Annotated in this window: 42 protein-coding genes, 1 tRNA gene and 1 pseudogene; 29 read left to right on the top strand and 15 right to left on the bottom strand. The window is 56.0% G+C overall.

The window, feature by feature from the left end; all coding sequences use genetic code 11:
• Nucleotides 1–405, top strand: a 405-nt coding sequence (locus tag P8Z34_10970) for a site-2 protease family protein (protein MEJ2551194.1), incomplete at its 5' end; no start/stop codon positions are given.
• A gap of 37 nt (nucleotides 406–442) precedes the next feature.
• On the opposite strand, the gene P8Z34_10975 is transcribed toward P8Z34_10970, so the two are convergent.
• The 7 genes from P8Z34_10975 to P8Z34_11005 form a co-directional block, all read right to left on the bottom strand.
• Entirely contained in the window at nucleotides 443–1,303 is an 861-nt protein-coding gene (locus tag P8Z34_10975; protein ID MEJ2551195.1) for an ABC transporter permease, read from the bottom strand.
• A complete protein-coding gene (locus tag P8Z34_10980; protein ID MEJ2551196.1) occupies nucleotides 1,300–2,097 on the bottom strand; it encodes an ABC transporter permease in 798 nt (265 codons plus the stop codon). Before P8Z34_10980 ends, P8Z34_10975 begins: the two co-directional genes overlap by 4 nt.
• On the bottom strand, nucleotides 2,097–3,065 hold the full coding sequence (locus tag P8Z34_10985; GenBank protein ID MEJ2551197.1) for an ABC transporter ATP-binding protein: 969 nt from the start codon (nucleotides 3,063–3,065) through the stop codon (nucleotides 2,097–2,099). The genes P8Z34_10980 and P8Z34_10985 overlap by 1 nt, the downstream gene beginning before the upstream one ends.
• A gap of 174 nt (nucleotides 3,066–3,239) precedes the next feature.
• Nucleotides 3,240–3,674, bottom strand: coding sequence for a large conductance mechanosensitive channel protein MscL (gene mscL / locus P8Z34_10990; GenBank protein ID MEJ2551198.1), 435 nt, complete (start codon nucleotides 3,672–3,674; stop codon nucleotides 3,240–3,242).
• Between the two features lie 116 nt (nucleotides 3,675–3,790).
• On the bottom strand, nucleotides 3,791–4,030 hold the full coding sequence (locus P8Z34_10995) for a hypothetical protein (GenBank protein ID MEJ2551199.1): 240 nt from the start codon (nucleotides 4,028–4,030) through the stop codon (nucleotides 3,791–3,793).
• 162 nt (nucleotides 4,031–4,192) lie between these two features.
• Nucleotides 4,193–4,267, bottom strand: a tRNA-Pro gene (locus P8Z34_11000).
• 89 nt (nucleotides 4,268–4,356) lie between these two features.
• The gene (locus P8Z34_11005; protein ID MEJ2551200.1) at nucleotides 4,357–5,640 is read right to left on the bottom strand and encodes a HAMP domain-containing sensor histidine kinase; all 1,284 of its coding nucleotides are present in this window, start codon (nucleotides 5,638–5,640) and stop codon (nucleotides 4,357–4,359) included.
• Between the two features lie 141 nt (nucleotides 5,641–5,781).
• On the opposite strand from P8Z34_11005, the gene P8Z34_11010 reads away from it, so the two are divergent.
• From P8Z34_11010 to P8Z34_11065, 12 genes and pseudogenes are all read left to right on the top strand, one after another.
• Nucleotides 5,782–6,882 (top strand): inositol-3-phosphate synthase, encoded by a 1,101-nt coding sequence (locus P8Z34_11010; protein MEJ2551201.1) that lies wholly within the window; start codon nucleotides 5,782–5,784, stop codon nucleotides 6,880–6,882.
• Nucleotides 6,883–6,985: 103 nt separating this feature from the next.
• The gene (locus P8Z34_11015; GenBank protein MEJ2551202.1) at nucleotides 6,986–7,981 is read left to right on the top strand and encodes a zinc-dependent alcohol dehydrogenase family protein; all 996 of its coding nucleotides are present in this window, start codon (nucleotides 6,986–6,988) and stop codon (nucleotides 7,979–7,981) included.
• Nucleotides 7,978–8,742 carry a DUF72 domain-containing protein gene (locus P8Z34_11020; GenBank protein ID MEJ2551203.1) on the top strand — a complete coding sequence of 255 codons (765 nt, stop codon included), beginning with the start codon at nucleotides 7,978–7,980 and terminating at the stop codon, nucleotides 8,740–8,742. Before P8Z34_11015 ends, P8Z34_11020 begins: the two co-directional genes overlap by 4 nt.
• A gap of 143 nt (nucleotides 8,743–8,885) precedes the next feature.
• Entirely contained in the window at nucleotides 8,886–9,638 is a 753-nt protein-coding gene (locus P8Z34_11025) for a YebC/PmpR family DNA-binding transcriptional regulator (GenBank protein MEJ2551204.1), read from the top strand.
• Between the two features lie 29 nt (nucleotides 9,639–9,667).
• Complete coding sequence (ruvC, locus tag P8Z34_11030) at nucleotides 9,668–10,168, top strand: crossover junction endodeoxyribonuclease RuvC (GenBank protein MEJ2551205.1); 501 nt, start codon at nucleotides 9,668–9,670, stop codon at nucleotides 10,166–10,168.
• The gene (ruvA, locus tag P8Z34_11035) at nucleotides 10,165–10,740 is read left to right on the top strand and encodes a Holliday junction branch migration protein RuvA (GenBank protein ID MEJ2551206.1); all 576 of its coding nucleotides are present in this window, start codon (nucleotides 10,165–10,167) and stop codon (nucleotides 10,738–10,740) included. Before ruvC ends, ruvA begins: the two co-directional genes overlap by 4 nt.
• 83 nt (nucleotides 10,741–10,823) lie before the next feature.
• The gene (gene proC / locus P8Z34_11040) at nucleotides 10,824–11,669 is read left to right on the top strand and encodes a pyrroline-5-carboxylate reductase (protein MEJ2551207.1); all 846 of its coding nucleotides are present in this window, start codon (nucleotides 10,824–10,826) and stop codon (nucleotides 11,667–11,669) included.
• A 381-nt stretch (nucleotides 11,670–12,050) separates the two neighbouring features.
• Nucleotides 12,051–13,712, top strand: coding sequence for a F0F1 ATP synthase subunit alpha (atpA, locus tag P8Z34_11045; protein ID MEJ2551208.1), 1,662 nt, complete (start codon nucleotides 12,051–12,053; stop codon nucleotides 13,710–13,712).
• A 26-nt stretch (nucleotides 13,713–13,738) separates the two neighbouring features.
• A complete protein-coding gene (atpG, locus tag P8Z34_11050; GenBank protein MEJ2551209.1) occupies nucleotides 13,739–14,650 on the top strand; it encodes an ATP synthase F1 subunit gamma in 912 nt (303 codons plus the stop codon).
• 31 nt (nucleotides 14,651–14,681) lie between these two features.
• Nucleotides 14,682–16,079: a F0F1 ATP synthase subunit beta gene (gene atpD, locus P8Z34_11055; GenBank protein ID MEJ2551210.1), complete on the top strand. Its 1,398-nt coding sequence runs from the start codon at nucleotides 14,682–14,684 to the stop codon at nucleotides 16,077–16,079.
• A 36-nt stretch (nucleotides 16,080–16,115) separates the two neighbouring features.
• A complete protein-coding gene (atpC, locus tag P8Z34_11060) occupies nucleotides 16,116–16,565 on the top strand; it encodes an ATP synthase F1 subunit epsilon (GenBank protein ID MEJ2551211.1) in 450 nt (149 codons plus the stop codon).
• Nucleotides 16,566–16,570: 5 nt separating this feature from the next.
• Nucleotides 16,571–17,543 (top strand): annotated as a pseudogene (locus tag P8Z34_11065) (rod shape-determining protein).
• 373 nt (nucleotides 17,544–17,916) lie between these two features.
• Here P8Z34_11065 and P8Z34_11070 read toward each other — a convergent pair.
• Nucleotides 17,917–18,534: a redox-sensing transcriptional repressor Rex gene (locus tag P8Z34_11070; GenBank protein ID MEJ2551212.1), complete on the bottom strand. Its 618-nt coding sequence runs from the start codon at nucleotides 18,532–18,534 to the stop codon at nucleotides 17,917–17,919.
• A 155-nt stretch (nucleotides 18,535–18,689) separates the two neighbouring features.
• On the opposite strand from P8Z34_11070, the gene obgE reads away from it, so the two are divergent.
• Nucleotides 18,690–19,955, top strand: a complete 1,266-nt coding sequence (gene obgE, locus P8Z34_11075) for a GTPase ObgE (protein MEJ2551213.1) — start codon at nucleotides 18,690–18,692, stop codon at nucleotides 19,953–19,955.
• Nucleotides 19,943–20,557 carry a nicotinate-nucleotide adenylyltransferase gene (gene nadD, locus P8Z34_11080; protein ID MEJ2551214.1) on the top strand — a complete coding sequence of 205 codons (615 nt, stop codon included), beginning with the start codon at nucleotides 19,943–19,945 and terminating at the stop codon, nucleotides 20,555–20,557. Before obgE ends, nadD begins: the two co-directional genes overlap by 13 nt.
• A 68-nt stretch (nucleotides 20,558–20,625) precedes the next feature.
• Here the strand turns inward: nadD and P8Z34_11085 are convergent, their stop codons facing one another.
• Genes P8Z34_11085 through P8Z34_11095 form a run of 3 tightly spaced genes read right to left on the bottom strand, consistent with a single transcriptional unit; the run spans nucleotide 20,626 to nucleotide 22,586 of the window.
• The gene (locus tag P8Z34_11085; GenBank protein MEJ2551215.1) at nucleotides 20,626–21,480 is read right to left on the bottom strand and encodes a sulfurtransferase; all 855 of its coding nucleotides are present in this window, start codon (nucleotides 21,478–21,480) and stop codon (nucleotides 20,626–20,628) included.
• Nucleotides 21,481–21,537: 57 nt separating this feature from the next.
• A complete protein-coding gene (locus tag P8Z34_11090) occupies nucleotides 21,538–21,735 on the bottom strand; it encodes a hypothetical protein (GenBank protein ID MEJ2551216.1) in 198 nt (65 codons plus the stop codon).
• Between the two features lie 41 nt (nucleotides 21,736–21,776).
• On the bottom strand, nucleotides 21,777–22,586 hold the full coding sequence (locus tag P8Z34_11095) for a DMT family transporter (GenBank protein MEJ2551217.1): 810 nt from the start codon (nucleotides 22,584–22,586) through the stop codon (nucleotides 21,777–21,779).
• A gap of 182 nt (nucleotides 22,587–22,768) precedes the next feature.
• Between P8Z34_11095 and P8Z34_11100 the strand changes: the two genes are divergently transcribed.
• The 3 genes from P8Z34_11100 to P8Z34_11110 all read left to right on the top strand — a co-directional run bounded on the left by P8Z34_11100 (nucleotide 22,769) and on the right by P8Z34_11110 (nucleotide 25,410).
• Nucleotides 22,769–23,374, top strand: coding sequence for a superoxide dismutase (locus tag P8Z34_11100; GenBank protein ID MEJ2551218.1), 606 nt, complete (start codon nucleotides 22,769–22,771; stop codon nucleotides 23,372–23,374).
• Nucleotides 23,375–23,434: 60 nt separating this feature from the next.
• A complete protein-coding gene (locus P8Z34_11105) occupies nucleotides 23,435–23,845 on the top strand; it encodes a ferredoxin family protein (protein MEJ2551219.1) in 411 nt (136 codons plus the stop codon).
• Between the two features lie 128 nt (nucleotides 23,846–23,973).
• A complete protein-coding gene (locus P8Z34_11110) occupies nucleotides 23,974–25,410 on the top strand; it encodes an aspartate ammonia-lyase (protein ID MEJ2551220.1) in 1,437 nt (478 codons plus the stop codon).
• 109 nt (nucleotides 25,411–25,519) lie between these two features.
• Here P8Z34_11110 and P8Z34_11115 read toward each other — a convergent pair whose 3' ends face one another.
• From P8Z34_11115 to P8Z34_11125, 3 genes are read right to left on the bottom strand one after another with little or no spacing between them, the layout of a single operon-like run.
• On the bottom strand, nucleotides 25,520–26,959 hold the full coding sequence (locus P8Z34_11115; GenBank protein ID MEJ2551221.1) for a nucleoside recognition domain-containing protein: 1,440 nt from the start codon (nucleotides 26,957–26,959) through the stop codon (nucleotides 25,520–25,522).
• A complete protein-coding gene (locus P8Z34_11120; GenBank protein MEJ2551222.1) occupies nucleotides 26,956–27,801 on the bottom strand; it encodes a FeoB small GTPase domain-containing protein in 846 nt (281 codons plus the stop codon). Before P8Z34_11120 ends, P8Z34_11115 begins: the two co-directional genes overlap by 4 nt.
• Nucleotides 27,788–28,843 (bottom strand): metal-dependent transcriptional regulator, encoded by a 1,056-nt coding sequence (locus P8Z34_11125; GenBank protein MEJ2551223.1) that lies wholly within the window; start codon nucleotides 28,841–28,843, stop codon nucleotides 27,788–27,790. The genes P8Z34_11120 and P8Z34_11125 overlap by 14 nt, the downstream gene beginning before the upstream one ends.
• A 180-nt stretch (nucleotides 28,844–29,023) precedes the next feature.
• On the opposite strand from P8Z34_11125, the gene P8Z34_11130 reads away from it, so the two are divergent.
• Both P8Z34_11130 and P8Z34_11135 read left to right on the top strand, forming a co-directional pair.
• The gene (locus P8Z34_11130; protein ID MEJ2551224.1) at nucleotides 29,024–29,482 is read left to right on the top strand and encodes a M67 family metallopeptidase; all 459 of its coding nucleotides are present in this window, start codon (nucleotides 29,024–29,026) and stop codon (nucleotides 29,480–29,482) included.
• A gap of 50 nt (nucleotides 29,483–29,532) precedes the next feature.
• Complete coding sequence (locus tag P8Z34_11135) at nucleotides 29,533–30,234, top strand: glycerol-3-phosphate acyltransferase (protein MEJ2551225.1); 702 nt, start codon at nucleotides 29,533–29,535, stop codon at nucleotides 30,232–30,234.
• A 153-nt stretch (nucleotides 30,235–30,387) separates the two neighbouring features.
• On the opposite strand, the gene P8Z34_11140 is transcribed toward P8Z34_11135, so the two are convergent.
• Entirely contained in the window at nucleotides 30,388–31,203 is an 816-nt protein-coding gene (locus tag P8Z34_11140) for a hypothetical protein (GenBank protein ID MEJ2551226.1), read from the bottom strand.
• Nucleotides 31,204–31,315: 112 nt separating this feature from the next.
• Between P8Z34_11140 and P8Z34_11145 the strand changes: the two genes are divergently transcribed.
• The 9 genes from P8Z34_11145 to P8Z34_11185 form a co-directional block, all read left to right on the top strand.
• Nucleotides 31,316–32,107, top strand: coding sequence for an A24 family peptidase (locus P8Z34_11145; GenBank protein MEJ2551227.1), 792 nt, complete (start codon nucleotides 31,316–31,318; stop codon nucleotides 32,105–32,107).
• A 235-nt stretch (nucleotides 32,108–32,342) separates the two neighbouring features.
• Nucleotides 32,343–33,143, top strand: coding sequence for a pilus assembly protein (locus tag P8Z34_11150; GenBank protein MEJ2551228.1), 801 nt, complete (start codon nucleotides 32,343–32,345; stop codon nucleotides 33,141–33,143).
• Nucleotides 33,144–33,173: 30 nt separating this feature from the next.
• Entirely contained in the window at nucleotides 33,174–33,812 is a 639-nt protein-coding gene (locus P8Z34_11155) for a pilus assembly protein (protein MEJ2551229.1), read from the top strand.
• A 72-nt stretch (nucleotides 33,813–33,884) separates the two neighbouring features.
• Nucleotides 33,885–35,879 carry a VWA domain-containing protein gene (locus P8Z34_11160; protein ID MEJ2551230.1) on the top strand — a complete coding sequence of 665 codons (1,995 nt, stop codon included), beginning with the start codon at nucleotides 33,885–33,887 and terminating at the stop codon, nucleotides 35,877–35,879.
• A 353-nt stretch (nucleotides 35,880–36,232) separates the two neighbouring features.
• Nucleotides 36,233–38,419, top strand: a complete 2,187-nt coding sequence (locus tag P8Z34_11165; protein ID MEJ2551231.1) for a PAS domain-containing sensor histidine kinase — start codon at nucleotides 36,233–36,235, stop codon at nucleotides 38,417–38,419.
• A gap of 111 nt (nucleotides 38,420–38,530) precedes the next feature.
• Entirely contained in the window at nucleotides 38,531–39,214 is a 684-nt protein-coding gene (locus P8Z34_11170; GenBank protein ID MEJ2551232.1) for a response regulator transcription factor, read from the top strand.
• A gap of 225 nt (nucleotides 39,215–39,439) precedes the next feature.
• A complete protein-coding gene (locus P8Z34_11175) occupies nucleotides 39,440–40,387 on the top strand; it encodes a diguanylate cyclase (GenBank protein MEJ2551233.1) in 948 nt (315 codons plus the stop codon).
• A gap of 271 nt (nucleotides 40,388–40,658) precedes the next feature.
• The gene (locus P8Z34_11180) at nucleotides 40,659–42,611 is read left to right on the top strand and encodes an ATP-binding protein (protein ID MEJ2551234.1); all 1,953 of its coding nucleotides are present in this window, start codon (nucleotides 40,659–40,661) and stop codon (nucleotides 42,609–42,611) included.
• Between the two features lie 25 nt (nucleotides 42,612–42,636).
• A partial coding sequence (locus tag P8Z34_11185) for a hypothetical protein (protein MEJ2551235.1) occupies nucleotides 42,637–44,142 on the top strand: 1,506 nt, incomplete at its 3' end.

Raw genomic sequence — 44,142 nt, forward strand, 5'->3', positions numbered from 1 at the left:
CCGGCATTGTATTGGGCGCGCTACATATTGATCGGCATGCCCATCCCCTATGGCGGCAACGACGTAATGCTGCACCCCATGGCCTGGGCCGGGTGGGCGGGGCTTCTGGTGACGGCGCTCAATCTCATTCCCGCCGGCCAGCTCGATGGCGGTCACGTCGCCAACGTGCTTTTCGGGCGGCGGGCGATCAAGATGTGGCCCTACATCGTGACGGCCTTGTGTCTGCTCGGCCTCGTGTGGACGGGCTGGTTTATATGGGCGGTGCTGATCTTTTTCTTGGGCCGCACCTATGCCCGACCTTACGATTCGATCACCCCGCTGGACACACGCAGGAGAGCGATCGCAATATTCGGCTTGATCCTCTTCGTTTTGGTGTTCATTCCGATCCCACTGCAGATCATGTAGCCTGCTGCGGGACGATGGGTGTGAAACACGGGGGAAATCAGATGGCTTCCAGCGTGCCGCGGCGTTTCGCCTGCGTTTCGAACCAGCGGAACATCACGTAGCCGAGCAGGGTGTAAATAACCCCCAACAAGAGTTCGTTTGTCAAGGCAGGCAGGACCTGGATCAGGTCGGCGCCAGCGATGATGCTGCGTGCGGCGGCGATGCCGCGCGTTAGGGGAAGGTAATCGGAAATGCTGCGCATCAGCGGAGGAAGGGATCCCAACGGGATGTTGGCGCCGCTCAATAACAACAAGAGGAAATACATCGTGTTGTTGATGAAGAACGTATTGCGCGTGATCAGGCTGAAACATCCGAGCAGTAAGCCCATCCCCGAGGTGCTGATGGTGGTGACCAGAATAGTGACGATCAGAGCGAGGGGATCCGCCTGAGAAAGGTTCAGGCTGAAGAGCAAGACGCCCCATGCAAACCCCAGGAAGACGCCCAGCATGCCGTCGAAAATATGAAAGAAGGCGCGGCCCACGATCATCGTCATGCGATTGGCCGGGGTGCCGAACAGATAGGGCAGCGTGCCCTCCCAGCGGTCGCCGCCGATGCTCATCGTGACCCCGAAGATACCGCTGAGGGCCGTCGTATGCATGGCGTTGCCGATCACGAAGAAAGTCGGATCGCTGCTGTTGGTGGCAAATTTCCCCAGGAAGACGAAAAACAGGATCTCGTTGAGGGGATTGACGACCTTGGTGGCGATGTAGTTGGCCGGACTCAACCAGCGGAAGAGCGCGATGTAGGAGAGGTAGGCGCCTTGAAAGAACAACCGCAGGTTCAGCCGCAGTTTATTCATCGCGGATACCCCCCAGGACCGGGTATCGTATAGCCAATCCGGAATCGTGAGTGCTCTCATTGCATGCCAATCGTAGCGTCTTCGCGCACTTTGCGCAGCATAACGCGGAACAGGAGGCGCGATACGAGCAGCCCAAGAATGCTGAAGACGAGAAGCATCATCAGGGAGAATACGATATCGGATACGGACGCACCGCCGCTGGATGCGCCGTGCAGGGCGCGTGCCGCCCAGTAAGGAGGGAGTAGGTAGCTGAAAGGCGTTGTCCAACCCGGCAGCAGGGCGATCGGAAATAGAAAGCCGGCCAAGATGTACACCGGGTATTCCAGTGCATTCTGCCATCGCTGTACACTGGGATTCAGCAGAAAGATGGGCGAGATGATCAAACCGAAACAGACGAAAGCGATAACCGTCATTGCCAGCGAAAGGACGAAGAACAACGGGTGCTCGATGGTTACCTGGTAACCAAAGACCCACGAGACGAGGGTGTAGCAAACAAACATCGAACCGAGGGATTGGGTGACGTTGGCAAGATTCTTACCAAATACGATGACCGATACAGGTGTCGGCGTGGCAGTGATCATTTCCAGCGTTCCAGTCCAACGCTCCTGGGTAATGCTGTTACCGCTTTCGAAGAGCAGATTGGTCCACAACCCGGTCATGCCGCTGCCGACGACGATGAAGATGATAGCCTCACTCACGCGATCCCCGATCATCCACAGCGCGAGGGTTGCAATGATCAGGGGCTGAATCAGAACACCGAAGATGATGAACATATCGAAGACGTTCTGGCGAAATGTCATCACCGCTGCGGATTTCATCGCGCGCAGGTACTTGATTGCCAGCGATGTGCGCATCACGCACCTCCCACGAGGCGTACGTATGCGTCCTCGAGCGTGGGCTCGCGAACGACGACCTTACCGACGCGCACGCCGTCCATCGCGGCCAGCAGTTCGGGAACGGCTTCCGACCCGATCGGAGAATGGGCGAGCAACAACTGTCTTTGATCCCGCTCCTCGACGTTGACGGTGTCGATGAACGGCAGGGTCCGCAGGCGTCTGAGAGTCTTCTCGGGTAAGCCGAAGACCTCGATCTCGATCACGGAAAGATCGCTCACCAGATCCTTGAGTCCCTTCGGCGTGTCCAGGGCGACGATATGACCACGATCGATGACCGCGATGCGCTCGCACAACGCATCCGCCTCGAACATATAATGGGTCGTGAGCAGGATGGTTTTCTTCTCGGCCTGCAGGTTGCGGATGACCTGACGCAGTTCACGCGCGCCGACGGGATCGAGCCCCATCGTGGGTTCGTCCAGGAAGAGCACTTCCGGATCGTGGAGCAGGGTGCGGGCGATGTGCAAACGCTGCTTCATGCCGCGAGAATAACCTTCGACGCGTTCCTGGCCTCGGTCTTTCAGCCCGACGAGATCGAGTAGATAGGGAATGCGTTCATCGCTGACCTTTGGATCGACGTGGTACAGGCTGGCGAAGTAGCGCAGATTGTTAATCCCCGACAGGCGCCAATACAGGCCGCGCTCGCCGCCGAAAATGAAACCGATGCGTCCGCGGATGGCGTCCGCCTGGTCGACGACGTCGTAGCCCAGCACGCGGGCCGTTCCCGACGTGGGAATGAGCAGCGTGGTCAGCATCTTTACCGTGGTCGTTTTTCCGGCGCCGTTGGGTCCAAGCATGCCGAAGAGGCTGCCTTGAGGCACGTTGAAGGAAATGCCGTCTACGGCGACGACCTCCTTGGTTTTTCTGCGGAAAATGCCGACCGTGGTTTTGAACACGCGGCGAAGATTGCTGATTTCGATGGCGTTCACGTGACACTCCACTACAAACACTGTTACAACAACCGTGTCGCTTTTGAGATTGTATTTCTCATTTTACCCACTAATTGTGTCAATACCTCAAATCATGGTCGAATAGAACAAAGAGATACCGCATCGCCGCGCCGCCCAGCGGTGCGCGGCACACCCGGTCGCCGCTGCAACGATCTATAGTTGAGACGTGCAATGCGGGCAACGAGTTGCTTTAAGTGGAATCGTAGAGAGACAATGCGGACACTCTTTTGTTGAAGGTGCTTCCGTTTCTTCCGGCTTCTGGAGACGGTTGGCCGTTCGGATGACCAGAAAGATGGTCAACGCGATGATCAGAAAGTTGATGATGGTATTGATGAACGTTCCGTAGTTGATCGTCGGCGCTCCGGCTGCCTGTGCGTCAGCCAGGCTGGAATAGGCAGTATCCGACAGATTGATGTACAGCGAACTGAAATCGACCTTTCCGAAGAGCAGTCCGATGGGTGGCATGAGGATGTCATTAACGAGGGAAGTCACGATACCGCCGAACGCGCCTCCGATGATGACAGCGACGGCCAAATCGAGAACATTTCCTCGCATCAAGAAATCCTTGAATTCCTTCAACATAATTATTCTCCTGGATGGCGTAAGTTCAATGACTTTCCTGGATTGCTTTGGAAAAATTTCTCGGGATGATTTCTTTTTCCGTAACGAGTTAACGATCAGTCCTCTTTATTTTCTACTCCGTCTCATTTCCGCCACTTCGTGTTTACGTCACCCGCCAGGTCACCCAGAAACAATGGTTCCAGGAGTGAGATGGCGCTGGCGAAGAGTCCGATACAACCCAAAATAACGCCGTACGTCGCGCCGGTTATCAGTCCCTCCTTAACTGCGATGAGAAAGCCAATCAATCCCAAGCCGGCGATCCCCGCGCCGAAGGTGATCAGCGTGTTGCGAAGAATCGCTTTGAGAAACGCTTTCCAATTCATGCCTTCGTTACCTTTTTTACTGAGGAGAGATTGCGTGTAGTAATGTAGATCGGATACTCGAGAAGAGAATGACATTCCACACCGGTGCTTACGCACAGACCAGGGCGGAGCTGTGAACTAAAAACTCACGGCCGCCATTCCGGCGAACCGTGATGATGAAGGTCGGGGCGGCCGGATTTGAACCGGCGACCTCACGGACCCGAACCGTGCGCTCTAGCCGGGCTGAGCCACGCCCCGATTGGCTGTAGTGTACCGCTCTTTCGAAAGCAGGTCAACGCAATTTGAAAAGCGAAAGGGCTGCTCTGTGCCGCTGCGAGTGCGGCGCCTCACTCAGCCATGAAGACACTGGCGGCTGTCAGGTCTCGAGAAGATTTGATGGGCAGGGCGAAGCAGAACAAACTGCCGGTTCCTTCGCGGCTTTCGCACCATATTTCCCCATCATGCAGCTCGACCATGGCGCGTGCAATGGAAAGACCCAGGCCCATACCACCGTGCTTGCGGGTGAGGTGAGATTCCACCTGGTAGAAACGGTCGAAAATACGTTCGATGTCGGCGGCCGGAATGCCGATTCCCGTGTCGACGATGAACACCTTGACTTTATCCCCCGCGCGCTCCGCTTTGATCCCCACCTGGCCGTTGGGGTCGGTGAAGATGACTGCGTTCTGCACGATGTTGGACAAAGCCACGTCGATCTTTTCCCGCTCGCCGTCGATGGTCAACGTGTCTCCGTCCGGAACGTCATAGCTGAGATGGATCTTCTTCGCCGCCGCCACTTCTCGAAACCGCCCGGCCACTTCTTCCACCAGGGCGCTCATGGAGAATTCGGTGTTGCGGATTCTGGCGAGCCCCTCTTCTTTCTGCGCGATTGCCGACAGATCTTCGATGATCGACTTCAGGCGCATCGCGCTGCGGATGATGACTTCCATTTGATCGCTGAGGCCCTCACCGACGGTTTCCTTTAAAAAGGTAGCATGTCCGAGGATCAAACCCAGCGGCGTTCGCAACTCGTGGGAGGCGATGGCGATGAAGTCTGATTTCATGCGGTCCAGGTTGCGCAGATTGGCGTTCGATTCTTGTAGTTTTCGTCCCAGGTCGGCGATGCGGATGGCCAGCGCAGTGTGGGCGCCGATGATCTCTAGTATCGCCAGATCATCTTCGGTATAATTGCTCTCGTCCTTTTTGTTGATCGCTTCGAGAACTCCGACGGTAACTTGTTCGACGACCAATGGGACGGCCATGATCGAATGGGTTTGAAAAGCGAGTCTTCGATCGATCTCACGAAAGACGCGCGGGTCGTCTTCTGCATCCTGAATGACGAGAGGCATTGCGGTCGTGAAGACGTGGCCGGCAACGCTCGCATCGAGCGGAACGCTCGTCTTGAGCAGCCTTAGACGCTTGTTGTTTGCGACGGCCTGAAAGCGAAGATCGCTGGACGTGCGATCATAGAGCAGAATGGAAGCTTCGTTGCTGTCGGTCAACTCGCAGGCGACAATGGTGATCTTGTTCAACATTGCGGGAAGATCTTCCATAGATGCGATGTTGCGGCTCAATTCGAGAATACGTTTCAACTTCTGAGATGAGTGGGTGACGGCTACATTTTCCGATGACATCCGTTCGATCCTTTCGCCTTGCGCCGATTTTAGCACAGCCGACCATCCTGGAAAAATTACAGTTGGCTTACGTTGAGCGCAGACGATCCCACATACGGAGATCCAGGCCGAATGACTTCGGTCTGAAATAAGGAGGTAGGTATGCCAGGCAGTAAGAAGGTACGTGTTGCGATCATCGGTATCGGCAACTGTGCCTCGGCTCTCGTGCAAGGGGTTCAGTATTACCGCAAGGCCAAGAAGACCGACCGGGTTCCCGGAATCATGCACGTCGAGCTCGGGGGGTATCACATCAACGACATCGAATTTACGGCCGCGTTCGACGTCGTCAAGAGCAAAGTGGGTTTGGATTTGAGTGAAGCGGTCTTCGCCCACCCGAACAATACGGTTCACTTCTGCGACCTCCCGAACATGGGGGTACCCGTCTCACGAGGCATGACCCACGATGGGATCGGGAAATATCTCTCTCAGGTCGTCGAGAAGGCGCCCGGCCCCACGGATGACATCGTTGGGATCCTGAAAGATACGAAAACGGACATCGTGGTGAGTTATCTGCCGGTGGGATCCGAAATGGCGACCAAGTGGTACGTCGAACAGATCCTTGAAGCGGGCTGCGCATTCGTCAACTGCGTGCCCGTTTTCATCGCCAGCTCGGACTACTGGGTCGGCCGCTTCGAGGAGAAGGGCCTCCCATTGATCGGCGACGACATCAAGAGTCAGGTCGGAGCGACGATCACCCACCGTGTCTTAACTTCCCTGTTCCTCGATCGTGGCGTGCACATCGACCGCACCTACCAGTTGAACTTCGGGGGGAACATGGACTTCTACAACATGTTGGAGCGCGAGCGCCTGGAGTCGAAGAAGATCTCGAAGACGGGTGCGGTGACCAGTTTGCTGCCCTACAAGATGCCCGATGAAAATATACACGTCGGACCGAGTGATTACGTGCCCTGGTTGACCGATCGCAAATGGTGCCATATCCGCATGGAAGGAACGACGTTCGGGGACCTGCCTTTGAACCTGGAGTTGAAGCTTGAAGTGTGGGACTCCCCCAACTCTGCCGGTGTAGTGATCGACGCCGTGCGTTGTGCGAAACTGGCCCTCGACCGAGGCCTGTCCGGGCCGATACTGGCACCGGCATCCTATTTCATGAAGACGCCGCCGAAGCAGTACACCGACGACGTCGCCCGCCAGATGACGGAGGATTTCATACAGGGAAGGCCCACGGCGGCCGATGCGAGTTAAAAAAGCTGCAGAATGATCCGCTGCCTTCGGAGGCTTTGTCTTCCGATTAGCCAGCATCAGGCGTGAGGTGCGGGGGCTTTCCTTGAATACAGGCAGGTGTGCCATGAAAGCCATGCGTTTAAACCAACCGGCCCCGATCGAGGATCGACCCCTCGAGCTGGTCGAGGTCGAAAAACCGCAGCCAGGGCCAGGCCAACTTCTCGTTCAAGTGCACGCCTGCGGTGTTTGCCGCACCGACCTGCACACCGTGGAAGGGGAAATCACGCCGCCGAAGTACCCCATCATTATCGGGCATCAAATCGTTGGCACTGTAGAAAGCGCTGCGGATGACGTCGAGGGTTGGGAGCCGGGGGATCGTGTGGGCATTCCCTGGCTGCATCGAGCTTGTGGGAAGTGCTTTTATTGTGAATCGGGCTTCGAGAATCTTTGCGAACTCGCCGAGTTCACCGGTTTCGACGTCGATGGCGGCTATGCGGAGTGGACTTTATCGGATGCCAGCTACTCCTTGCCGCTCCCCAAATCGCTGGAAGATCCACTGATCGCACCACTGCTCTGCGCCGGGATCATCGGATATCGTTCCTTGCGCAAGTCGGATTTGAATCCGGGAGAACGGCTGGGGCTGGTTGGTTTCGGTGCCAGCGCACATCTGGCCATTCAAGTCGCAACTCATTGGGGTTGTGATGTGTCCGTCTTCACCCGCAGCGAGGGGCATCGCCGCTTGGCCAGTAAACTGGGCGCCGCCTGGGTCGGTGGTATCGACGACGAAATCTCCGGGAAGTTGGATCGCGCCGTTCTATTCGCGCCTGTCGGCAATCTCGTCCCAGTGATTCTGGAGAAATTGCGCCGCGGGGGAACGCTGGCGATCAACGCCATCTACATGAGTCCCATTCCCAAGATGGATTACGATCTCATTTACGACGAACGCACGTTGCGCAGCGTGGCCAACGCAACCTACCAGGATGGGATCGAATTCATGCAATTGGCCGATGAGATACCGTTCGAGATCTCGATCCAGAAGTATGCCCTTCGGGATGCCAACCAGGCACTCTTGGACTTGAAACATAGCCGGATCGATGGTGCAGGAGTGTTAATCATTTGATCCGTCTGGGGACTTCCGGTTTTTCGTACGACGATTGGATCGGCCCGGTGTATCCCCGGGACATGCCGCGCATCCAGTGGCTGCCTTACTACGCCACGATGTTCAATACCGTCGAACTGAACGTGACTTATTACCGGGTCCCCTCATGGAAAGTGGTGAAAGGTTGGGTTGAACGGACGCCTGCGGAGTTTCTGTTCACTGTCAAAGCGCACCGCAGTTTGACGCACGAACGCGAGGAACCTGATTTCGGCCAATTTCAGGCCGGCATCACGCCGTTGATCGAAGCGGGAAAGCTGGCCTGCATCCTGGTTCAATTCCCTCATTCGTTCCGGCCCAATCCGGAAAACCGGGATTACCTGGGCACCGTCCGGGAAGGTCTGGCTGACCTGTCCCTGGTAATCGAATTCAGGAACAGCGATTGGGTCACGGAAGCCACGTTCGCGTTGTTGGAATCCCTCGACCTTGGGTTTTGCTGTGTAGACGAACCGGACCTGAAAGGATTGATGCCTTCCATCGTGCGTGCCACGGGACCGGTGGCTTACGTGCGCTTTCACGGACGGAATGCTGCACACTGGTGGCAGCACGAGCACGCCTGGGAACGCTACGACTACACGTACGACGAATCCGAGTTGGCTGAATGGATCCCCAAACTGCGTGCCCTGGACTCCGCTGCTCCACTTACCCTGGTGTATGCCAACAATCACTACCGCGGACAAAGCGTGGATACGCTCCGCAAGCTGGAATCGCTCCTGGTTGGATAGCGACGCGGGGTCTTCAGGCGGCCAACTGCCGTCGAAGATTGTGATCGTAAAGGGGCGAATGGTATAATGAAGCCGATATCCTCGGAGAGGGATCTCCAGCACTAATGGATCGATCGACGTGCTTTACGATGGAAGGGTGAACGATGTCTGGACACTCAAAATGGTCGACCATCAAGCGGAAGAAAGCGGCAAACGATGCGAAGCGAGGCGCGGTTTTCACTCGCCTGGCGCGTGAAATCGCGATCGCAGCTCGGGAAGGCGGCGGCGACGCGGAGACGAACTTCGCGCTGCGCTTAGCGGTCGATCACGCCAAAACCGAAAACATGCCCAAGGACAACATCGAACGGGCAATCAAGCGCGGGACGGGGGAGGACAAAGCAGGTGCCGACTTCGAACAGATTCTCTACGAAGGTTATGCTCCCAACGGCATCGCCCTGCTCATCGACGTGGTTACGGACAATCGCAATCGTACGGTGGCGGAAGTTCGCCACGTACTCACCCGGGCGAATGGAAACCTGGCGGACGCCGGCTCGGTTTCCTGGCAGTTCAAGCGCGTCGCCTATTTCGCCTTTCCAGCGGAAGGTTTGGATGTAGACAAGGTTTTCGATGTCGCCGTGGAGGCGGGCGCCGATGATGTCGTCATCGAGGATGATGTCGAAATCTATGCTCCCGTCGAGGCCTTCAAGGAAATCGATGATCGTTTGATAGCCGCCGGTTTCACGCCGGAAGAAGCCAGTTTACGCATGGTTCCCAACTCGGTCATCGAATTACCAGCAGATGAAACGCTGAAGATCATGGGGATCATCGAAGAACTCGAAGACCTCGACGACGTTCGCACCGTGTATTCAAACCTCGAGATTTCCGAGGAAGCCGTCGACATGCTCGCGGCGGCTTGATCGCGAAAGTCGACGAGTTCGCACCCCGTATGCTAGTCATCGGCATCGACCCCGGCACAGCGAGTACAGGATATGGCGTGGTACGGCAAACCCAGGATGGGGGATTAGAAGCGGTTGATTTCGGAATCATCGCCACGACGCCGGACGAGCCGATGCCGCAGCGCTTAACGAAACTCTTCCTTGAACTGCGCGTGTTGCTCGAAAAACACCGACCCGAAAGCAGCGCGGTCGAACAGCTCTTCTTTCAACGCAACGTAAAGACGGCGATCACCGTCGGACAGGCGCGCGGGGTCGTACTACTGGCGCTGGCCGAGGCGGGAATCTCCATTGCCGAGTACACACCCATGGAAATCAAACAGGCGGTAATCGGTTATGGGGGCGCCGATAAACGTCAGGTACAGGACATGGTGAAAGCACTCTTGGGGATGACAGAACGACCGCAGCCGGATGACGCCGCGGACGCCCTTGCCGTGGCCATTTGCCATCTTCATTCGAGTGCAACGATACGCCGTATGGAGGAGATCAGTTGATCGCTTCTCTAAGAGGAATCGTGCAGCACATCGGCGAGGACGAACTCGTGATCGAAGTGGGTGGCGTGGGCTTGCGCGTGTCCGTCCCACATAGTGTGATGGATGACGTGGCGCTGGGAAAGCCACTGTTTTTGTTGACTGAACTCGTCGTCCGGGAATCATCCCTCGGCCTGTACGGCTTCGGAAGCGCCGAGCAACGCGACCTGTTTGATTTACTCATGCAGGTGAGCGGTGTAGGACCTCGGTTGGCGCTCGCCATTCTCTCGAACCTTTCCGTCGACGTAATTAAAAGTGCGGTGGTCAACGACCAATCTGACGTACTTACCCGGGTTCCGGGGGTCGGGGGGAAAACTGCGGACAAGATTATTTTCTTTCTCAAAGACCGTCTAAAAGCACCGCTGGAAGCCGTGGGAATTCCGAGCGGAGTCGATACCGAGGTGCTGGGCGTTTTGACGACCCTGGGCTACAGCCTGGTTGAAGCGCAATCCGCCATTCAATCCATTCCGGAAGATGCTTCGGAGGACATTGAAGAGCGAGTGAAATTGGCATTAAGTTACTTCGCCAGTCCGTAAAAGCCGCGCAGCATGGGAATGCCGCACGTCGCTGCAAGCGGGAAAACTTTGCCAGACGGGCTGGGTATTTCAGGAGGAGAAAAGTGACATTAAAGGATCAATTGATAACATTCATCGGACCCGGGGCGATGGCTTCCGCTATGGCGTCTCGCTTGATCGAAGGCGGCACCCAAACGCCGGACAAGGTGCTAATGAGTGGACCGATCGTGGAACAATTGGAAAAGCTGGAGGAGCGGTTGGGCGTCTCCACGACGACGAACAATCTCGAAGCGGTAAAAAATGCCGGCGTCGTCGTGCTCTCCGTGAAACCCCAAAGCATCCAGGAAGTCATGGATGAACTACACGGTGCCATCCCCAAAGATGCGCTGGTGCTCTCGATCGTCGCAGGCGCTCGTTTAGATACTTTAGTGAAAGGCCTGAATCACAAAGCGATCGTGCGTTCGATGCCGAACACGCCGGCACAGGTAGGTGAGGGCATCACGGTCTGGACGGCCACGGAAGATGTGACCGAAGAGCAGAAGGAACGCGCACGATTAATTCTCAAATCTTTCGGTGAAGAAGTATACGCCGACCACGAGGACTATCTCGACATGGCGACTGCGCTCTCCGGGACTGGTCCGGCATATGTCTTCTTACTGATGGAAGCAATGGTGGATGCAGGAGTCCATCTCGGATTTCCGCGTCGTATTTCGGAGCAATTGGTCGTGCAGACTTTCAAGGGCTCGGTGGCTTTCTACGAACACTCTCCTGTTCATCTGGCGCGGTTGAGAAACCAGGTGACATCGCCGGGTGGAACGAGCGCGGCAGCACTTTACTATCTCGAGAAAGCAGGCGTCAGGACCGCACTCTCGAGAGCGATCTGGGCAGCGTATGAACGTTCCGTCCAATTGGGGAAGGGCAAGAAACACGTCCAACCTGAAGACGATTGAACGCCGGTGATCCGAGTCGTGCGCGTTCGCTGTCGCTCGCACGCATTGGGACCACGTACATGAGATTCGGCGAGCGTGCACGCTGAATGGGAATAATGGCCAAAGAATTGCGCTTCGTTCTTTCGACCGGTGATATGGGCAATCCTAATTCATTGCCGAACCCGCAGAAAAGGGGTCGGCTGGACAAACGATGGGGGTTCGGGTATGATTTCCGCGTACGTTCATTTGCCCTTGAGTATCGAACGCCCAAGTTCTTTTGGGATCATACGCTGGGGGACTCAAACGGCTTGGCCTTCGGGCAACACCCAGAAGTCGCCAGCCGTTTTACTTGCGCCAAGTTCTGGTCCAGCTTGAACAGCCCATACCCCTCATGGAGGAAGTATGTCGGACATGATTGACGATCTTTCCTCGGAACTACGGCAGAAAATCGAAAAATTCGACACGCAGATCTCGTTGAAAGATATCGGCACGGTGCTCGAGGCCGGCGATGGAATCGCTCGCGTGTCAGGCCTGTCGGATGTTCGATCCCAGGAGCTGGTGCGTTTTGAAAACGGCGTAATGGGAATCGCCTTCAACCTGGAAGACGATTCGATCGGCGTGATCATCATGGGCGATTACACAGGCATCGAAGAAGGCACGACGGTCTACAGCACGAACCGCATTGCTTCAGTCCCAGTCGGAGAAGGCCTCATCGGCCGCGTGGTCAACTCGCTCGGCAATCCGATCGACGGCAAAGGATCCGTGTCGTACGAAGAATTCTTGCCCGTCGAACGTATCGCGCCGGGCGTCGTCAAACGTAAGGACGTCGACTCACCGGTGATGACGGGAATCAAGGCGATCGATTCGATGGTGCCGATCGGCCGTGGCCAGCGCGAATTGATCATCGGGGACCGGCAGACCGGAAAAACTGCGATCGCCATCGATACCATTATCAACCAGAAGGGCAAGAATTTAATCTGCATCTACGTTGCGATCGGTCAGAAACGAGCCGGGGTCGCCCGTACGGTTGCGACTCTCGAAAGCTACGGCGCCATGAACCACACCATCATCGTCGTTGCGGCTGCGGATGAACCGGCTGCCCTGCAATACATCGCCCCCTACGCCGGCTGCGCGATCGGTGAGTACTTTGCCGAGAATGGCAAAGATGCGCTGGTGATTTACGATGACTTGACCAAACATGCCTGGGCGTATCGCCAGGTGTCACTCCTGCTGCGCCGCCCGCCAGGGCGGGAAGCCTATCCGGGTGACGTATTTTATTTGCACAGCCGCTTGTTGGAGCGCGCGGTCCGTCTTGCGGATCAATACGTTATCGCGGACGAGGGATTTGAAGGCGATGCAAGCGAATCCGACGCCGTAAACGATGTGCTTTACGGTGGCCCGCTGGCATACGAGGATGCCCAGAAGGCTCTCGAAGAAATGGGGGATTCTGAAAATTACAAGGTCGTCCACGTGAGCGGCTCCGGCGGCTCGTTGACGGCGCTGCCGATCATCGAGACTCAATTGGGTGACATGTCGGCGTACATCCCGACAAACGTTATTTCCATCACGGATGGTCAAATTTATCTCGAAGCCGATCTGTTCAACGCCGGCATTCGACCGGCGATCAATGCCGGGCTCTCCGTCTCCCGGGTTGGCGGTGATGCGCAGACCAAGGCCATGAAGCAAGTCGCGGGGATGCTGCGGCTGGACATGGCTGCCTATCGTGAGGTCGCGGCTTTCGCTCAATTCGGATCCGATTTGGATAAGACCACGTTGTCCCAACTGAACCGTGGCCAACGCCTGCAGGAAATTCTAAAGCAGCCGCAGTACCAGCCTTTGGCGTTGGCGCAGCAGATCGTCTTGCTCTTTGCAGGCACGAGTGGACTGGCAGATGATGTTTCTCTCGATCGCATGGGGGCGTGGCAAACTGCTCTGCTGCAGACCCTGGAGGCTTCGCATATTGACATCTTGCAAGAGATCAATGACCAGAAGGTGTTAACCGAGGACATCGAAAAGAAGCTCCGGCAGGCGATTGAGACTTTCAATCAAACCTGGGAGCCCTAACTAATAAGAAACAAGCGTGGGTGACGATGGCATCAGCACGTGAAATGCGTCAGCGTATTCGAAGCGTTGGCAACATTGCCCAGGTGACACGCGCCCTGGAAGCAGTCAGCGCGAGCCGCGTACGCAAAGCGGAAGCGCGCGTCCGGGAAACTCGGCCGTATGCGCAAAAATCGTGGCAGGTGCTTAAACATCTGTCCCGCCAGCCCGGTCGTGAGTTCGTCCATCCGTTACTGACCAAGCGCGATGTGATTCGCAATGCGATCGTGATTCTCGTCAGTGCTGACCGGGGATTGGCCGGTGCGTATAACACCAACGTCATCCGCTGTGCCCTGGATGCATTTCAGCAATCAAATGTATCGGTGAAATACATCGCAGTCGGCCGCAAAGGCAGAGACATGCTTCTGCGCAAGGGAAGAAGGTTGATGGCAGAGTTCAGTGATTTGCCGGATGAGCCGAGTTTTACGGACGTATCGGCAATTGGCCGGTTGGCAGTCGACGAATTCCTGGCCGGCAGGGCGGATCAGGTCTGGTTGACCTACACCGACTTCATCTCCATGCTGCAGCAGAATCCTACGAGTCAGTTGCTGCTGCCTTTTGAAATCGACGAGCACCACGTGGGGCAATCCGAGACTTCGGATCGCTCCACCGGGGCCGATCGATCCAATGAAGCGGAACCCGCGTATATTTACGAACCCGGCCAATCCACGATCGTCGATCGCATCATTCCCAGACTCGTGGGACTTCAAGTGTATCAAGCGATCACCGAATCTCTCGCCAGCGAACATGCGGCGCGGATGATCGCCATGCGTAACGCAACGGACAACGCCGACGATCTCTCTACCGCGTTAACCCTGGAATACAACAAAGCGCGCCAGAAAGCGATTACGAGCGACATGTTGGATATCGCCGGTGGAGCAGAAGCGCTCGTAGGTAAATAACGTCTCTGGATCAGAATCTCTGGAGGTAGGAATGGCGACGAAGGGGCAAATCATACAGGTTCAAGGGGCCGTCGTGGATTGTGAATTCCCGCCGGGTGAATTGCCATGTATTTTCGATGCGGTCGAAGTGCCGGATCGTACGGGGTTTCCCCTGGTCCTGGAGGTTCAGACCCACTTGGGGGATCGACGAGTGCGCACGATTGCCATGGACACGACGGACGGGCTCAAACGCGGATTGGAAGTGGTCGCCACCGGTGCGCCTATCAAAGTCCCGGTTGGCGAGCAAACGTTGGGCAGGGTTTTCAACGTCCTGGGACGTCCCGTTGATGATAAAGATGCAATCGTAGCGGAAGTGCGCTATCCGATCCACCGCGACGCCCCGGCGTTCGATGAACAGTCGACGAGCGTCGATGTGTTCGAAACCGGACTCAAGGTGATTGATCTGATCGCACCTTTCACCAAGGGAGGCAAGACGGGTATTTTCGGAGGCGCCGGCGTCGGGAAAACGATCATCATCATGGAGTTGATCCGCACGATCGCGACGGTGCATGAAGGCAATTCCGTTTTTGCAGGAGTCGGCGAGCGCACGCGTGAAGGCACCCAGCTGTATCGTGAGATGGTCGAATCGGGTGTGATGAAGGACACGGTGATGGTTTTTGGGCAGATGAACGAGCCTCCGGGCGTGCGCCTGCGCGTGGGTCTTACGGCGCTGACCATGGCTGAATATTTCCGCGATCAGGGACGTGACGTGCTGGTTTTCATCGACAACATCTTCCGTTTCAGTATGTCCGGTGCAGAGGTGTCCGCGCTGCTTGGACGAATGCCGTCCGCCGTAGGTTATCAACCCACGTTGGCCACCGAAATGGGACAGCTTCAAGAACGGATCACGTCGACCAAAGAAGGATCGATTACCTCGATGCAGGCCGTATACGTCCCCGCCGACGATTATTCGGATCCCGCTCCGGTAGCGACCTTCACGCATCTGGACGCCACGATTGCCCTGGAGCGCTCTATCGTGGAAAAGGGAATCTACCCCGCAGTCGATCCGCTCGCCTCGACTTCACGCATCCTCGATCCGCAGATTGTCGGAGAAGAGCACTACAATGTTGCCCGTTCGGTCCAACAGATCTTGCAGCGTTACAAGGACTTGCAGGATATCATCGCTATTCTCGGCATCGAGGAGCTGAGCGAAGAGGACAAGGTGGTCGTCTCTCGGGCGAGAAAAATCGAACGCTTCTTCTCTCAGCCGATGTTCGTCGCCGAAAAATTCACCGGTCAAAAAGGACGCTACGTTCCGCTTGTGGATACGGTGCGGGGATTTCATGAGTTACTGGACGGAAAACACGACGAACTCCCCGAGCAGGCCTTTTCGATGGTCGGAACGATCGAGGATGCAGTCGAAAAGGGCAGGCGTTTGGCTGCAGAATAGTTGTGTAAAGATGGGATCTGAAGGGTAAAATAATCGATGTCGATCCGCTGCGAAATTGTCACCCAGGACAAATCATTATTTGAGGGTGATGTCGATATCGTGATCGTTCCCGGTTCGGAAGGGGAGATGGGCATTCTCCCCGGTCACGCACCGCTTCTGGCCACGTTGGGATACGGCATCCTGCGTGTTCGCACCGGGGACGAAGAACACGCTTTCACGATCGCCGGAGGCGTGATCGAAGCCCGGCCCAATGTCGTCACGGTGCTGGCGGATATCGGCGAGAACGTCGAGGAAATCGATGTCCAACGTGCCGAAGCTGCAAAGACCAGAGCGGAGGAGCTGCTCAAGCGCGGACCTCCGCCGGATACGGATGAATATCTTTCGATTCAAGCCGCATTACGACGTTCAAAGATCCGCCTGGATGCCGTGCGGCGTTATCGTCCAACCAAAGCGACGCGGCGAGAACCTACATATAAAGAAGAATAAAACTCATGCCTATATTTGGTAAAGATCTCGGAATCGATTTGGGTACTGTCAACACGCTCATCTGTGAGGGTGGTGAGATCGTGCTTCACGAGCCAACGATCGTCGCCATCGACATCGACGAGCTAAAAATCGTAGATGTCGGTCAATCGGCACGTGAAATGGAAGGCAAGGTGCCTGAATTAATCGAGGTCAGTCGCCCGATGCGCGACGGGGTCATCGCGGATTTCGAAGTCACACATCGCATGCTGGGTCATTTCGTGGAAAAGGTATGCGGCCCGGCGCGCTTGTTCAAGCCGCGCTCGATGGTCACTGTACCGCTCGGTGCAACGAGCGTGGAGAGTCGCGCCGTGCATGAGGCGGAGCTTCAGGCTGGGAACCGTGAGGTTTTTTTGATTCAGGAAACTCTGGCTGCGGCGATCGGCGTAGGTATGCCGATCGGGGGGCGTCACGCAAGCAGCGGTGATCGCTATGAGCAGCATCGTGGCGCAGGATGCCACTCGCATCGGTGGGATCAAGCAGGACGAAGCCATTGCGTTTTACGTGCGCAAGAAGTACGGCTTGATCATCGGTCCCAGAACCGCGGAGCAGGCGAAAATACGCATCGGCGCTGCCATCCCACAGGATCAGGATCAGACGCTGGAATTGCAGGGTCAGGACCAGGTGACCGGGTTGCCGCGTCCCGTAACGATATCTACGCGGGAAGTGACCGAGGCGATTCAAGAAGTGTTGATGCTGCAAATCAGCGCCATTCGTAACGTCCTCGAGCAAACGCCGCCCGAACTCGCTTCCGACGTCATTGATCGTGGAATGGTAATTTGCGGTGGCGGCGCGCTGCTTCGAGGTATGGACAAGTGGCTGACCAGGGAGACGGGCGTGCCGGTCTATCTGGCTGAGGAACCGGTTGCCTGCATCGCCAAGGGTGCTGCCAGAGCGATGGGCATGCTGGACCGCCTGCACCGCACCCTGCCGCAGCCGTAAGTTGTTACATCCCCGATATAATTTCTCAAGCTGAGGATCGACAGCCGCGGAATACTGGCGATCCCCAAAGTCGGTTGCGGTTTGTCTACAATCGAAACGGGGAAGATTCGAATCTGTCTATCATTGTCAAATATCTCTCAAAAATTGATTCTGTCATTGACCTCCTGTTTTGCACATCAAGGAGAGGAACGGATTGAAATCCGCATACACATTGCACCGGATAAATATCCTGCGCCAGCATCCCTTAATGCTCGTTGCGGTTAATCATGCGCAATCGATACAAGGCCGAGTAGCATCGTCGAAAGGTTTTCCTCCGATTGCAGCCCTCGTTTCACTCGATTTTCCGTTCAGGATGAGAGAGATAATTTAGCGATTAGAGGTAAAAGGTCATGTGCTGCAGGTGCAGCACGGGGTCGATGTAGCTCACCCTTACCTTTTTGGGTACCGAAACCGACGTCGGAGCGTAGCACAAAATGGCTTGCACGCCGGCTTCCACCAATTGGTCGGCTACGCCTTGTGCGTCCGCTGCGGGAACGGCCAGCATGGCGACACGAATTCCGCGATCCCGAATCATGGGTATCATCTCCCTGGAATCGTAGATCGTAAACGGTCCGATGCGCTGGCCGATTTTCAAGGGATCATTGTCGAAGGCGAGTTCGATACGAAAACCGCGATCCAGGAAACCTGCGTAGTGCGCGACGGCGCGTCCCAGATCGCCAACCCCCACCAGCGCAACTTCCCACGCGCGGTTCACTTTAAGGATGCGCTGTAATTGTTCCATCAGGAATTGAATATCGTAGCCGGTGCCCTGCTTACCGAATTCACCGAACTGCGAGAGGTCTTTTCGAATCTGCGCCGAGGAAATGCCCAAGCGATTCCCCAGTTCCTGTGAAGAGGTGATGCTTTTTCCCTCCGCTTCCATTTCTGTCAGCGCACGCAGATAGAGCGGCAACCGTGCAATCACGATGTCCGGCACTTCAGACGCGGACATACATCCCTCCTGGATCGAGTTGTTAGGCGCAGACTCTATCATAAGACAAGTTGTGTTGCAAATCACAATCCCATTTCGGTGCTCCGCGCAGTCAGCCGGGTTCCAGGGCGCAAGGTATAATCAAGCCAGGCATTGAAAGTAGGGAATGGAACGAAATGTTTTTTGACGAGGCGAAAATCTTTGTCTCCTCCGGGCGCGGTGGGGATGGAATCGTACATTTCCGACGGGAGAAATACGTGCCGCGAGGTGGGCCGGATGGCGGCGATGGCGGCAAGGGGGGCGATGTGATACTCGAAGTGGACGGCAAACTCAACACGCTGTCTCCATTTCGCCGGGCGAGTCATTTTAAGGCGGAAGACGGCCGCCGGGGCGGCGGATCGAATCAAACCGGACGGAATGGAGAGGACGTCGTGATCGCTGTACCGCCGGGAACCCTGGTGCGCAAGGAAACATCCGGCGATTTACTCGGCGACCTGCTGGAGCCGGGCGAGCGATTGACTGTAGCCCAGGGTGGCAGGGGCGGGCGGGGTAATGCCCGATATGCAACCTCGCGCAATCAGACGCCGCGCATGGCGGAGAAGGGAGCGCCGGGGGAAGAACGCTGGCTGCTGCTGGAGCTGCGCTTGATCGCGGACGTCGGCATCATCGGCGTGCCCAATGCCGGAAAATCGACCTTGCTTTCCGTAGTCACGAACGCAAAACCGAAAATTGCCGATTATCCATTTACGACGCTGCAACCGAATTTGGGAGTCGCTCGAATGGAGGGCATCGATCTCGTTCTGGCGGACATTCCCGGTTTGATCGAAGGGGCACACAGCGGAGCGGGTCTGGGATTCGACTTCCTGCGTCACATACAACGCACGAAGGTTTTGATCCACCTCATCGATGGCCTGTCCGCCGATCCGATCGCGGATTATTCGCAGATCAACGCCGAGCTGGCTTTGTTCGACAGAAATCTGTCTCAGAAGCCGCAAATCCTCGCAGTGAGCAAGATGGATCTCCCACAGGTGGAAGAACGCTGGCCGCAGCTCGAGGAGGCGTTCAGCGCAATGGGCTGTCATGACGTGCATCCCATCTCTTCGGTAAACAAGAGAGGGCTGAGGGAACTGCTGTTCGGCGCCCAACGAGCGGTGGAGAGTGTGGAAGCCCAGCCTGAAGGCGACGAGGAACTGCCCATCTACCGAGCCGAACCCGATTCGACGCAGTTCGAAATCACTCACTTGGGGAGCGGGGATTGGCGAGTGAGGGGCAGCGCCATCGAGCGAGCCGCTGCAATGACTTACTGGGAATACGACGAAGCCGTGCGCAGGTTTCAGCATCTGCTCGAGCGGCTGGGGATCGAAGCCGCCTTGCGCGAAGCGGGAGCATCGGAAGGCGACACGATTCACATCGGGGAGTATGAACTCGAATGGCGAGAATGATCGGGGTACTCGGCGGCACGTTCGATCCACCGCATCTTGGGCATCTGATCCTGGCCGAGTTCGGCCGGGCGGCTCTTGCGCTGGATGAGGTACTCTGGGTGCTTACCCCCGTTTCGCCTTTTAAACTCGACCGGCCGATTACACCTCTCGAGCATCGTTTGGCGATGGTCGCAGTGGTTGTGGCGGATCACACCTCGTTTTCGCTTTCGCGGGCGGACATCGATCGTTCGCCGCCGTACTACGCCATCGGAACAATGGAAACCCTGCGCCAGCGCTATCCGGATGCGAACCTGGTTTACCTCATGGGTTCCGATTCTTTGCGCGATCTCCCGAGGTGGCATCAGTCCCGACGATTCGTCGCAGCGTGTAACTCGTTGGGTGTGATGATGCGTCCGGGCGCAGGTTACGATGCGGCACAATTGGAAAAGGACATCCCCGGGATAACCGGGAAACTGCGTTTCTTCGATGCACCCTTCGTTGGCATCTCGGGCCACGACATCCGCCAGCGCGTGCGAGAGGGGAAGACGATCCGGTACGTGGTAATAGACCAGGTGCTGGCGTACATTAACGAACACATATTGTATGCGCCGGAATCGGAATAAAGCCCACAATCCCCAGCAATTCTCTCACTGAACACGAAGCGATTGGAATAACCTGGTGCTTGGGAGGATTATGGCTCTGGACCTACCGCAACCGGCCGATTCGGATCGGCGCACCATTCCGACCACGAGCCGGGGAGAAGGCGGGCGCCGGTCAGACCCAGGTGTTCCATCACGAGCAGGTTGAAGCAGCCGGTGACGCCCGATCCGCAGTAGACGACGAGGTCACCTGGTCGTTTGTCCCCAATCAATTTCGAAAAACCTTCGAACAGCATTTTTTCGGGGAGAAGCCAGTCGTTCTCATCGAGGTTTGAAGCCCAGAAGCGATTTAGCGCCCCGGGGATGTGACCGGCGATGGGGTCGAGGGGTTCTTCATCACCACGATACCGTTCCGGCGCGCGCGAGTCGAGCAGACGCTGCGCGTAGCCATCCAGGTCTGCCTGGAGCTCTTCTACGCTGATACGCATCTCGGGGCGAACGTCGGCCACGAATTGCGCGGCGTCGCGTTTTTCCGTGCCCTTCCTGGTCGGAAAATCGTCTCGTTCCCACGCAGGGAAACCGCCTTCTAAAATGGCGACGTTCTCGTGTCCCAGGTAGCGCAGCGACCACCAGAGACGAGCGGCGAATCCACCGCCTCGCGAATCGTACGCCACGACCTGGGTGCGGGAATCGATTCCCCACTGGCTGAAACGTGCAGCCATCTCTTCCGCTGACGGCAGTGGATGCCGTCCATTCGTGCCGCTGAGCGGCGCGGATAAATCTCGTTCGAGGTGTGCGTAGATCGCCCCGGGGATATGCGCCTCCTGGTGGGCGCGTTCCCCTGCTGACTTGTCATTTAGGTCGAAGCGGCAATCGACGATGGCCCAGGCCGGATCGTCGAGGTGAGTCAGAATATCATCCGGCCGGATGAAGGTCGAGTACTTCATTCACGCCTCCGAGGGTGTGATGTTCCTGGTGGGTAGTTTCGCGGTCGTGCGGTTTCGTCACTCTGTAGAATCTTCGTCCTCCCGGGGAACGGCTCGTTGGAGCTGTTCGAGGGAAATCGGCGTGTTGCGGCGGCAGCGTGGGCATTTGGCATCGTAATGCGTACCGCCCGATTTTTCGAGTTCTTCGAGCGCAAATTTTAATTCCTCTTGTTTAACGGCGAAGCTGAAATTGCATCGAAAGCAACGGATCTGCATTTTCTCCTCCTTGATCCATCCGATTTTACCCGCAAAATGGATCAAATGCCCGGTTTTTCTGCGGATGGTGGTCTCCATGCTGCGACGGCAATCCCCATCAATACCAAAACCGCACCGAGGATGCGCAGCGCAGGGGGAGTCTCTTCCAGGAATATGTAAGCCCAAATGGTGGACGCTACCGGCTCGCCGGATGAAAAAGCCGTCAATTTCGCTCCCGAAACGAATGCGGCGATCAACAGCCAGAAAGCAGAAGTGGAGTAGACCAGGAAGATGTATACGATCAAGTCCAGGTTCTCCTGAATCTTGCGTCCGATGAGCAGATAACCGGCGGCGCCCAGGGCGCCGAATATCGCCAGCATATCGCCGCGGACGGCCTCGGCTTCTATGAAAGTAGCGATAGACGGACACTGCAGTCCTGCCTTCCAGGTGCACGCGTCACTCGCGGCGATGATCATGCTGCCCAGAATCGATATCAGCAGACCTGCGGCGACCTTTCGCCCTACCGTTTCCTTTAAAAGAAGCGGAGAGAAGATGGCCACGAACAGCGGGGTGGTTTGAACCAGCGCGACGGAGCTGGCGACGGAGGTGAACTCCAGGGAGGAAATCCAGGTGGCAAAGTGTAGGGCGAGAAACGATCCGGCGGCGAAAGCCAGCAGCCAATTGCGCACCCCCACATGGAGGAGTTGACGCCGGTATCTGGCGAGGACGAAGGGCGTGAGAATCAGCGAGGCAAAACTCAAGCGCAGCGCCGCGATGGTCATGGAGGAAGCCTCGACCTGAGCGTAGCGTATGAATATCGAAGCCGTGGACGACGCCAGCACCCCGAGTAGTAATCCATGCATCGGAGTCATGAATCCAGGTTGGCGGGCTAAACCTGCGGATGCTCGTCCTTGCGAGATTTTCGACATAGGCTTCTTGACAAATGACCATCCAGCGGTCACAATTTTATATGCCGGGTAAGCGATTTCGATGGTACTGGATTTGAATTACCCGGTCAATCATAAACGGTATTTTATTGAGAGGGAGGTTTACCATGTCTTTTCAGTTGCCGGAGCTTGCTTATTCATACGAATCTCTAGAGCCACACATCGATGCACGAACGATGGAAATCCATCATTCGAAACACCACGCAGGATATGTCAAAAAATTGAATGCCGCCCTGGAGGGGCATGTGGACCTGCAGGACAAGTCGATCGAAGAACTGCTCGCAGACTTGAATGCCGTTCCCGAATCCATTCGCACTGCCGTACGCAACAACGGCGGCGGCCACGGCAACCACTCGCTATTCTGGCGCGTCATGTCGCCGAACGGCGGTGGTACACCGAGCGGCGCGCTGAAGTCTGCGATCGACGCCGGTTTCAGCGACTTCGAATCGTTCAAAGCTCTCTTTTCCAAGACGGCGGCCGCCCGATTCGGAAGCGGCTGGGCGTGGCTGGTGAAAAATGCGGATGGCGGTCTTGAGGTATTTTCGACGGCAAATCAGGACTCCCCGATTTCATCGGGACAGACTCCCATACTCGGCCTGGACGTTTGGGAGCACGCCTACTATTTGAAATATCAGAACCGGCGGACGGATTACATTTCCGCATGGTGGAACGTCGTGCATTGGGAAGAAGTCGCTAAATTGTTTGCAGCCTAAGGAATATAGCGATATAAATAGGGCATCGTATAATCTATTTCAAAATTGGAGGATCAAAACATGACCCATATCATCACCAGTTTATGCCTCCGCGATTCCGGATGCGTCGATGTGTGTCCGGTGGAGTGCATCGTGCCTGGGAAACCAGTCGACAAGTGGCCGTGGTATTACATCGACCCCGACACTTGCATCGACTGCGGTGCCTGTATCCCGGAGTGCCCTTATGAGGCGATTTTCGTCGAAGAAGAGGTTCCCTCGGATTACAGCGCCAGAGGCGGTGAGTACCAGAGCATGCCGGCTGGGGCGGACGGATTCGATACCGTTTACGACGGGGAGAATCACGGCGGTGAAGCAGTCCACCTCGAGCACACACGCGTTCTTGAGGCAGGTGCAGTAGTCGATCTCACGGCGGACATTCAGCCGAACTACGACTATTTCAGCGGCGGTCCAGGGTACGACGCCTTAGATTGACCGAAAGCGGATCATCGCGAGGGAGCCGAAAGGCTTCCTCTTTCTTTAGGGAATATCAGAGTAACTCTATCTAATAAGGAAGATATGAGCAAGTTTCTTATCTCTTCATTGCAAGCCGGTGGTTGAGAGTGTCTCCGAAAACACGCAGAGAATCCGATTCGCTGGGCGAGATTGACGTACCGTCCGAGGCGCTATACGGCGCTCAGACCCAGCGCGCCGTCGAGAATTTTCCGATCTCGGGGCTGCGTCCATGGCGTGCTTTCATCTGGTCGATGGCGACGATCAAGCGCGCGGCGGCCGCAGTAAACCGTCAATTGGGACTGCTCGACGCAGAGTTCGCCGAAGCGATAATCCGCGCGGCCGACGAAGTGATCGAAGGGAAGTGGGACGATCAATTCGTGGTAGATCCCTTTCAAGCCGGCGCCGGTACCAGCCACAACATGAATACCAACGAGGTCATCGCCAATCGTGCCACGCAGCTGATGGGTGGCGAACTGGGGGAGTATCTCGTTCACCCCAACGACCATGTCAACATGGCACAATCGACGAACGACACCATCCCGACCGCCATACGCCTGGGCTGTCTCTGGCGTCTGGATGAACTGCTGGACGCGATGCGCGGATTGGCCTCCGCGCTTCGCACCAAGGCGGAGGAATTCGACGACGTGGTCAAATCCGGACGTACGCATCTGCAGGACGCGGTCCCCGTGCGTCTGGGACAGGAATTCGGCGGTTATGCACGCGCCGTGGAACGGGACGCCGAACGCATCCAGGTCGCCGGAGATCGGCTGCGTTATCTGGGTATCGGGGGCACGGCGACGGGAACCGGATTGAACGCACACCCGCAGTATCGCCGGCGGATGGTAGCCACCCTGAAGGAACTTAGCGGTTTGGAGCTGTACGCTGCGGAGAACTTATTCGAGTCGATGCAGTCGATGGCCGACATGGCGGATTTTTCCGCTTCACAGCGAACGCTGGCGATCAGCCTGACGCGCATCGCCAACGATTTCCGTTTGCTCTCCTCCGGTCCTGCTACCGGCTTGGATGAAATCCATCTACCAGCCGTGCAGCCGGGTTCGAGCATCATGCCCGGGAAGGTGAACCCGGTCATGGCGGAAATGCTCAACATGGCCATGTTCCACGTTATGGGCTGCGACGCGACTGTGACTCTGGCCGCGCAGGCCGGCCAGCTCGAATTGAACGTTATGATGCCCATCATCGCACACAATCTTTTCGAGATGATGCAGGTTGCCATCGGCTCGATTCGCGCCTTCACGGAAAGATGTGTCCTAGGCGTTCAGGCCAATCCCGAGAAGGCTGAAAAATGGTTGCAGCAGAACAGCATCGTGGTTACGGCGTTGAATCCACTCATTGGCTATCGCGCCGGCGCAGAGTTGGTGAAGCAGGCCCTGTTGAGGAAGGAAACCGTGCGGTCGATTGCGTTGGAGCAGGCCAGGGCCGGTAAATTGATACACCGCGAGGAGAACCGGCCGGTTCGAGTCGATGAGGTGGAAGCTGCGCTGGGCAATTTACGCAGGCTCACCGAAGGCGGGATTCTGAGTTGATCCGGGCAGCATCATTCGAGTTCGGTCTACAACCGCAGCCCGCAAATCACGATTGACTTCAACCTACGCTCGAAATCCGAAAAGTATCCGAAAAATTTTAAAGCAACGTTCATGTTATCGCGGCGATCAACCGCCACAAATGAGCCACCAGGAAGGTGACGATAAAGCCCATCGCCAGGGGGAGCGCTGCGGACAGGATCGTCCATTTCTTGCTGCCGGTTTCCTTGAAGATCGTGAACAAGGTCGTGCTGCAAGGATTATGGATGAGGCTGAAGAGCATCATGTTGACCGCTGTGAGCAGCGTCCAACCGCCGGCTTGCAATACCCCGAGTGTCGCCTGATTGGATTCGAGTTCGAACATGACGCCGGCGCCGCTGCCAACGGAATTTATGCCGGTAAGCAATACCGTGAGCATGAGAATCGTTGGGATGACGATTTCGTTCGCCGGTATGGCCACGATGTAGGCGACCAGTATGACCCCGTTGAGTCCCAGGAACAGGCCAATCGGATTCAGGATGTCGATTAAATGTTCGGCGACGCTCAGGCCCCCGATGTCAATGTTAGCCGCAAGCCAGATCACTGCGCCTGCGGGCAGGGCAAATACCACGGCTCGCCAGAGCACGAAAATGGTCCGGTCGATGACGGAGGTGTAGATCGTCTGCAAGATCCGCGGCGGACGATAGGGTGGCAGCTCGAGACTGAAGGTAGAGACTTCGCCTTTCAGCCAGGTGCGTGAGAGGAACCAGTTCACGAGGAAGGTCAGGAGAACGCCGAGCAGCGCTACGCCAACCACCGTGAGTGCAGAGATCAGTCCCGCCAACTCTGCAGGTACCAACGCGCCGACGAAAAGAGTCGCCAGAAGAATTTGTGTCGGCCAGCGGCCGTTGCACAGGGCGAAATTGTTGGTGATGATGGCGATCAGCCGTTCTCGCGGGCTGTCGATAATGCGGGTGGCGATGACGCCGGCGGCGTTGCATCCGAAGCCCATCATCATGCTCAATGCCTGACGGCCGTGCGCGCCCGTACGCTTGAAAACCCGGTCCAGATTGAAAGCCACGCGCGGAAGATAGCCGAAATCCTCCAAAAGCGTGAAGAGTGGAAAGAAGATCGCCATCGGCGGCAGCATCACACTGACGACCCAGGCGGTCGATAAATACATGCCATCGACGAGCAGACCCTGAATCCAGACGGGCAGGATGGAGTTCGCAGCGAGGTTTTTCAGCAGCGGATGGAGCTTGTCGAGCAGCAAATGGGCGATCCAGCCCGACGGGATGTTGGCACCCGATATCGTGATCCAAAATATGAGCGTAAAAAGCAGCAGCATGATCGGGAAACCCCAGATGCGGCTTGTCACCAAACGATCGATGGTGCGGTCGAGGTCGAAGCGGGGCGGAGAATCCGGACGGCTGACTGCGCGTTCGGCCAAACGTGATGCTTCAGTGTATATCCCCTCGAGCAACCTCTCGTGGAGATTCCCGCTTATCTTCCAACGCAGATCGCGCGCCTGCGCGAGCACTTGTTCTGCACCGGGCTGTATCGGTTCGTTCATTTTACTTGTCCCCTGGATAGTTGTGGTTGCAGTTCGACGGTTTCCGTTGTGTTCTGGGACAATTCGCCCAAGTCCCCCTTCTTGAAAGCTTCGATGATCCGTTCGTCGCCATCAAGCAACCGGATGGCAACCCAGCGCGGGTTGGGAAGATTCGGGAAAACAGCACGCACCTTCTTGGCCAATTCCGATATGGTTCCTTCCAGTTCTTTGGAGAACTGTTGAATTCTGTGGGGCTTCGTGCGAAGTTTTCCCGTGGCGACATCGTGGATCGATTGCAGCATTGCATCGAGGCCTTTCCCGTAGCGGGCACTCGTGGGAACCACCGGTACGCCGAGATCACGTGCCAGTCGTCGATCGTCGACGGTCAGGCCGTGGCGCTTCGCTTCATCCATCAGATTCAGGCATATGACCACCCGGTCCGTGATTTCCAAAACTTGTAACACCAGGTTCAAGTTCCGTTCCAGGCGCGTCGCGTCCACCACGACGATGGTTACGTCCGGCTGACCGAAGAGGATGAAATCGCGGGCGATTTCCTCATCGACGGAGGTGGATAGCAGGGAATAGGTTCCCGGAAGATCGACGAGTTTATAACGGCTCCCGGCGTATTCCATACCGCCTTCTGCGCGGGCGACGGTTTTACCCGGCCAGTTGCCGGTATGCTGGCGCAGGCCGGTGAGGGCGTTGAAGACGGTGCTCTTCCCGGTATTCGGATTTCCGGCCAGGGCGACGACGTAATCCCAGTCTTGCATGTCTACGCCCAGTTTGAGTAAATTCGCGGCGTGATGGGCGGGACAGCTCTCACATCCGGTTTGAATCGTTTCAATCGGTTTACGCTCGTTCATGGCTGACCTTTGGTACTTTCTCGATGAAAATGTAATCTGCTTGTTCTTTCCGTAAGGCGATGAGTGCATCCCGGATGCGGTACGCGGTCGGATCGCCGGATGGACTGCGATACTCCGCTTGGACGGTGGCACCCTGTAATACGCCCAGATCGAACAGGCGACGGCGTTCGGCGCCGCGGCACGCAGGTGAGATGCCGAGTACGACGCCCTGCTCGCCCAGTTCCAGACAGGCCAGGGTTTGACAAGAATACGGGGCCGCGTTCGCTTTTTCGTCGGGTTCGGGAATCACCGAGAGGTTGTGGGCGACGATCGGCGCGAGAATGTGCTCGTCGCCATCGGCCCAGAATCGTATACGCTCATGTGATTTTTCGATGATCTGCACCTGCATCCCCGGATACAGGCCCTCGGCGACCAGTTGGGCGTAGATCATCCCGGGTTCATCTTCGACGTGGACGATGCGCAGGCGTGTTCCGCTTTCGTAGCTGGGGAGGGGTTTTCCACCGTGCGATACGTATTCTCCTGCTGCGTCCGGTATGGGATCGCCATGGGGATCGTGCGTGGGGTGACCCAGACGCTCTGAGAGGAGATCGATATCTTCCGCTGAGAGGAAGTGTTCGCGTTCTTCGGCCAGATCGTGCCATTCTGCTTCCCCGAACCCCGTCTCATCTGCGAGGTAGCGTTCCCAGAGACGGTGGGCGCGAAGGTTGTGCAGCGCCGCTCGTTCCCCTTTTGGTGTATATATAAGCCGCTCCTCTTCGTAATTCAGCAAAACTACCGCTTCCATCTTGGCGAGAATGTCGCCTGCGTGGTTTGTGGACGTTTGCAGCACACCGGCGATGCTCTGTAGTGTCGATTGTTGGGCTTCCATCTCGCGACTGTGGATGTGCTTCAATGTATCTTCGATCTGTATTCTTTCGGTATACTGCCTGGTTTTACGAAGGCGTGGCAGCAGTCCCGATTTCGGCCACAGAAGCACGATGAATAAGAGGGCAACCCCAATCGTGATTAATACAGGCTGTATCGAGTTCATTTCAGCGTTCATCCCCGGCGCTCCACCGATGCCATTTTAGATACAAAGCTGGCCACTCACAACGTTTAAAGTTAGGCTAGCCTAACTTCTTTGAATTATAGAGACTCCGCATAGTATTGTCAAGTCTTGGGGAAATCCTGAGAAACTGCGGACGATCTACGAGCTTTTGTTCTCTTTCAGCGGTCCACCCAGATGCCATTGGACGGCTATAATAATACGACAATGAATCTCGCAACGATTTTCTTGCGGCAGAATCAATGGGAAAGAATGGAAGCCCATGTGCGGGCGATGTTCCCAAAAGAAGCCTGCGGTGTATTGGCCGGTAAGGAGTCTGGCGTGCATTGGGTCCAGCCGATCACCAACGTCGAAGAGGACCGTCGTCGCTTCCGTATGGATCCCCAAGAGCAATTGGATGCGCTGTTGCGCATCGAGGAGGAGGGACTGCATTTGATCGGCATCTACCACTCTCATCCGGATGGACCGGCTGAACTCTCCATGAGTGACATCAGCGAGGCGGCGTATCTCGAGGCGGCCCATCTGGTGTGGTTCCCTGCCGCCGAAAAATGGGCGTGCAAAGCTTTTATCATCGAGCACAAAACCACACGGGAAATCCCAATTCAGATCGTCGCTAAAGGAACTCTATCAGGGTAGTGGTGTTTTGTGTATTGAATTCTGAATGTTTGTAAAGACAAAGGAGTGAAATGCAATTCAACATCATCGCAGCTTTGTTCGCCGCTTATTTGCTCGGATCCGTACCGGTGGGCTTGTTGGTCGTAAGATTAGTGCGGGGCAGAGACATCCGTTTATGGTTCAGCGGACGAACGGGTGGCACGAACGTGATGCGTATGGCCGGATTTTGGGCCGGCCTGTCAACCGCCATCCTGGATCTGGCCAAAGGAGCATTGGCGGTTTACCTCGCCCGCTATCTGACGGACGGAAATCCGTGGGTGGAGATGGGCGCGGGCCTGCTGGCAGTACTGGGCCACAACTACTCGATCTTTCTTGTGGAACGTAAAGATGGCAGACTTCGTTTGCGAGGCGGTGCCGGCGGTGCGACCACAGCCGGTGCGGTGTTTGCCTTTTGGCCGCCCTCACTGCTCATCTTGGTGCCGATCGGAGCCGCGATTCTTTATTTCGTGGGATACGCCTCGGTGGCCACGATGTGCCTCGGCATCGAAGTGGCCGCGCTGTTCCTTTGGCGCGCACTTTCGGGCCAGGCGCCATGGGCGTACGTCGTCTTTGGCGTCCTCATCGAAGTGATTTTACTGCTGGGTTTACGGCCGAACATCCAAAGGCTGCGTAAAGGGGAAGAACGTTTGATCGGCTATCGTGCCCGTAAGGCCGCGCAGAAGGCGCTTAACTCGGAGAATTACAACGCAGCGCGAGAAACCAATCGAGAATAATCCGGACCGGCTGCCGGCAGACCGCTGATGTGGATGGCGTCCTCCGGTCCTGGAAGTGGGTCTTGTGAATGCGATTCGAGAGGTGCAAGATCCCCTTCTGCTTCGCAGAAGGCCAATTCCTGTTCGGAAGTCAGTCAACAAAATATTGGAACGCTAGGTGAACGTGAGGATCGCCGTGACGGCGATCGCAAACAACGCAGCGAACTCGATAATCCGCCCGCGTACGAGCCCCTTTTTTCGGTGTAAGAGCGTGAGCCCGTTGGTCAGATACACCAGCATGCCAAGCAGCAGCGCGCCCCGCAGCGGAGGGAGCGGCCAATAGTGCAGCGCCCACGCCAACTGTGCGTTGAGCAAGCTGATCAGAAGCGCATATTCCACCGCCCGGTCACTCAGTTGGTTCAGATGCAGCAGACGCCAGATGACCAAAAAACTGACCAGGAGGATCAAAGGGACGGAGAATACGGCCCGCAAATCGGAAGCAAGAATGGCGAAAAGCACGCCGATCAGGAGAAGGTATGCAAGAGCGGAAAGACCGACCGAAGCCACATCGAAACGTGGGTCCTTGGGGTCGACGACCACAAACTCCGCCATGACGACGGCCAGCAGCAGCAAGGCGGTGAGAACGATTCCGATCCACAGGCCCGGACCATCGGGTATGCGGGTAAGCACTGCGCCGGTCGCCGCCGCCGCCAGGCCGGGTATGACCCAATGTATCGGTTGAATCTTGGTGGAGGTTGACTTCGGATGGGAGTGAATTAACCAGTCCGCGCCGGCAGCCGCAAGGGCCGCGGCCAACGAGATCATGATGAGGCTGGCATTGACTTCGAAACGGATGAGTAATCCAAGAATGGCAAACTTCGCTTCGAAGACCGGCAGCGCTACGATACGGATCAGGGTATTGGTTAGTAGGATCAGGGCCGTGAGCGTACTCAAACGATCGCGATCCGGTCGCGGCAATCTGCCATCCATGGACGCATTCTAGCATTCGATTCCTCGTATGTCCATGCAGGTGAGGGTGCGTCGCTCGTTCCCGGAAATAGGCCTCAGCGCATACGCTGCGATACGTGTATAATGCTTGCCAATGATCGTCGCTGTCGCAGCTCTGGGATTGGCTTGTGGTTTCCTCGTAAACCTGCTCGCGGACAATCTTCCGCACCGCCAGCCGATCCAATCTCCACATTGTCCTGCCTGTGGGGCACCCCGTGAGACCGCCAATTGGTTGGCAATATTGGCTCTCATTCGCTTCAGGCTGCGTTGTCCGTATTGCGGTACGCGGCGGGCTTGGCGGGAAGTCGTGATCGAATTATCCCTCATCGTAATCGCTCTTTGGCTCTATTTCCGCAATCCGACCCCCGGTGTGTTCTGGCCTGCTTTGACCGTCGCCACGATCTTTACTTTGATCGTCGTGATCGACGTCGAGCATCGTTTGATCCTGCACGTGGTCAGCGTGCCGTCCGGAATATTGATCTTGATCATGAATTCTCTCGATCCCAGCCGCGGTTTCATCAAATCGCTCGCAGGCGGCGGGGCTGGTTTTATCTTCGTGCTTTGCATGTACCTGCTGGGAGGTATCTTCGGCCGTCACATCGCCAGAGCCCGGGGGAACGGTGAAGACGAGGTCGCATTCGGATTCGGAGACGTGATGCTGGGTACGATGCTGGGTCTGACGGTGGGATGGCCTGGAATTATCCTGGCGCTCATCTTTGCGGTCTTCGCCGGCGGTGTTTTCAGTTTGTTTTACATGCTGGTGATGACCCTGCGCGATCGTTACGACGCTTTTCAACCCATTCCGTACGGTCCGTTTCTCATTTTCGGAGCGTCTCTGGTTTACTTTTTTCGTGAGGCGATCGTTCATCTCATGCCTGTCGGATGAGAGAGCAACCGCGTAGAAAATGTCCCAATTTCGTTAAAATAAAGCTCCCACAATGTGACAAACACACAGATTTCACCCGGATTAACCCCTGCGTACTACCAGAAACGTTTTACACTGCCATGTACAATTGCGTGTGAATGAGCGATCCGCTTTAACGCTACCTCAAAATTCGAGCAATCTAGGACAAGGAATATCTATGAACGACACCCAACGATTTCAAAAGGTGAGGCATGCAATGTCCTCATGGCGAGGTCGGTGCATTCGATCTCTCAAACGCGGCCAGGGCATGGTCGAGTTTGCCCTTGCGCTGCCGATCCTGCTTTTCATCGTTTTAGGATTCATTGAAGTGGCGAGGTGGTTCCAGGCGTACCTTTCCGTCCAATACGCCGCCCGGGAAACGGCTCGGTATGCGGTAAGCGGACAACCTCCGATGTTGATCGACGATGGGGAAGACTCCTGCGAGGAAGTGGGTCAGCCAGAAACAGGCGATCCGTATACCTTACCCGGTGATTACATCCAGTGTCGCGTGGATTGGATCAAACACGTCGGCGCCAGGTTGGCCGGCTTGGCGCTCATGGCCGACCCGACGCAAACGGATATTCGCAAGCCGTACTATCTCGGAGTATTTCTTCGGGGAAGCCCCACGTTTGGCTCTGTACCGGTTGATGATAATCCTGGAGCGGCGCGAACCAAGGTCGAAATAACGATCGTCTACAACCATCCCGTGACAAATCCCTTCTTCGCCAAGATGCTGCCGACGATCCGGGTCGTCGGACGCGTCCAAATGGTCAACGAGCCGTGGGAAGGTGGAGGCGCAGATCCGCCACCTGTGGTGCCGACGGCGACGCCGCTTCCTCCGTTGGACTCAGACGGTGATGGCTGGAGCGATATTGAAGAACGCGAGATATACGACACTTTTCCGTCCAATCCAGATACCGACGGTGACGGCTACGATGAGGGACCGGGCGGAGCGGATAACACCTCCGAACGAGCGCTGGATCCCTGTTATCCCGATCCGGGCGCTTGTGAAACGTAGCGCGGTATACCAAAGGAGTAGATGGTGAATATGATGAGGAAGATAAAATTCCTTCGAGACAACCAACGAGGTCAAAATTTCGTTGAGATTGCGCTTACCTTGCCGCTCTTGGTCGCCCTGCTCATGGGCATGATGGAGATTGGTTTTCTCGTGCATAGCGTTTCCACTGTAGCCACGGCCGCGCGCGAGGGCGCTCGTTATGGCGCGCGGGGCATGCACCTCCCATTGGATGAAATTGCCGACGTTACCAAGATTGCTATGGAATTGAGTCTGGATGTCGATTTGGACAGCCCGGATGCGAATACGCGTATTATCGTAACCTCAGTGGATATCGATCCCGATGGAAGCTATGCCTTCCAGGACACATATATTTTGGGAGATTTAGATGTTGCCTCCCGGATTTGCTACGACGATCCTTGCGGGGAGGACACGATCGATGTCGACGCGATTGCGGCCGAAAATGTGGATTTCAACAACGACTCGGAGCGATGTAATGAGGTTGTCTATGGATGCCGGAACGATCTTGTGATCGTAGAGGTATTCTTCGCACATCATCTAAAGATGGGAAACATGCTGGAAAGCTTCACGAAATACGTGATCCCCACTCCAATCATCATCGATCAACAAAGTATCATGCGCGTCTTGATCCGGCGTAGTCCCTGGAGTTAATTTCTGGTCTCCCCGACTCGATCTTCTGGGCGACAGTGAACGAAATATGAGGAAACAGGAAAGGAAAAATCCATGAGAGACTGGACTGAAGAACTTATCCGTCGCTCTACGAACGCCATCCGTAAGGTGATACATAGTAGGCATGCCAGTCCGCCTGGCGCGAGATCATTGCAGCGCAGCAGGAATTCGCGATCCGGTCAAAGCCTCATCATCATCGCGGTGGCCTTTATCGGAATTGTCGCTTTTATTGGTTTCGCCGTTGACACGGGAATCATGTACCTGCATCGAGTTTGGCTGGGTCAGGCCATCGATGCGGCGGCTCTCGCGGCGGGATACGAGCTTCCGGATATCGAGGGTGCGTGCAGCCGGGCCGTCGAGTACTTGGGCACGAACGGCTATGTCGAGGGAGATGAGTTCCATTTCCAGATCGTTTTTACGGCGGACGAACATGCGCCCGGCGGGCCGGTAGGTGAATTCGCCCTCGATTCCGATATTGACAATCTCACGACCCCGGAGGACTGTACGACGATGACGGTTCCTTCAGAACACGTGAACACACACTATCACGTGCGCATTGCAGGTGAGTTGACGGTGCCCGTCGTCTTCATGCGCGTCTTGGGTTTCGAGACCATTCAGGTCGGGACTCCAGCGACGGCGAAACGAACCGCCCAGTATGACGTTGCGCTTGTGTTGGATGTCTCCGGTTCGATGAATTACGACAGTTGCACCTGGCTTACGGACGAACCCGAATATACCGAGCCGTATGCATGCGAAAACGTTCATAGCGAGTGCAGTGCCGCATTCGGCGAAGTGGACTTCGATGGCTACGCCGACATCGATGCGATGATTGCCGACGGTTGGGACATCAACAGCACCGACGCGGTGGAATTCCAACCTTTGAATGGTCACGATAACGCCGGCGTTCACATCTATGAAGATCCGGCGACCGGCACCGAAGGATCGCTCAGTTGGCAATGGAACGTCACCATTCCTGCAGACGAACGTCTCGCCGTCTATTTTTGGGTGAAGAATGATCCTGCATATAAGATGGACGCTTACAGCTGGTCTGGTGATCACAGTGCTGACTATGCCAGGTTGGCCTGGCGTGCTTCTCCCACGGATGGCTGGAGTACGGTTATGGGGATCGAGGGCGGCAATGCTTTCGATACCGGTTGGGAGCAATACGCAGTCGTGATCGATACGGATGAAATTACGGATTACGTAGAACTTCGTTGGGAGGTTGAAGATACGGAGAGCAACGAAGGGTATATGCTCGACGATATCACCTTGCGAACTTGCCCATTCCAGCGTGGACCAAGCATTACATGGCAAAGCGGTTGCTCTGGGTCAAATCCAAAATCCTGCGACGACGAACAACCCGGTACGCTGCTTCCGGGTGAATCGGTTGGACCAAATGAAGTGCCCCGACCTAGGCTGTTATCGCAGCCCATGACGGACGTGATCCGCGGGGCGGAGACCTTCGTAAACATTATCAGAGATCGGGCTGACGATTCAGGCATGCCGCGCGAGGATCAAATCGGCCTGGCGAAATATGAACGATGGGCAAGCAAGGTGCTGGATCTCACGATCGACTACGAAACCATTGTTGAAACGATGTACACGTCTCTCTCCGCCAATGGTTATACCAACATCGGTGGTGGCATGCGTGTTGGGCTGAGCATCCTCGGAGACGGCCGGCCAAACACGACCCATTTTATGATCCTTCTGACGGACGGTGTACTCAACACGTACGATTATCCTTATGACGGGTTAGGATCGACGGGCGTTTACGGCGGAACGGCTTGTTCGCGTTGCCTGGAGTACGTCGATGCCATGATTGCGGAGGCCCAAGATCAGAACGTGATCATCTTCACCATCGGTCTTGGTAGCGACGTTGTCAATGATACTTTTTCCGCATACGGTGATCCCAATTACACGGGCATGAAACTGATGGAACGAATTGCGACCCTGACCAACGGTCAATCCTACTTCGCACCGACGTCGGAGGAACTCGAGGAGATTTTCGAGTGGATTGCGGAGGCGATTTTCGTACGGTTGACTCTCTGATCGGAATGTAGAAATCACTGCAGTTGGTCACACGAAAAGTCGAGGAGGTGAGGTCGATCATCGACGAATTCTGTGACACGAAAGCGGAACCAAGTCGCTGGGTACGAATCCAAGTATCCAGCGACTTTTCCATGGGCCGATCGTTGATCGTCCTCATCGGACGAGTACGAACGTACGAAGCATTTTCCATCCCAATCCTTATCGGAGGACCGTCCATCGACATCTTTTTCTTCTCGGCTTTCTGCGAAGAAGTGAGTAACTGCGCTTTGTAAAAAATAATTTGGCGATATGAGTCGATATTGCTTTGATATATCGGCTTGCTCAATATTCGATCTGCGGCTAGGATTTCTGTGATGACCGGAATCGAACGAACTGACCAAGATCACAGCAAATGGTTTGTCGGTTTATGGATCGCCATCGTGGTGTTTTACTTCGCCTGGGTGATCGTTGAACCACATTCTGATGCGCGCCCTGCCTGGTCCCTGCTGATCACGTTTGGCTTGCGAAGTTGGACCACGGGCGCGTTGATACTCGCATCCGTGCGTGCGAATAAACCTTCCCGAATACGAACCTGGCGATTTATCTCCTTGGCGTTCGTGTGCTGGACGATCATTGACGGAATGTATTTGACTTACTGGCTGACGGACGCTGACCTGCCGGGAGTTCCCCATTGGACCGATGCAGTCCGGCTTTGCGCCTATCTCGCGACGATGATCGTGACCTTCAGTTATCCGACGGCACCCGTCGAACGATTAGGCCGCACGCGCGATCAACTCGACATCGTTCTGACGGGCGCCGCTGTGATGGGATTGGCCTGGCTGACATTCCTTTTGCCCATCCTTTCAGTCCGCTTCCTCAATCCGGTCGCAGTGTTTTGGCGGTCTCTGTTCCCCATATTCGATCTCCTGCTTTTCGTCTATTTCGCTCGTTTGTTTCTATTGGCTGAAGCAGAAAGGGATCGAAAGATACTTGCTATGTTGACATTGGCGACGCTATTTTTAGGGATTTCCGATTTACTCTTCGGTGTCCTTTCGCTGCAAGGAAGCTATTCACCCGGTGGTCTGGTCGAAGTCGGATGGATGATCGGTAGCGGTTTCTACTACTTCGCGGCATTGATCACAATCCGTGATTCCAGGCCTCGAACCGAACCTGAAAAGAATCAACACACGTTAAGTCGTCGGATTGGGAGATTGATACCGGTCGGCCTTACGGGCATGGTGATCGGCTATTTACTGCTGGACTGGTGGATGGGGGGCCAGATCGAGCTTGTCGGTGTAGCCCTGGTGGCGTTGTTGGGCGCCTTGTTCGTAGCTCGTCAGGGTGTAATTGCGGGGCAAATGGAATTCCTGCAGTATGCCTCTTTGGTCACGAATTCAGAGGACATGGCTTTCGTCTGCGACCTCGAGGGTAAACTGCTGCTCGCCAATCCGTCGCTGCTGCGCGATCTGGGATTGGAAGTTGGGGATTGGAAGACCCGGAAAATCCAGGATCTGGTCCGCAATCCCACGCGTTGGGAGCGCGTGGGGGAGCAAGCCCGAGAAAATGGTTGGTCAGGCGAACTTACGTTTCGAAGAAAAGATGGTTCCACTTTCCCTGCTGCACTGGCCATACGGCCGATCGAAGATGAACGTAAATCCCAGGTTCTGTTGGCGGGCACGGCGCACGACTTGACCCAGGTCAAAGAGCGCGAGAATGCGCTGCACGACGCCCTGCGCCAGGTGGCCGCTGCGCGTGCCGAGCTTGAAGGCTTGAACATTGCCCTCGAGGAAAAGGTGGAGCATCGTACGCAGGAACTGGAACAGACAATCAAAGACCTAGCTCGCCTGAACAAGGAGTTGAAAGAACTCGATACCCTAAAAACCGAATTTGTTGCCTTGGTCTCCCACGAATTGCGGGCACCGCTCACCAACATCAGCGCGGGAATTGAGTTGATTCTAAGCGGTCATCCCAAGATGAAAGTGCAGACTGCAGATTCACTCAAATTGGTCCAGGCAGAGATCAAACGATTATCCAAATTGGTCGATACGATCCTCGACATTTCTTCGCTCGAAGCCGGACGATTTCCCTTCGATTTGTGCGGCGTTGCGATCGGCGAAATCGCCAAACGAGTATGTGATCGGTTTACAGATGGGGATCATGCGGACAGGTTCGAGATACGTATCCCTGATGGACTCACGCCGGCGCTCGCGGACGAACATGCACTGGAGAGCATTTTTCAACATCTATTGGATAATGCGCTGAAGTATGCTTTGGAAGGCGATATCATTCTCGAAGGCTGGTCCGATGAAAATTATCTATGGATCGCCGTCGACGATGGGGGCATGGGGATACCGGAAACCGAACGCGAACGCATATTCGATATGTTCCACCGCCTCGATACACGCGACGATCGAGACGTTTACGGCTACGGATTGGGCTTATCGATGGTGAAACGTTTACTCGAAGCGATGCAGGGTGGCATCCGAGTCGAGGAGAGTCAGCGCGGCGGGGCGCGTTTTGTGTTCTGGCTGCCCATCCAGGAAGAAGTCGAAGACATTTGATGCCTGCGCCTGCTTCGGTGCAGTGAATCGAATGGGCAAAGCCGAATTTCATTGAGGTGGCGAACGGTAACGGGATCGACTATAGTTGGATGTGATTGTTGGAGGTCGATATTGTCCCTCAAAGTCTTGGTGGTAGATGACGACCGCACCTTGCTGCGTTTTCTCGGGGAGTATCTCGAGCGAGAGCGATACGCCGTTATCACCTCGGATCGGGGCTCGAAGGCCCTGCGTGCGTTCTATCAGGAAAAGCCAGATCTCGTCATCCTCGACGTGATGATGCCCGGCATGGATGGCTGGGAAGTGTGTGCCCGCATCCGTGAAATGGCCGACACGCCGATCATTTTTCTGACGGCCAAGACCGCGGAAACGGACAAATTGCGCGGATTCCGGCTGGGGGTTGATGATTACATAACCAAGCCGTTCAGCTTGCCCGAAATGGCGGCAAGAGTGTCCGCTGTGCTGGCACGGTCGCATACCACCGGGCTTGAAAAACCGAAGATCATTCGGGTGGGAAGTCTGGCCGTCGATATACGGAAACGGCTGGCCACGATTGATGAAAAGTCGATCGATCTGACTCCCACTGAATTCCGGCTGCTCGCTGCATTGGCGAAGCGCTCGGGAGAAGCAATCTCCAAATCGGAACTCATCGAGGAGGTTTGGGGATCGGAACGGCGCGAGGGTGGAAACGCATTACGCCGCTACATTTCGATGCTCCGAGAAAAGATTGAAGCGGATGCACGCCAACCCGAGCACCTCGTCACCGTGCGCGGTTATGGTTATCGCCTCGAGGCATAACCCTCGATCTTTCTCCAACAGCCACATTCCTGCATCGAACTGACCTACTTCGATACGTTCATCAGTGCCGCAGGTCTTTCCTGCCTGTAGGACGAAGGTCACATACATCGGTGTAGGTAGATTGCAAGGTAAATTCCAAAGACTATCTATTATCATAAAAACGAGATTCTGCAGGTGTGAAGTACACCGTCCGTTGGTTGGTTCTTTTGGGTAGGTGATGAAGAGATGCAGCCCGAACATGCGAAGATCGAATCCGCAGAGGATGCGAATACTGGGCGCGTAGAAAATATATTAATCGCCGATGACGATAAAGACTTTCGCAACATCCTGGTCCGGCGAACGCAACAAATGGGTCTGGAAGTGACTGAAGCAGAAGACGGTGAACAGGCAATTACGGCCCTAAAAACCGCATCGTTCGATCTGATGCTGCTCGATTTGTGGATGCCCAAGTGTTCCGGTCTGGAAGTCTTTCAAGCTGCGCAAGAAATCGATCCCGATCTTCAAGCCATCGTCTTGACCGGCAGCGCCACTCTGGAAACCGCTGTGGAAGCGCTGCGTTGCGGGGTTTACGACTATCTTACGAAACCCCTCGATTCACTGGCTGAACTCGAATTGGCAATCAAACGAGCGCTTGCCCATCGCCGCTTACTGCAGGAGAACGCACGTCTTTTCGCTGAAGTGCAGCGGCTGGCGATCACCGATCCACTGACGGGTTTGTTCAACCGCCGCAAGCTGGATGAGATGTTGACGATTGAAGTTGAAAGAGCGCATCGCTACAACCGCCCGCTCTCATTAATTATGCTCGACCTGGATGGAATGAAATCACTGAACGATCAATACGGTCATCCCGCCGGCGATGAAGCGCTCAGGCTCGTCGCTGATAAGATACGCAAACAAATTCGATCCGTGGATCTGCCGACACGGTACGGTGGAGACGAGTTCGTCATACTTCTACCGGAGGCGGATCTGGAAGCGGCCCGCAGCGTCGCGAAACGGATTTGTGCCAAGATCACCAGCACGAGTTTCCACGGGGAATTTTTATCCGTGAGTGCGGGTGTCGCACAATGGTCGGCCGATTATCCGAAGGCAACACAGTTCCTCAAATTGGCCGATCAAGCGATGTACCAGGCGAAGCGTGCGGGCGGCAGACGTCTGTTCGTGCTTTCACCTTAACAACAGGATTTTGGTCCTATTAGGAAGAAGTACCTGCTTTAAGGCATTGGTGGTCATGATAACCTCAGTGCAGCGAAAGCAGGATTGTCGAAGAATACCGCTTTGGTTTGGCGCTATGGGGGTGCCCTAAGCGAGTTTCGAACAATCGTAGGTGACAAAGTTCCAGCTAGAGGGATGGATACCTCGCGATGGCGGCAGGAGTGTCGCGGGTGGTCCGCGCCATGTGTGGCGGATGAATATTAAATCGCAATCCCGAAATTTGGGAGGACTGATGGATGCGATACGAAAGAACCTGCTAAAACATACCGAAGAATCGGGTGAAGCGAATTCGAGCGCTCACTCGTGGGCGAAGTTACTGCTCCAATTCGTTTCAGGATTGCGGGCAAAGCTGATCGTACCGTATGTCCTGCTTACCCTGGTGATCGCCATGGTAGGGGTGTACGTGGTCACGCGTTTGGTGACTTCGTCGATACGCGAGCGTTTCGTCAATCAAGCTTTCGAAGCCAGCCGTGTGGCCGCTGATGGGATCGTGCGCAAAGAAAGGGAGCATCTCGAAAACCTGCGTCTGATGGCCTATACCGAAGGTGTACCGCAAGCTACTCTCGATCGAGACGTCAAGAGTTTACAGTCGCTCCTCTTGCCTCTGGTGTTGAACAACGGCGTTGAGGCTATGACCGTCATCGACCTCGCGGGCACGGAAATATTGACTTTAGCCATCGATCCTACATCCGGGATCTACAGGGAATCGAGCGGTGGTGATTTTTCGGCGTACAACCTGGTCGCACGTGTGCTTATCGGTCAGGTCGATTCAGTGGGGGACAAGTATGTGGATATTCTGGTTACGACGCACGGCGCCTATTTGTTTACGAGTACACCGATCCGTGCGGAAGACGGTGAATTGGCCGGTGCCCTACTCATTGGCTCTCGCCTTGATTCACTCATCGAAGAGATCAAGAACCAGGCTTTGGCTGACGTAGTGATTCTAAATCAAGATGGAAATCTGATCTCGACGACGCTCGTAATTCCGGACGAAGGATCTGAAATTCTCGAAGTCGATCCGGACATCATCTCCGGAGATCAATCCGCCATCACCCAGGATATTGAATTGTACGGACGGGATTACCAGACGGTAATCGCACCTTTGATCATACGCCAGCAAGAGATGGGAATCTTGTCTGTCGTTTTACCGAGTAACTACATCGTATCTACCATGGCGACGAGCCGCAACATATTCAGCATTATTTTTTCACTGGGCACTGTGGCGACCATCGTCGTGGGTTACGCACTCGCACAAAGTATCGCCAAACCCATCCTGCGTCTGCGTACCATTTCCCAGGCCGTGGCTTCCGGAGATCTTAATCAGTCTACCGGATTGGATGGGTCGGACGAAATTGGGGAACTCGCCAGTGCGTTCGACACCATGACACACCGTCTGCGTGAGCGCACCGCCGAAGCCGCGAGGTTGTATGCCGAAACGGTTAAGCGCAACGAGGAGCTGGCCGACGCCAACGCTCGCTTACAGAGCACGCAGGCCCAGCTGGTCCAATCTGAGAAACTGGCCTCCGTCGGGCAGTTGACGGCCGGCATCGTGCACGATGTCAAGAATCCCCTGGCGGTGATCAAGGGTATGGCGGAAGAACTGCAGGAAGAGGTCGGCCTGGATCCGTCCACTCGCGACCAACTGAAGACCATTCGGCAGAGCGCCGCGCGCGCAAGTACCATCGTGGGGGATCTACTCAAGTTCGCCCGTCAATCCACGCCCGAAATGGAAACACGGGACATTCGAGAAACGCTCGAATCGTCGCTGCGTTTGACGGAATACCTGGTACGCAAGGCGGGCGTCGAATCTCATATGGATTTGCCCGATGAACCCGTGCGGGTGACGTACGATGCGACGCAAATCGAACAGGTGCTGATCAACCTGATCACCAACGCGGTCCAGGCCATGCCTGACGGCGGTAAACTGCGACTCAGTCTCGGCCAGGCCGAAGAAGCGGTCGCAATCGCCGTGCAAGACTCTGGCATCGGCATTCCCCGCGAGAATCTCTCACGTATTTTCGATCCCTTCTTCACCACCAAGCCGGAAGGACAGGGAACCGGATTGGGGCTATCCGTAAGTTTCGGGATTGTGGCCCGTCATGGTGGACGGATCGAAGTGGACAGCAAGATGGGCAAGGGTACGACCTTCACCGTGTTACTGCCGCGAACGCAGAATGCGGATTAACGGCGCGGGAGCGTAAGGGAGCATCGTGGAAGAAGAAGTAGGACGGCAAGAAGAAGAGCGTAAAGAGAAGCGCAACGAGTTGGCGCAGTGGCTGCTGCTCGTCCCGCTCATTCTTCTACTGCTTTTTGGCTGCGGAACGTGTGGGATGATGCGCGGCCAGACCGCCCATGCCGATACGCGTTCCCAGATGAACGCGGATTACAGTCCGTGGCCCTTCATGGTGCTGCATCCGGTCAATCCTGATATCATCGAGGAAATCCGCCGAGATGCGGAATATTACCCAGGTCCGGGCAGCGAATCTGGTGACCCCATCGTTGAGCCCGGGGACTTCTGGGAGACCTCGACACCAACCTCCGCTGCGACCCTTGCGGACACACCGACGGCGACCGAGCTGGCGAGTGCCACGACCACGTCGACGGCGACTGAGCCGGCGAGTGCCACGGCCTCGTCGACGATTACCGCCACAAGCTCACCAAGTTCGACCGCGACCGCCACGGATACCGGCACGCCGGAATCGTCAAGCACGCCGAGTTCGACGCCATCACTCACGAACACTCCCACCGAGACGAGCATACCGTGGCCGCCGCCGCCGGTCCCGCCTCCCGGACCGCCTCCGAATACATACTGGTTTTATGACGACGTCACACCCTTCAGCTACATGATGTATTCCAGTATCCCCAATGGAAATTATCGCAGCGGTTCAAGCGCGACGTTCTATTCCCCCCAATTCTTGAACGGTCAGCGCCTCCTGGGGGGAACGACGACCGTGCGTTTCTATGCCTACAATCCTTCCGCCAGTCCGGTCAGCTTGTCCGTTGAGCTGCGGGCAGGATCGACGGTTCTCGGATCCGCTTCCTTTGCCTTGCCGGCAAACGTCACTTCGGCCTATTTCTTCTCCGCCTCGATCAGCACGATCGAGCATGATTTCATCACCGGTCAACGATTGATTCTGCGTTTGACCAGTGGTTCCCCCAGCGCAATATTCTGGGATGGGGATTACCATTATTCCGGTGTGCAGATTCCTGCCGTCGTCACCGTACCCACGCCGACGTCTACGAGAACGCCTACGGCTACGCGGACGGCGACGATCACGGATACACCTACGATCACGAATACGCCTTTGCCGACGAACACAACAGCTCCACCAGCAGCAACGGCCACCAACACGCCGGTGCCCAGTGACACGCCTGGCCCGACTTCAACATCTACGCTAACAGCTACGTCGACCGACACGCCGCTTGCAAGCGATACACCGACATCCACGGCCACGTCGACCGACACGCCTGCCTCGACGGCGACCCCTACGCCGACGGATACCGCGACGGCAGCGTCGACCGACACGCCGACCTCCACATCAACCGACACGCCAATAGCCACGTCGACCGAGACACCGACGGCCACGTCGACCGAGACACCGACGGCCACGTCGACCGAGACACCGACGGCCACGTCGACCGACACACCGACGGCCACGTCGACCGAGACACCGACGGCCACGTCGACCGAGACACCGACGGCCACGTCGACCGAG

This window comes from Anaerolineales bacterium (genome assembly GCA_037382465.1).
Classification (GTDB): Bacteria; Chloroflexota; Anaerolineae; order Anaerolineales; family E44-bin32; genus WVZH01.

Excerpts from the sequence above, each read along its gene's own strand:
- nadD (MEJ2551214.1), top strand. The coding sequence starts at position 19,943 with ATGGCGAGAATGATCGGGGTACTCGGCGGCACGTTCGATCCACCGCAT.
- P8Z34_11095 (MEJ2551217.1), bottom strand. The coding sequence starts at position 22,586 with ATGACTCCGATGCATGGATTACTACTCGGGGTGCTGGCGTCGTCCACG.
- atpG (MEJ2551209.1), top strand. The coding sequence starts at position 13,739 with ATGGCATCAGCACGTGAAATGCGTCAGCGTATTCGAAGCGTTGGCAAC.
- P8Z34_11015 (MEJ2551202.1), top strand. The coding sequence starts at position 6,986 with ATGAAAGCCATGCGTTTAAACCAACCGGCCCCGATCGAGGATCGACCC.
- P8Z34_11115 (MEJ2551221.1), bottom strand. The coding sequence starts at position 26,959 with ATGAACGAACCGATACAGCCCGGTGCAGAACAAGTGCTCGCGCAGGCG.
- P8Z34_10995 (MEJ2551199.1), bottom strand. The coding sequence starts at position 4,030 with ATGAATTGGAAAGCGTTTCTCAAAGCGATTCTTCGCAACACGCTGATC.
- P8Z34_11160 (MEJ2551230.1), top strand. The coding sequence starts at position 33,885 with ATGAGAGACTGGACTGAAGAACTTATCCGTCGCTCTACGAACGCCATC.
- ruvC (MEJ2551205.1), top strand. The coding sequence starts at position 9,668 with ATGCTAGTCATCGGCATCGACCCCGGCACAGCGAGTACAGGATATGGC.
- P8Z34_11010 (MEJ2551201.1), top strand. The coding sequence starts at position 5,782 with ATGCCAGGCAGTAAGAAGGTACGTGTTGCGATCATCGGTATCGGCAAC.
- P8Z34_11180 (MEJ2551234.1), top strand. The coding sequence starts at position 40,659 with ATGGATGCGATACGAAAGAACCTGCTAAAACATACCGAAGAATCGGGT.
- P8Z34_11090 (MEJ2551216.1), bottom strand. The coding sequence starts at position 21,735 with ATGCAGATCCGTTGCTTTCGATGCAATTTCAGCTTCGCCGTTAAACAA.
- obgE (MEJ2551213.1), top strand. The coding sequence starts at position 18,690 with ATGTTTTTTGACGAGGCGAAAATCTTTGTCTCCTCCGGGCGCGGTGGG.
- P8Z34_11125 (MEJ2551223.1), bottom strand. The coding sequence starts at position 28,843 with ATGAACGCTGAAATGAACTCGATACAGCCTGTATTAATCACGATTGGG.
- P8Z34_11140 (MEJ2551226.1), bottom strand. The coding sequence starts at position 31,203 with ATGGATGGCAGATTGCCGCGACCGGATCGCGATCGTTTGAGTACGCTC.
- atpA (MEJ2551208.1), top strand. The coding sequence starts at position 12,051 with ATGTCGGACATGATTGACGATCTTTCCTCGGAACTACGGCAGAAAATC.
- P8Z34_11070 (MEJ2551212.1), bottom strand. The coding sequence starts at position 18,534 with ATGTCCGCGTCTGAAGTGCCGGACATCGTGATTGCACGGTTGCCGCTC.
- atpD (MEJ2551210.1), top strand. The coding sequence starts at position 14,682 with ATGGCGACGAAGGGGCAAATCATACAGGTTCAAGGGGCCGTCGTGGAT.
- P8Z34_11145 (MEJ2551227.1), top strand. The coding sequence starts at position 31,316 with ATGATCGTCGCTGTCGCAGCTCTGGGATTGGCTTGTGGTTTCCTCGTA.
- P8Z34_11155 (MEJ2551229.1), top strand. The coding sequence starts at position 33,174 with ATGATGAGGAAGATAAAATTCCTTCGAGACAACCAACGAGGTCAAAAT.
- P8Z34_11175 (MEJ2551233.1), top strand. The coding sequence starts at position 39,440 with ATGCAGCCCGAACATGCGAAGATCGAATCCGCAGAGGATGCGAATACT.
- atpC (MEJ2551211.1), top strand. The coding sequence starts at position 16,116 with ATGTCGATCCGCTGCGAAATTGTCACCCAGGACAAATCATTATTTGAG.
- P8Z34_11005 (MEJ2551200.1), bottom strand. The coding sequence starts at position 5,640 with ATGTCATCGGAAAATGTAGCCGTCACCCACTCATCTCAGAAGTTGAAA.
- P8Z34_10980 (MEJ2551196.1), bottom strand. The coding sequence starts at position 2,097 with ATGCGCACATCGCTGGCAATCAAGTACCTGCGCGCGATGAAATCCGCA.
- P8Z34_11120 (MEJ2551222.1), bottom strand. The coding sequence starts at position 27,801 with ATGAACGAGCGTAAACCGATTGAAACGATTCAAACCGGATGTGAGAGC.
- P8Z34_11085 (MEJ2551215.1), bottom strand. The coding sequence starts at position 21,480 with ATGAAGTACTCGACCTTCATCCGGCCGGATGATATTCTGACTCACCTC.
- P8Z34_11105 (MEJ2551219.1), top strand. The coding sequence starts at position 23,435 with ATGACCCATATCATCACCAGTTTATGCCTCCGCGATTCCGGATGCGTC.
- P8Z34_11100 (MEJ2551218.1), top strand. The coding sequence starts at position 22,769 with ATGTCTTTTCAGTTGCCGGAGCTTGCTTATTCATACGAATCTCTAGAG.
- P8Z34_11130 (MEJ2551224.1), top strand. The coding sequence starts at position 29,024 with ATGCCATTGGACGGCTATAATAATACGACAATGAATCTCGCAACGATT.
- P8Z34_11135 (MEJ2551225.1), top strand. The coding sequence starts at position 29,533 with ATGCAATTCAACATCATCGCAGCTTTGTTCGCCGCTTATTTGCTCGGA.
- P8Z34_11025 (MEJ2551204.1), top strand. The coding sequence starts at position 8,886 with ATGTCTGGACACTCAAAATGGTCGACCATCAAGCGGAAGAAAGCGGCA.
- P8Z34_10975 (MEJ2551195.1), bottom strand. The coding sequence starts at position 1,303 with ATGAGAGCACTCACGATTCCGGATTGGCTATACGATACCCGGTCCTGG.
- P8Z34_11165 (MEJ2551231.1), top strand. The coding sequence starts at position 36,233 with ATGACCGGAATCGAACGAACTGACCAAGATCACAGCAAATGGTTTGTC.
- P8Z34_11150 (MEJ2551228.1), top strand. The coding sequence starts at position 32,343 with ATGTCCTCATGGCGAGGTCGGTGCATTCGATCTCTCAAACGCGGCCAG.